46 protein-coding genes and 2 pseudogenes (1 of these 48 running past the window's edge) are annotated in these 57,671 nt (G+C 68.7%); 32 read left to right on the forward strand and 16 right to left on the reverse strand.

Annotation, left to right across the window (positions count from 1 at the left end; all coding sequences use genetic code 11):
- The coding region (locus BX283_RS40995) for a hypothetical protein (RefSeq protein WP_218976487.1) at nucleotides 1–192 on the reverse strand (192 nt) is incomplete at its 3' end.
- Nucleotides 193–524: 332 nt separating this feature from the next.
- Here BX283_RS40995 and BX283_RS00005 point away from each other — a divergent pair.
- The 7 genes from BX283_RS00005 (at nucleotide 525) to BX283_RS40260 (ending at nucleotide 6,026) form a co-directional block, all read left to right on the forward strand.
- Nucleotides 525–809, forward strand: coding sequence for a hypothetical protein (locus tag BX283_RS00005; RefSeq protein WP_101385653.1), 285 nt, complete (start codon nucleotides 525–527; stop codon nucleotides 807–809).
- A gap of 288 nt (nucleotides 810–1,097) precedes the next feature.
- Nucleotides 1,098–1,433, forward strand: coding sequence for a TnsA-like heteromeric transposase endonuclease subunit (locus tag BX283_RS42065; RefSeq protein WP_306822857.1), 336 nt, complete (start codon nucleotides 1,098–1,100; stop codon nucleotides 1,431–1,433).
- Nucleotides 1,434–1,449: 16 nt separating this feature from the next.
- Nucleotides 1,450–1,710 carry a hypothetical protein gene (locus BX283_RS42070; RefSeq protein WP_306822764.1) on the forward strand — a complete coding sequence of 87 codons (261 nt, stop codon included), beginning with the start codon at nucleotides 1,450–1,452 and terminating at the stop codon, nucleotides 1,708–1,710.
- A gap of 593 nt (nucleotides 1,711–2,303) precedes the next feature.
- Nucleotides 2,304–2,519, forward strand: coding sequence for a hypothetical protein (locus BX283_RS41115; RefSeq protein ID WP_257581526.1), 216 nt, complete (start codon nucleotides 2,304–2,306; stop codon nucleotides 2,517–2,519).
- A gap of 550 nt (nucleotides 2,520–3,069) precedes the next feature.
- Nucleotides 3,070–3,468 carry a hypothetical protein gene (locus BX283_RS41125; protein WP_257584463.1) on the forward strand — a complete coding sequence of 133 codons (399 nt, stop codon included), beginning with the start codon at nucleotides 3,070–3,072 and terminating at the stop codon, nucleotides 3,466–3,468.
- A gap of 414 nt (nucleotides 3,469–3,882) precedes the next feature.
- Nucleotides 3,883–5,442, forward strand: a complete 1,560-nt coding sequence (locus BX283_RS42305) for a TniB family NTP-binding protein (protein ID WP_101385654.1) — start codon at nucleotides 3,883–3,885, stop codon at nucleotides 5,440–5,442.
- 416 nt (nucleotides 5,443–5,858) lie between these two features.
- Nucleotides 5,859–6,026 carry an HEXXH motif-containing putative peptide modification protein gene (locus tag BX283_RS40260; RefSeq protein WP_180356966.1) on the forward strand — a complete coding sequence of 56 codons (168 nt, stop codon included), beginning with the start codon at nucleotides 5,859–5,861 and terminating at the stop codon, nucleotides 6,024–6,026.
- 273 nt (nucleotides 6,027–6,299) lie between these two features.
- Here BX283_RS40260 and BX283_RS00030 read toward each other — a convergent pair.
- A pseudogene (locus BX283_RS00030) lies at nucleotides 6,300–6,533 on the reverse strand (citrate/2-methylcitrate synthase); the annotation flags it as partial.
- A 33-nt stretch (nucleotides 6,534–6,566) separates the two neighbouring features.
- Between BX283_RS00030 and BX283_RS00035 the strand changes: the two are divergent.
- Both BX283_RS00035 and BX283_RS39860 read left to right on the forward strand, forming a co-directional pair.
- The gene (locus tag BX283_RS00035) at nucleotides 6,567–6,971 is read left to right on the forward strand and encodes a DUF6082 family protein (RefSeq protein WP_143676292.1); all 405 of its coding nucleotides are present in this window, start codon (nucleotides 6,567–6,569) and stop codon (nucleotides 6,969–6,971) included.
- Nucleotides 6,972–7,293: 322 nt separating this feature from the next.
- Nucleotides 7,294–8,001, forward strand: coding sequence for a YtxH domain-containing protein (locus tag BX283_RS39860; protein ID WP_143676293.1), 708 nt, complete (start codon nucleotides 7,294–7,296; stop codon nucleotides 7,999–8,001).
- A 1,013-nt stretch (nucleotides 8,002–9,014) separates the two neighbouring features.
- On the opposite strand, the gene BX283_RS39865 is transcribed toward BX283_RS39860, so the two are convergent.
- The 3 genes from BX283_RS39865 to BX283_RS41135 all read right to left on the reverse strand — a co-directional run bounded on the left by BX283_RS39865 (nucleotide 9,015) and on the right by BX283_RS41135 (nucleotide 13,963).
- Nucleotides 9,015–9,275 (reverse strand): hypothetical protein, encoded by a 261-nt coding sequence (locus BX283_RS39865; protein WP_143676294.1) that lies wholly within the window; start codon nucleotides 9,273–9,275, stop codon nucleotides 9,015–9,017.
- Nucleotides 9,276–10,685: 1,410 nt separating this feature from the next.
- Nucleotides 10,686–11,546: a helicase associated domain-containing protein gene (locus tag BX283_RS39750; RefSeq protein ID WP_257581529.1), complete on the reverse strand. Its 861-nt coding sequence runs from the start codon at nucleotides 11,544–11,546 to the stop codon at nucleotides 10,686–10,688.
- 17 nt (nucleotides 11,547–11,563) lie between these two features.
- Entirely contained in the window at nucleotides 11,564–13,963 is a 2,400-nt protein-coding gene (locus BX283_RS41135; protein WP_101385661.1) for a ricin-type beta-trefoil lectin domain protein, read from the reverse strand.
- A 1,184-nt stretch (nucleotides 13,964–15,147) separates the two neighbouring features.
- On the opposite strand from BX283_RS41135, the gene BX283_RS00075 reads away from it, so the two are divergent.
- From BX283_RS00075 to BX283_RS00115, 10 genes are all read left to right on the forward strand, one after another.
- A complete protein-coding gene (locus BX283_RS00075; protein ID WP_101385662.1) occupies nucleotides 15,148–16,503 on the forward strand; it encodes a hypothetical protein in 1,356 nt (451 codons plus the stop codon).
- A gap of 595 nt (nucleotides 16,504–17,098) precedes the next feature.
- Entirely contained in the window at nucleotides 17,099–17,254 is a 156-nt protein-coding gene (locus BX283_RS40265) for a DciA family protein (protein WP_180356967.1), read from the forward strand.
- Nucleotides 17,255–17,496: 242 nt separating this feature from the next.
- Complete coding sequence (locus BX283_RS41140; RefSeq protein WP_257581530.1) at nucleotides 17,497–19,086, forward strand: hypothetical protein; 1,590 nt, start codon at nucleotides 17,497–17,499, stop codon at nucleotides 19,084–19,086.
- A gap of 43 nt (nucleotides 19,087–19,129) precedes the next feature.
- Nucleotides 19,130–19,876: a hypothetical protein gene (locus BX283_RS00085; protein ID WP_101385663.1), complete on the forward strand. Its 747-nt coding sequence runs from the start codon at nucleotides 19,130–19,132 to the stop codon at nucleotides 19,874–19,876.
- 3 nt (nucleotides 19,877–19,879) lie between these two features.
- Nucleotides 19,880–25,183 (forward strand): hypothetical protein, encoded by a 5,304-nt coding sequence (locus tag BX283_RS40270; protein WP_180356968.1) that lies wholly within the window; start codon nucleotides 19,880–19,882, stop codon nucleotides 25,181–25,183.
- 498 nt (nucleotides 25,184–25,681) lie between these two features.
- The gene (locus BX283_RS00095; RefSeq protein ID WP_180356969.1) at nucleotides 25,682–26,434 is read left to right on the forward strand and encodes a 3'-5' exonuclease; all 753 of its coding nucleotides are present in this window, start codon (nucleotides 25,682–25,684) and stop codon (nucleotides 26,432–26,434) included.
- Between the two features lie 328 nt (nucleotides 26,435–26,762).
- Entirely contained in the window at nucleotides 26,763–27,734 is a 972-nt protein-coding gene (locus BX283_RS00100; RefSeq protein WP_101385664.1) for a hypothetical protein, read from the forward strand.
- 443 nt (nucleotides 27,735–28,177) lie between these two features.
- Nucleotides 28,178–28,735, forward strand: a complete 558-nt coding sequence (locus tag BX283_RS00105) for a hypothetical protein (protein ID WP_101385665.1) — start codon at nucleotides 28,178–28,180, stop codon at nucleotides 28,733–28,735.
- Nucleotides 28,736–28,861: 126 nt separating this feature from the next.
- Nucleotides 28,862–29,323 (forward strand): hypothetical protein, encoded by a 462-nt coding sequence (locus BX283_RS00110; RefSeq protein WP_101385666.1) that lies wholly within the window; start codon nucleotides 28,862–28,864, stop codon nucleotides 29,321–29,323.
- A gap of 266 nt (nucleotides 29,324–29,589) precedes the next feature.
- On the forward strand, nucleotides 29,590–29,868 hold the full coding sequence (locus BX283_RS00115; protein ID WP_101392042.1) for a DUF3027 domain-containing protein: 279 nt from the start codon (nucleotides 29,590–29,592) through the stop codon (nucleotides 29,866–29,868).
- A 108-nt stretch (nucleotides 29,869–29,976) separates the two neighbouring features.
- On the opposite strand, the gene BX283_RS42075 is transcribed toward BX283_RS00115, so the two are convergent.
- Nucleotides 29,977–33,117 (reverse strand): tetratricopeptide repeat protein, encoded by a 3,141-nt coding sequence (locus BX283_RS42075; RefSeq protein ID WP_180356970.1) that lies wholly within the window; start codon nucleotides 33,115–33,117, stop codon nucleotides 29,977–29,979.
- Between the two features lie 467 nt (nucleotides 33,118–33,584).
- On the opposite strand from BX283_RS42075, the gene BX283_RS00125 reads away from it, so the two are divergent.
- The 3 genes from BX283_RS00125 to BX283_RS41150 all read left to right on the forward strand — a co-directional run bounded on the left by BX283_RS00125 (nucleotide 33,585) and on the right by BX283_RS41150 (nucleotide 35,186).
- Complete coding sequence (locus BX283_RS00125) at nucleotides 33,585–34,145, forward strand: hypothetical protein (protein WP_101385668.1); 561 nt, start codon at nucleotides 33,585–33,587, stop codon at nucleotides 34,143–34,145.
- A 546-nt stretch (nucleotides 34,146–34,691) separates the two neighbouring features.
- Nucleotides 34,692–34,937: a hypothetical protein gene (locus tag BX283_RS00130; protein ID WP_101385669.1), complete on the forward strand. Its 246-nt coding sequence runs from the start codon at nucleotides 34,692–34,694 to the stop codon at nucleotides 34,935–34,937.
- A 117-nt stretch (nucleotides 34,938–35,054) separates the two neighbouring features.
- Nucleotides 35,055–35,186, forward strand: a complete 132-nt coding sequence (locus tag BX283_RS41150; RefSeq protein ID WP_257581549.1) for a hypothetical protein — start codon at nucleotides 35,055–35,057, stop codon at nucleotides 35,184–35,186.
- Nucleotides 35,187–35,882: 696 nt separating this feature from the next.
- On the opposite strand, the gene BX283_RS00135 is transcribed toward BX283_RS41150, so the two are convergent.
- The 3 genes from BX283_RS00135 to BX283_RS40275 form a co-directional block, all read right to left on the reverse strand.
- A complete protein-coding gene (locus tag BX283_RS00135; RefSeq protein WP_257581550.1) occupies nucleotides 35,883–36,185 on the reverse strand; it encodes a hypothetical protein in 303 nt (100 codons plus the stop codon).
- 279 nt (nucleotides 36,186–36,464) lie between these two features.
- Nucleotides 36,465–37,415, reverse strand: a complete 951-nt coding sequence (locus BX283_RS00140) for a nucleotidyl transferase AbiEii/AbiGii toxin family protein (protein ID WP_257581552.1) — start codon at nucleotides 37,413–37,415, stop codon at nucleotides 36,465–36,467.
- Nucleotides 37,416–38,428: 1,013 nt separating this feature from the next.
- Nucleotides 38,429–38,605: a hypothetical protein gene (locus tag BX283_RS40275; protein ID WP_180356971.1), complete on the reverse strand. Its 177-nt coding sequence runs from the start codon at nucleotides 38,603–38,605 to the stop codon at nucleotides 38,429–38,431.
- Nucleotides 38,606–38,825: 220 nt separating this feature from the next.
- Here BX283_RS40275 and BX283_RS39870 point away from each other — a divergent pair, with 220 nt between their 5' ends.
- Nucleotides 38,826–39,371 carry a hypothetical protein gene (locus BX283_RS39870; protein ID WP_143676295.1) on the forward strand — a complete coding sequence of 182 codons (546 nt, stop codon included), beginning with the start codon at nucleotides 38,826–38,828 and terminating at the stop codon, nucleotides 39,369–39,371.
- Nucleotides 39,372–40,368: 997 nt separating this feature from the next.
- Here the strand turns inward: BX283_RS39870 and BX283_RS00150 are convergent.
- A pseudogene (locus BX283_RS00150) lies at nucleotides 40,369–40,962 on the reverse strand (transcriptional regulator).
- A gap of 661 nt (nucleotides 40,963–41,623) precedes the next feature.
- Between BX283_RS00150 and BX283_RS00155 the strand changes: the two are divergent.
- Nucleotides 41,624–42,409, forward strand: a complete 786-nt coding sequence (locus BX283_RS00155) for an ATP/GTP-binding protein (protein WP_257581555.1) — start codon at nucleotides 41,624–41,626, stop codon at nucleotides 42,407–42,409.
- Between the two features lie 535 nt (nucleotides 42,410–42,944).
- The gene (locus tag BX283_RS00160; RefSeq protein ID WP_180356972.1) at nucleotides 42,945–43,184 is read left to right on the forward strand and encodes a hypothetical protein; all 240 of its coding nucleotides are present in this window, start codon (nucleotides 42,945–42,947) and stop codon (nucleotides 43,182–43,184) included.
- A gap of 67 nt (nucleotides 43,185–43,251) precedes the next feature.
- On the opposite strand, the gene BX283_RS00165 is transcribed toward BX283_RS00160, so the two are convergent.
- Entirely contained in the window at nucleotides 43,252–43,494 is a 243-nt protein-coding gene (locus BX283_RS00165) for an ATP-binding protein (RefSeq protein WP_306822765.1), read from the reverse strand.
- Between the two features lie 960 nt (nucleotides 43,495–44,454).
- Between BX283_RS00165 and BX283_RS00170 the strand changes: the two genes are divergently transcribed.
- The 5 genes from BX283_RS00170 to BX283_RS00190 all read left to right on the forward strand — a co-directional run bounded on the left by BX283_RS00170 (nucleotide 44,455) and on the right by BX283_RS00190 (nucleotide 49,999).
- Nucleotides 44,455–44,871, forward strand: coding sequence for a hypothetical protein (locus tag BX283_RS00170; RefSeq protein WP_373979058.1), 417 nt, complete (start codon nucleotides 44,455–44,457; stop codon nucleotides 44,869–44,871).
- 356 nt (nucleotides 44,872–45,227) lie between these two features.
- Nucleotides 45,228–45,884: a hypothetical protein gene (locus BX283_RS00175; RefSeq protein ID WP_218976488.1), complete on the forward strand. Its 657-nt coding sequence runs from the start codon at nucleotides 45,228–45,230 to the stop codon at nucleotides 45,882–45,884.
- Nucleotides 45,881–47,887 (forward strand): hypothetical protein, encoded by a 2,007-nt coding sequence (locus tag BX283_RS00180; protein WP_101385671.1) that lies wholly within the window; start codon nucleotides 45,881–45,883, stop codon nucleotides 47,885–47,887. The genes BX283_RS00175 and BX283_RS00180 overlap by 4 nt, the downstream gene beginning before the upstream one ends.
- Before the next feature lie 151 nt (nucleotides 47,888–48,038).
- Nucleotides 48,039–49,745, forward strand: coding sequence for a hypothetical protein (locus BX283_RS00185; protein WP_143676296.1), 1,707 nt, complete (start codon nucleotides 48,039–48,041; stop codon nucleotides 49,743–49,745).
- A complete protein-coding gene (locus BX283_RS00190) occupies nucleotides 49,742–49,999 on the forward strand; it encodes a hypothetical protein (protein WP_101385673.1) in 258 nt (85 codons plus the stop codon). The genes BX283_RS00185 and BX283_RS00190 overlap by 4 nt, the downstream gene beginning before the upstream one ends.
- A gap of 71 nt (nucleotides 50,000–50,070) precedes the next feature.
- On the opposite strand, the gene BX283_RS00195 is transcribed toward BX283_RS00190, so the two are convergent.
- The 4 genes from BX283_RS00195 to BX283_RS00205 all read right to left on the reverse strand — a co-directional run bounded on the left by BX283_RS00195 (nucleotide 50,071) and on the right by BX283_RS00205 (nucleotide 54,684).
- The gene (locus tag BX283_RS00195) at nucleotides 50,071–50,676 is read right to left on the reverse strand and encodes an ATP-binding protein (RefSeq protein WP_143676297.1); all 606 of its coding nucleotides are present in this window, start codon (nucleotides 50,674–50,676) and stop codon (nucleotides 50,071–50,073) included.
- A 301-nt stretch (nucleotides 50,677–50,977) separates the two neighbouring features.
- Nucleotides 50,978–51,178 (reverse strand): hypothetical protein, encoded by a 201-nt coding sequence (locus BX283_RS39875; RefSeq protein ID WP_143676298.1) that lies wholly within the window; start codon nucleotides 51,176–51,178, stop codon nucleotides 50,978–50,980.
- Nucleotides 51,179–51,613: 435 nt separating this feature from the next.
- Nucleotides 51,614–53,482 (reverse strand): DUF2075 domain-containing protein, encoded by a 1,869-nt coding sequence (locus BX283_RS00200; RefSeq protein WP_101392046.1) that lies wholly within the window; start codon nucleotides 53,480–53,482, stop codon nucleotides 51,614–51,616.
- A 215-nt stretch (nucleotides 53,483–53,697) separates the two neighbouring features.
- On the reverse strand, nucleotides 53,698–54,684 hold the full coding sequence (locus tag BX283_RS00205; protein WP_257581557.1) for a DUF3883 domain-containing protein: 987 nt from the start codon (nucleotides 54,682–54,684) through the stop codon (nucleotides 53,698–53,700).
- A gap of 343 nt (nucleotides 54,685–55,027) precedes the next feature.
- Between BX283_RS00205 and BX283_RS00210 the strand changes: the two genes are divergently transcribed.
- Nucleotides 55,028–55,555 carry a hypothetical protein gene (locus tag BX283_RS00210; protein WP_101385675.1) on the forward strand — a complete coding sequence of 176 codons (528 nt, stop codon included), beginning with the start codon at nucleotides 55,028–55,030 and terminating at the stop codon, nucleotides 55,553–55,555.
- A gap of 197 nt (nucleotides 55,556–55,752) precedes the next feature.
- Nucleotides 55,753–56,856 carry a hypothetical protein gene (locus tag BX283_RS00215; protein ID WP_143676299.1) on the forward strand — a complete coding sequence of 368 codons (1,104 nt, stop codon included), beginning with the start codon at nucleotides 55,753–55,755 and terminating at the stop codon, nucleotides 56,854–56,856.
- A gap of 78 nt (nucleotides 56,857–56,934) precedes the next feature.
- Here BX283_RS00215 and BX283_RS39880 read toward each other — a convergent pair whose 3' ends face one another.
- Nucleotides 56,935–57,671, reverse strand: the 3' portion of a protein-coding gene (locus BX283_RS39880) for a DUF6602 domain-containing protein (RefSeq protein WP_143676300.1). It continues 70 nt past the right edge of the window; only the last 737 of its 807 coding nucleotides appear in the window; its start codon lies off the right edge, out of view; the stop codon is at nucleotides 56,935–56,937.

The raw sequence follows: 57,671 nt of genomic DNA on the forward strand, positions 1-57,671 counted from the left end.
GTATGCGGTGGTGGCCCGGTGGTGGGAGGGGGCGTACGGGTGGGAGCGGGAGGAGATCTGGCCGCGTCGCCTGCACCAGGTCGCGGGCGGCAACGCGGGGACCGATTTGGAGCGTTGGCGGATTGTGGGGCGGGACGCGGTCATCTTCCCGGAGGTGGTGGCCGTCGCGGACGCGCTGCTGGACCCTGCCATGGCGCAGCGGGTATGGGCCGACAGCGGCGGTGAACGGCCGCGCGCCGCTGCCTGCGGACGGGGAATTCTGCCGCCGCCTCGGGGAGCGGGTGGAACGTCCATGGCTGGGGCCGCTGGTCGCAGTCGACCACGGGGCCCGCTGCTCGCGTGGATGGGGACGGTGATCCGCCGGCGCCGCCACCCTGAGGGGCGGTCCGGGCCGTATGCACGGTTCGACGAGAACCCGTGGTGGGTGCGCCAGGAACACCAGCCGTCGACCATGGCCGCCGGGCTGCGTTCCCTGTCCAGGGAGAAGATGACACCCCGGTTCCGGCACGAACTGGCGCTCCACGGTGCCCGCCGAACAGCGCTTCCTGATCGAAAACCTGATCAGTGACGCGGAGGAGCAGCTGCAGCAGTTGCGCGGCGCGCAGTACGGCAAGAGCGTCGATGCCGCGCGGCAGCTATTGAGTAACCTCGGCCGTGCCGCCACGCTGGTCGACCAGGCCCTGATTGAGACCGTTTGGGCAGCGGCGAGTGCCGGGGTGCCCCTTGAGGAAGTGTCCCAGTGGGCAGGGCTGCCTGCAGAGGCAGTGGTGGAAGTGCTGGCTAGTGGTCCGCAGGATGACGATGGCTGACGCCCGCGGTCAAAGGCGCAAGTTGTCGGGGTGGGCCGTTCGGCATGCAGACCACGGTTCCTGGTTGATCGCTAGGGCGCGTTCGCTCGTTGGGGTGAGGCCGCCGGAATTCTCCCTCCCTGGCCGCCACCGCTGTTCTTGGCTGCCGGTGTGGGACTCCATGGCAATGCGGGGCGTGCGGAAGCAGTGTTCGTCGACGAGTCGGGGCATCTGACGCAGAGACCCTGGACCGCGGCCGCGACCGAGGTGCGTTTTGAGCATGCGCCGCCGGTGTCCGCGTTCCCGATCATGCCGGGTCGGCGGTGGGGCCCTGGCTGGTGGTGGTCGGCCACCATGGGCCGGCATGTGGCACACGGGTCGGCTGCGATGCGGGCGCAGTTGATGCTCCTGGACCGCAACCGGCGGGTCGTGGGGTTGTCGGCGCGTCCGGTACGGGTGGTGTGGCGCGATGAACGCAGCCGCGTACGGTCATGGATCCCGCAGCTGTTCGCCCGGTACACCGACGGGACCGGGCTGCTGGCTGACTGCCCCGCCGCTGAGGACGCCGGCGGGTCCGGGCGCAGCACGCCCAGGCGGTGCTGGACGCAGCATGTGGGCTGGTGGGTGGCAGTACCGGCGCCTTAGGCCGCCGGATGCGGTGATGGCGTCGAATGTGGCCTGGCTGGCCGGCTACCGGCATCCGCGCTACCGCGGTCACGGTGACCTGGAGGAGGCAGTCCTGGACGCCTTCGCGCAGCCTCGGCCGCTGATCGAGGGGGCGGTCATGGTCGGGGATCCGCTGCAGGTCTTGCCGGTCGTGTATCACGCGCTGTGGGCGGGGCGGCTTGAGACGGCGCTCGAGGTGCCCCTGCACGAGCAGGTGCTGGTCCGACGCACAGCGGCTGGGGAGCGGGAGCGATGACGGAGGCGTCCGGGGGCTGGCGGGCCGAGGTCGGGGCCCATGTCGTGTTCGAAGCCGTCACATGGCAGATCGTCGCTCTGGTAGGGCAGGCGGCGGCTGGTCGCCGAGGACGGGACGACCGCGTCGGTGCTGGCGGCGCACCTGTGCGCCGATCCCGGCTTTCGCGTCGTCAGAGACGATGCGCGTCCCGAGTGCCGCAGTGGGGCTGTTCGAAGGCATTGACGCAGCCGCGGGAGCGCGCACTGGCCTGGCAGCGGCACATCCGTGAGATCGAGTACGGTCTCCCCGCAGGTCCCGGCAGCCCAGGAGCACCTCGGCCGCAGTTCGATCCGAGCGATACTCGCTGGCCGAGCGGGAGCGGGCCAAGGCCGAAGAGCTGGCCGCACTGGGGTGGGCGAAGGCGAGTGTGCCCACGGTGCGGCGGATGCGGGCCCGCTACCGCGACGGCGGGCTGTGGGGGCTGGTCGACGGACGCAAGCGGCGGCCGACGAGAGCGACCGGGCGCGCGGACGAGCGGGTCGTGGCTGCGGTGCTGGAGGCGGTGCGGCGGCCAACGGGGGCGTTCCAGGGGGACGCGGAAAGGGCTGCGGACCTTGACCGGACAGATCCTGGACGACGCCCACGGAGCAGGCCGGGTGAAGGTGCCTCCCGAGTCGACGTTCAACCGGCTGGTGAACGCACTGGTCGATACCCGTGAGCTGCCCGGGCGTCCGGCCGGTGGCGCGGCGGTGCCGACGGGGCCGTTCACGCCGACCGGGCACTGCGGCCGGGCGAGATGGTACAGGTCGACACCACCCGGCTGGATGTGATGGCCATCAACGACGACGGGCGTCCGGCGCGGCCGGAACTCACCATCGCCGTCGACGTGGCCACGCGCTCCATCCTGGCCGCCGTGCTGCGCCCGCAGGGGACGAAAGCGGTCGACGCGGCACTGCTGCTCGCCGAGATGGCCGTGCCCCACCCGATGCGGCCCGGATGGGACACCGCGCTGCGGCTCGCGTACGCGGCGGTGCCCTACGAGCGGCTGCTGCCACTCGATCACCGGCTGGACGGGGCGGCAGCGCGGCCGGTGGTCGTACCCGAGACCATCGTCGTCGACCGCGGCAAGGTGTTCCTCTCCCAAGGGTTCTCGGCCGCGTGCGAAACCCTGGGGATCAGTGTGCAGAGCGCCCCACCCCGCCGGCCGAGTGCGAAGGGCTCGGTGGAGCGGACCTTTGGTGCGATCAACACGCTGGTCGCTCAGCATGTCGCCGGCTACACCGGATCCGACGTCACCCGCCGCGGACCGCGCGTGGAGAGCGAGGCCTGCTGGAGCGTTGCGCAGCTCCAGGACCTGCTGGACGAATGGATCATCTGCGGGTGGCAGTCCCGTCCCACGACGCGTTGCGTCATCCCGTGCTGTCCCGGACGGTGCTGTCACCGAACGAGATGTGGGCCGCGCTGCTCGGCGTGTGCGGATACGTGCCACTGCCGTTGTCCGGGCGGGACTACCTGGCGCTCCTGCCGGTGCGCTGGTGCGCCATCACCGGCCGCGGCATCCGCATCGACCACCGCACCTACGACGATGCGGTGCTCAACGAACACCGCGGCCAAAGCTCCGGCATCCCGCTGCGCGGCGGAAAGTGGGAGGTCCACCACAACCCCACGATCTACGGCAGGTCTGGGTACGGCTGCCCGACGGCAGCCTGGCCGAAGTGCCGTGGATCCACCGCGACCACGTCCACGAACCCTTCGGCGAACAAGCCTGGAGGCTCGTGAAAGCAGCCGTGGAACAGCGGGCCGGGCGGGAGCAGCACGAGGCCGACCTCGCCGACTCCCTCGATCAGCTCCTGCGCCGCGCCCGCACCACCGCAGACGCCGCGCCGCTTCCGCCGGGCGCAGCGGGGCAGAAAGCCGAACAGACCGGCGAGGAAAGGGCGGGCGTCCAAATCGCGGCATCCGCCCCAGACAGGAGTGAAGGAGTCCTCCTCTCCGCTGGTTCCCTGACGCATGCGCTTCCCCAGCAGCACAGCGGCACCGCGGTCGATCACGACGCAGCCAAGGGCATCGAATGGGAAGAAGCAGACAGCCTCGACGACCTGGCCGCCCAAGGCGACAGCGACACAGAGCCGCCGGCGGCAGCCGGCCCGATCGTGGGTTCGCGTTGTGGAACGCCTACGAGGAGGCACAGCGATGGTGAGTGGGCAAGAAGCCGTTCCGGTTTCCGCCGAACCGGCAGCGGTCACTACCTGGCAGGGATTCGAGGCGTTCGCCACCACTGCCCCGCCCGCCCCGCCGACGGCAGGGGCACCACAGCGCAGCGTGGACGAACGCCTCGCCTACCACTCGGCGTTCGTCACCATCCGCACCCCAGCCGTCGATGCCCTGGCCCGCAACGTCCGCACCCTGATGATCCTCGGACAGCACCAGCACATCACCGCACGCCCCAGCCTGATCGTCACCGGCCCCGCCACTACCGGCAAGACCACCGCGCTCCTCGAAGTCGGTCGCGTCTGCCACCTCGCCCACACCGCACGCAGTCCCCACCCCGGCATCAATCACACCGCTTCTGTGCCGGTCGCCTACGTCCTGGTCCCGCCCGCCGCCAGCGCGAAAACCCTCGCCGCCGAATTCGCCCGCTACCTCGGCATCCCCACCACCATCCGCATGACCCAAGCCCAGATCACCACCGCCGTGTGCACCACCTACGCCAAAGCCAGCGTAAAACTCGTCCTGATCGACGAAATCCACCGGCTCAACCCCCACACCACCACCGGCGCCGAAACCGCCGACCTCCTCAAAGACCTCACCGAACGCATCGGCGCGACGTTCGTGTACGCGGGCATCGACGTGACACGCAGCGAGCTGTTCAGCGGGGTACGTGGTGCCCAACTCGCCGGTCGGGCCAGCCTCATCGACTTCAGCGCCTTCCCCGCCCGCCTCGGGGAACAAGAGCCGTTCAAAGAACTGATCACGTTGATGGAACAAGCCCTCGACCTTGAGAACCACAAGACGGGCAGTCTGCCCCGCCTTGCCTCATATCTTCACGAGCGCACCGGTGGGAAGATCGGCAGCCTCTCGCGCCTGATCCGCCACGCCGCGATCGACGCGATCTGCGACGGCAGCGAACGCATCACCAAAACATCCCTCGAAGCCATCCAGCTCGACCACCTCGCCGAGGAACACTACCGACCCCACACCCGCCACTCCCCACGCCACCCGGGCGGTCACGCCGGTGACAGCGCTACCGCGCCGACACTGAGTACACAGACCGGGACGGCACCCGCGACGTGCACGCAAGCCCCGGCTGCCTTACGGCCCACCAGTGCAACTGCACAGACAAGCCATACCCGCCCAACCAACCTGCACAACACCCGACAATGCCCAGGCCACGACAACAGCGACCCCCACCCAGCTCAGCAACATCCAGGCCCCGAACCGGACTTGAACCCCCGCTCCGAACCAGAAGATCACCCAGCCAAACCGCGAAACCCCACCTCAAAGGACCACTACCTACGCAGACTCACCGCCCCGCGACAGCACCCGTTTCGCAGGATCTCGAAGAGAGAACTGACGCACGCTCAGAAAGCTCGCTCTGGTCGGACCTCCGGCAGCCGAATACTCGCTTCGCTCGTTTCACGCGTCCCCGCGCGAATTGCCCGCCTTCGGCGAGGTGTTATGGAATTGGCCTCCGGCCATTCCATAACCTTGCGCGCCTCCGGCACAAATCTAGACGTGAATTTTGATTGTTAGAGTGGAGGGCTGGGGTTTGGGTTGATGGTTCATCATGTTCCCTTTTTCGGCGCAGAGTTCAGGAGGAACCTCTGATTCCCTTAAAATTGAGGAAACTTGAATTGTATTCCGCGAGAAAAAGTAAATCACGGAACACCAGGAGCGGGCAACAGGGCCCCGAAGGGGCCCTGTTGCCCATGGAAGAGAGTGACGAAGGGAGGCCCCTGGCTCTGTCAGGACATCGAGGAGAGAAGCCAAAAGAGGCGGATACCTCCACCCTCGCTACCAGCCAGTCACCGGCTGTTGCGCTCATCCACACGGCGGCCTCCGGCCGGCGCGCAACTCACGACAACACGCCCCCGATCCCCGAGGCCGACCCACCGCCCCCGCCCTCACACCTGGCCAGCCACAACACACGAGCTGGCCAGCAAGGCACCGTGAACGCTTCTCCGTACTCCAGCTGGCTCCTGGTCTTCGACAACGGTAGGGACGAGCGCTACTACTTCCCCTGGCGCGGCGATCCGCGCCCTCTGGCCGACCTCCTCCAGGGGACATACGGCCTCACCGCCATCGTGAAAATGCATCGAGGAGAAGGAGGCACGTGAAGCCGCGGAGCTGACCCAGCCGAAGGTGCCCGAGGCCCTCGACTGGTCGCCCTCGAAGGTCATCCGCATCGGAAACAGCGACCGGCTCTCTCGACTCCCAGCTTCCTGCAGACGCGGCACGAGCCGACTACGAACGCATCGTGGTCATCACACGCGAGACCCAGGTGCGGGCCAAGGCCTCCCTGCCCCTTAGGCAGCCATCGCTGCGATCTCAACCAGACAGTCGACGCCCGCTGACCGGTAGCCGCCCCGGTGCCTGACCTTCCGCGTATCTCAGGCCATCACCGGCGCCTCCACCCCCACATACCGCGCCACCGACCGAATGATCTTCGAATCCGCCGCCTGTTCCAGCACGTTGGCGCTCCACCCCACCACCCGCGCCGCAGCGAACGTAGGCGTGAACATCTCCCGTGGCAGACCGCACAGTTCCATGACCACCCCCGCGTAGAACTCCACGTTGGTGTGCAACTCACGCCCCGGCTTCAGCTCCGCCAGGATCGCCTCGACCTCGTTGAGGTGCTAGACCTCTACGGTCCGTCCGTGACACCCCAACAGCGCCGCCAGTACCTGTTCGCCAACGCCCTGTACACGAACCTCCTCATCTCCTACCGCATCGGCAACCGCACCAAAGAGGAGTCTTCAAGCACGTCAGCGGCTGCTTCAGGGAGTAGTGGTGCGCCACGCAGCAGCAGCGGGCGAGCCTTGCAGACACCGACCGACGAGGCGGAACTGGGCAAGCTGGTCGACGATCTGCTCCAGCAGTTGGAAGATGCGGACACCGACGAGTGGTGGGTGGTCGGCGAACCGCCTGGCGCCGGCTCCACCTGTGGAAAATACACCTCGTGCCATAACGAACAGGTCAAGCATCCCGTTGTCCCAGGCGCCGCTGAGGTTGACTCAGCCGCCGAGGTTTCTTTGAAGGCACTGCTTCACCAGTGGCGCTAGTATCCGTGAGTCCGACCAAGGCCCAACCAGGCTTATAAAGTTGTCGACCTGATGACCCGTCGACCGCGACGAAATGGAGCACCGTGCCGTACCCCTGGCACCGACTCCGTCTGGAACGATTGGTAACAGATTCGGGGAGCTGCGCCAGAAATCTGGCGCACCCTGTTGAATTTATCGACGTGCCAAAGCAGAAAATCTCAGCCGTATGCCTAGCACAACGTATTTAGCTGTCACACGTACCGAGGAATAGACATCGCCCCCTCCCTGGTCCATTGGTTTCCTAGGCCGGAACCGGAGAGGGGGCGGGAGAGGAGACATCTTCATGTCACCACTGCACCACCTTAGCCGCCGTTCCGAGGAGGCGCGGCTAAGGCCCCAACGAGGCAGTCGACGCCTCGCCAAGGGCATGGCAACAACGAGTGCCGTCTTTGTGTTCGCTCTGACCATCCATCCGCAGTGCGCATCCGCTTCTCCGATCACGCACTCGATCACCACGGCCACGCTCGTCTCCCCGCAGGCCGACCACCACGCTGCAACCGATGACGCCCACAACCTGCCTCACATCACCAGCTCCTTCGTAACCACCACCGTGCCCATGGCGCTTCCGCAGCCGCAGGCTCCCACCTCGTCCTCTCCGGACACGATGTGGGGCATCCCCACACCAGTCTTCGCCGCCACCCTCGGCGCGCTCATCGGCGCAGGAGTCGGCACTGCGACTACAGCACTGCTGTTCCGTCGCGGACGCCGGCACACGCTCACCGACCGCGCCGAGGACCAACGACGCCAAGACTCTCTCCAGCAACGCATCGACGCACGCGATCACTGGAAAGACGAGTACGACGACATCAAGACCGCCACCTCGGGCGTGCTCGCGCTCTGCGTCGACGCCGAGCACCCCTCTGCCAAGGCGACCCCGAGACACAACAGATCACGGACCTCCTCAAGAAGCTCCGCGTCACCATCCGAGAAGTCCGTGGCAAGTGCTCCGCCGAGGTCACAGACAGCCTCACCCAACTCTGCACCTGCCTGACCGACTTCAGGGCGACACTCCTACCCCGCGGGCACTACTCACAGACACGACCACGAACGGCCGTTACAACCTCCTGCACCTCGCCGCGCAGTCCGCGGATCAGGCCCGTGCCGTCATCCAGTTGGAAACCGACGCCCACACAGCCCGGGCCACCGCCGACACCGAATGGGGCACCCCTCCAACTACGTAACACCACCGGCCACACCAGTGCCGGAGAACGAACCGCCAGCCCCGAAGCATCACCACCTTCTGGTCGCGCCGCGGACACAGCGCAGATCTTCAGCACCGTCCTGCGCCCCGCAATCCAGCTTTCACCGGTCACGGCGAACTGCTCGAGCTGCTCGGCCAGAGCCCGCGACCGGCCCCGACCGGCATAACCGCCGGAGGCATGAGAGGTCGGGGGCGTCGGGAAGGCGCAGATTGCCATCGAGTACCTCTACCGGCACCAGCCGGAGTGCGACGCCCTGTGGTGGATGCCAGCCCGCACAAAACGCCGAACCACTCGGTCCGAACAATTATGGAAGCAGCCGCCGACGCGCTGGCGTCTGGACTCGGACACCACTGCGAAGGGCACACCGAGATGATCCCAAAGCCGCCGGAGACCGGGATGACGGCCAACCATCCAGGGACCGCCTGGACAGACAGCCTCGATTCTTCCTAGTGCAGGCCCGGGAATTCCTGCGTGCCGCGCCAGCCCTGGTCGGCGCAGCCGATGGTAGCCACCGCCCGTTCCTGCGGAATGAGGGTCAACGCGTCTTGAGCGGGGTGGGGCGGTGAGGTCGATGACGGCCCACAGGCGGGTTCCGTCGGGGCCTGGTCGGTGCCGCACGCCGCGACCGCGGGGCAGTCGGCCACTGCGGTCAAAGACGGCTCGGTGGGGTGCTGGGGTGTGGTGGCTGAGGACGAGGATGCAGGCGCGGCCGTGTTCGTCGGCCAGGTGCACGCTGATGCGCCGGCCCGCGTCAGCGACCGCTGGAGCGATCAGAGCGGCCACCACCCGCCGCACCGCCGCCTCATGGGGCGATACCCCAGGCATGCAGCTGTTCGACGATGCGGCGCTGGGCGGCGGAGGCGGTCCAGGGGCGGATTCCAGAGGCCAGTTCACACACCGGCGGTTCACCAGCCGCACCCGCGCCCGCGCGCCCTGCAGCACCGGCACGCGGCGGTGCTGGGCTCGGCGGGAACGGAGACGGCGGCTTCTTCGACGGCGTAGAGGTCTTGGGAGGATAGTCCGGGCAGCGCTCCAGCGCCGCATCCGGGGAGGTCTCGAACATGCGTTGCCCCTCCTCGCACACGGCACGAGCCGCTACCGACTCCCGTACAGCCCATGCTACGGGCCAGCCTGGCAGCCCGTCAGCACCATCCAGCGAAGCCGCACGGTCCCTCCAGCTCAATTCGGGTGGCGGTAGGCGGTAGTCCGCTCAGTGATCGACCACCCAGCGTGCATCCGCCGGCCAGTCTCCCGTGCCAACGATCTGCTTCAGGAGCCTGAACGCCTCACCGAGGGGAACCGTGTCCTCATCCGGGTACTCGTCGTCCTGCCCGTTCGCGAGGACGAACCCGCCGCTTGCCCCTGGGCACCGGGGGCCACGGCATGCTCGCCGGGATCACCCTCGTCTTCGCACAGCATCACCATCGCGCGCTCGGTGTTCGTCACGAAGGCCAGTGACCGTCCCGACGAACTGGTCAGCCACGTCTCACACTGTCCGCCGTCGATCCTTGACCGAAGCGCTTCCAGCACCGCCTCGGACGACACAAGGACAGTGCTGTGGTCATTGATCACCCAGGACTCGATCACGAGCACGACGATCTCACGGACGGATCCAGCGACAGTCCCCAGGGGCGGTGCGGACAGAGAGCGGGTCAGTCACGTTCTCAGAGCCTGTCGGCTCACTCCCGCCTGTGCCTGGAGGCTTGGCAGGTGTGCTCGGCCAGTGGCCCCCGGGGGCGGGCGACGAGGGTTCAAAGACATCTCAGCCGCGGCCACGGCAGCGGACAAACCGGCGGCCAGCGACCCGCTACGACGTCGGACGAGTCCTCGCCACCGGCGAGGCATACAGCCGCCCTGCCCACCACAAGAAGGGGACGAAGCCGCGACGAACGGACTGAGCTGCAAGTCAGGTGCCGCAGCCCGATCGTCTCTGGCAGGATCACCCCATGACGTTCTACAGAAAGGCCCATGCCGCGTAGACGGCCTGGGCGTGTCCGCGCCGAGCAGCGGTCGCGGCACCGGCTCACCTATCGACCCTTTATCGCTGGCCTGTCCGCGCCTGCTCTTGCCGAAGTTGCCAGGGTCGAGAGGAGCCGGAACTACCTGTGGCCTGGCGTCACGGCCGAGTCCGCCAGGATCTGGCGAGGGTTCGTGCAGGACCCGTACCGCAACCTCTGGAGTGAGTACGAGGACGGCGGCTGCGGTGTGTGGGAATGCTGCGGCAGCCCCTTCGAAGCACGGGAATTCCTGGAAGCCGTGATACACGGCATGTCCCGGCGCCGAGCTCGCGAACTCCGATTCCTCGTAGACCGACTCGACAACTCGTACTGAGCGAGCTCAGGCAGGACGGTAAACGTCAAGCTCAGTCAGTCCGAGCGAGGTTCATTCCGTGGGGAGGGCGGCCGTCGCTGCTGCGGTCTGCGGCTCCCCGCCTGGTCCCGGATCACTCACAGAGCGTGGGAGGAGGAACTCCTCAACAAGCCTGCGCTGCGCCCCGGTGAGCTGCCCGGCGGCGTGCTTCGTGCGGGTTTTGCACCACCATGGGCCGATCATGATCCGTTCGCCGTCCGCCGCGATCCACTCCCGGGCGCCGGGCGGACGGCCGTTCCGCTCCACGAAGGCCCGCAGCAGCGCCGCGTTGTGTTCGAAGGAGCGGCGGCGACGCGGAACGGCGGAGGGGGACGCGGTCGGGGGTCAGGCCGAGATGGGTAAGAAGGTCGCGCTGGCCGGGGTCGAGGTCGTTCCAGGTGGTGAACTGACGGTGCAGCCAGGATCCGGCCTTTACGCCGTCGAGGAGTGTGTCCCGGCGCAGTGTGGTGGGGTCGTTGCCGGCTTCGATGTGGCGGCGCAGCAGGTGGTATTTGTGGTGCCAGTCCGAGCCGTGGGGCAGCAGCCAGTCGGGGTCGAGGGCGGTGGGCTGGGCGGCGCGGTCGGTGGGCAGGGCGTTGTTGCGGGCGAGGCCGCGTTGGACGACGAGGAACTGGCCGCCGGGGGCGGTGGTGGGGATGGCGAGGTGGCCGTGTTCGGTGTGGAAGGCTTCCAGGACGGTCAGGTTGGCCTGCCAGGCGGCCTCGTGGTCGTCCCAGACCATGCCGAGGTCTTCGAGCTCGGTGGTCCAGTCAGGGTCGAGGGCGCCCTGGTTGTAGGCGGTGCCCGGGCCGGTGATGAAGGCGCCGAGGCGGTAGCCGTAGGCGTCCTCGAAGTCGGTGGGCACGCGCAGGTGGTGGTGTTCCTTGTGGTAGCGGATGGCGGCCGCCAGACCCAGACCGGCACGGCGGGGTTCGGGCAGGATGGCAGCACCGTGGAGGGACCGAACCCCTCCACGCCCGCCCACCGCTGCTTCCCCTTGCTCTAGAGCTGGTGGTACTTGGTCTTCGAGAGGAATGTTCTTGCTCCCCTGAGGACGGCACCGGCAATGCCGAGGGCAGCGGGAATGGCAGCTGGTGCGAGGAACCAGAGGAGGGCCAGGACGCCAGCGACAAGGAGCACCCCTCCCCCGACACCGAGAGCGATCTTCCAGCCATTGCTGCCCGACGAGGTGTCTTCTTCGGCGCACTCGGCGTGATTGTCACTGGTGGTGCCGCACACTCGCAGCTGGCCGGGCGCGGTCTCGCTGGTGACGTTGCGCACGTGGAGGCCGGGGATCTGTGCCCAGTCGGGGTTCCATACCGAGTTGTCCGTGTTCAGAGCCTGCGTGTAGACGTTGTTGTCGGAGTCTGCGATCTCCAGAGTCAGGCTGTTGCCGCTCAGGTTGACGGTCAGGCTGGTGGCCTTGGCAGTCGTGCCGCCGGGGACAAGGAAGAAGTCGGACGCGAAGACCGGTGTTTGTCTGCCGTTCGTGTCTACGGTGATGTCGCCTTGGTAGTCATGGACACGCCCGTCGGTGCCGAGAGTGAATACGTGGAGCCGGTCGTTCACCACCGTGTTGTTCAATTCGTCGGCGCGGCCGGGCACCACGATCATGGCCGCCTGTGTGGCGTGGTCTGACTCGAAAGCCAGAAAGGGCTGCCACTGCTCGCCAGGTCGCCTGAACGTGAGCAGCGGATAGAGGTTCTGCTGCTGCACCAGGAGGTAGATCGTGCCGCGCCGGGCGAGGGCGGTGATACTGGTCGGATTCGGGGGTGCTCCGGGGAGGTCGGACCAGCCGCTGAACTTGCTGGTGGTGATGTCCAGATCTCCGCTGGCGACGAACCCGGTGGAGGCGTTCACGCCGTACAGGTGCAGCACGCCGGGTTCTTCGACCATCGTGATGGCCTTCATGTTGCCACCCAGGTTGAGTGTCTCGTCCGGTTCACCAACGGAGTTGGTGCGGCTGACGCTCACGGAACCGCTGGTGGTGACCGTCACCTCGTGCTGCGGTGGGTCTGAGAGGCCGATGAACTGCTGGCCCAGGGGGTAGGCCGTCGTGTCGCAGTCATTGATGACGAGGGTGTTCACCGGCTTGCCGAACGTCTTTGCCGCCGTGCTGTCGAGGCAGCGGCTGGAGTTCGGGTTGTAGACCGTCCCGTCTTCACGAAGCTGCCACGTCTGGTTCACCCCGCCGTTGCACGGCCAGCTCAGCACCGTGGTCCCGCTGGTCTTGCCTCCACCCGAGACATCGAGGCACTGCGTGCCGCTGCGCACCGTGCCGCTGTTCCCTGTAGCAGCGGGGACGTACTCCCAGTTCTGGTTTGACGCACCGGTGCACGGCAGGGTGGTGACGCTGGAGGAGGCCGCCGCCTGGAGGCAGTGGTCCGGGTCGACGCCGGTCCTGAGCGGAGTGTCGTGTTCGGGACGGTCTGCTGAGGCCCTCAAGAAGAACTCCACGGGGAAGTGGTCGGACACTCCCCCGCCCAGCGCGCGTCCCGACCAGCCATTGAGGTTCGCGCCGTTGCTCACCATGTAGTCGAGCTCGCCCCCGCCCTGCTGCGTTCCCGTGTTTGTGCGGTAGACGACCGTGCCGGCGGGAAGCGCGCGGAGCTGTGTCGGGTTGCGGTTGAAGTCGCCGAGCGCGGACCACTCCGTCAGGCCGGCCGCCCTGCTGGTGGTGGCGATGGCGGTCAGCAGGTTGTCCGCGTCGTTGTAGGCGTTGGGACCGTAGGAGCCGGCGTGGACGTTCCAGAAGACGGTCTGGGCATCGAGCTGGACGCCGAAGGACGGCCTGCGTGCCTGCCGTGGCTGCGGGGCCCGGTTGTCGTTCTGCGGGGCGACGAAGTGCACGTTCGTCGCCCGGGTGTGGGTGACCATGGCGAGGTTGACGCGGCTGCTGGTGGAGAAGTCCGTCTGCATGAAGTATAGGTAGGCCGACACGCCTCTGCTGGCGCTTCCCACCTGCCACTGGTACTCGGTCACCGTGTAGGTGGTGCCGGCGGGCAGCGGACGGTTCGGATCCTGGGAGCCCGCGGGAACCACCGGCCCCGCCCAGGTCCGGCCCGTCGCTGTCGCACCGCTGGGCAGCGACGTGCTGGGGCCGGCCTCCTGGAGCGCGATGACCGTGTGCTTCCGTCGGCCCGGCCCGCCGGCGGACAGTGCGCCGACACTGGTCCACTTGCTCTGGTCACCACCGCCACCGCCCTGCATGTTCCAGGTCAACGGCGTGAACGAGCTGACGGCGGCCTCGGCACGCGGAGCCTGAGCCACCAGGGCTGTCAGGATCAGAGCACAAGCGAGCACACCTCCCAGCACCGCACGAAGACCATAGGTGAACACCCGGAAACCACGGGGCGGAACCTTCCCTCTGCCCGGAGCAGCCATACAGGCGTATGGGGCCATCACGTCCTCCTTCGAACGCGGTAAGTGAAACGCGGTGGGTGAAAGGGGCAAACAGCCAGGCAGCGAACTCGTCAGCCGATGCGACGGCCCGCCGAGGGACGAAGACCCCACTGACAGAGACCGGCGCCCGTGCGGGCAGCGACTGAGGAACCGGCGAGCTTGCGTCAAGCCGCGCAGCACCCAGGCAGGACGATGTCCGCGAAGGAGCGTTCAGAAGGCCAGCAGGCACAAAGGCTTCAGAAAGGGGGAAACCGCATATCAGGGCGGAAACGGCGCGGCCGTGCCCTGCTCTCGTTCTCAGCTACCCATACCGGATTCACTTCTCGCGAAGGACATGGAGGGCGGCTCAACCGCCCTCAGCGGGCAGAGTGACAGCCAACCCCCACACGCCACCACAACACGCCCACCACACCCAAAACCACGATCATCCCACCACCGGCACCGTGACCCCGTTCCCCCCATCCCACCGCCGGGACGCAGGGCTCGTACCAGGGTGGGAGCGCCGGCGGCACGCTGCCGGCCGGGCGCTGGCCACCCGCCGACATGGATGGCTGCCCCCCACGGGAGCTCGGGCCACTCACTCCATAGGGCTTCCCATCCGAGCAGAGGGCTGTCTTCAACAGTGGTTCACAGACGACCTCTTACCGGTTAAGCACCCATCGCCCCCGCGAACAGCAGGCGCAGCGCGGAGGCCCCGGCCGACGCGCCACCGAAGAAGAACCGGCGGACAGGATCGTCGGCGGCCCGCGGAAGTACCTGCCCAGACGCTTCAATGCCCTGCGCGAGTTCTACCGTGAAGCATCCCAACGACACCTCCTTCTGGTGCTCTGGTGGGACTGACACACAGGGCATCCGCCAGTTCAGCTCACGGCAGCACCTGGGGAATTACGTGAACTTCCGCCTCGGGAATTACACAATCGTCCACCACCCAGGGCTGCGGGTCGCTGAATCGCTCTTCCGTCACTCCTTTGGTATCCGCCGACTGGCGTGGTAGCGGCTCCAGCTCCTACATAGAGGCTGTCGGAGTCCATGAATACACGCGATTCAAGCCCTGCCCAGGACGATGCCCCTTCTGTTGCCGGGCGCGGACTGCCACACGTGCGCGCGGTCCGATCCCGGAACCCGGGCGAAGCCATGATGGGGCAGACACGGGGTACGAAGTGATCCGAAGATCAGTCGGGACTGTGGCGCTGTTGACCGGGCTCCTGCTCGCCAACAGCGCCCTTGTACTGCCGGCCACCGCGGCCGAGCGCGCTGACGACGTGTGCCCGCAGGGCCAGAAGCTGCCGACGTCGCCCGCCAGTCCCACCAACAATCTCCCCGCCCAGGCTGCTGCGCGGGCCAATGCCGACAGTGCCGCTGACCCGCTGGGCGAAGTGATCGGCGACGCTTTCGCCGAGCACGGGGTCGCATCAGCCTTCGGAGCCGCTTCCGGTTCCGCCTCCGGCACAGCGAACGCCAGCGCGGACGCACGGCTGCGCCTCCCGCTCCTGGCAGCTTCGGCCGGTGCCCAGGCTGAGGCAGCGGGCGGGGCCCAGGGAGGAACGGCCGGCAAGGCGGTTGCCCAGATCATGCGGAACTCCTTCGGTGAGGCCACAGCCAAGGCCTTCGGCATCGCCTTCGGCAAGGCCTACGGAACAGCATCCGCTGAGGCCCACGCCGAACTGGTACTGCCTGGGCTCAGGGCATCAGCCGCAGCCAGTGCCGAAGCCGTCGGCGCCGCCTACGGCGAGACCAATGGCGCAGCCCAGGCCGAAATGGACAGGGACGATAAGTTCGCGACAGCGTTCGGAAACGCGATGGGAGCCGCAGCCGGCAAGGCCAACGCCCGGGCCTGCGCCTACCTCCAGACGCCTCTCTTCACCGCAGGCGCCTATGCCCACGCGGAGACCGAAGGAGAGGCCGTGGGCGCGACCCTGGGCAAGGCCTCGGCCAAGGCTATCGCTCCTCTGCTGCTCAGGCTGGGCGGTCCCAGATTCGCCCAGGCCTATGGAAACCAGTTCGGCGCGGCCTACGGAACCGCCAGCGCACAGGCAACAGCGTTCATCACCATCCCCAACCGCGGCACCTATACCGTGGACATCGCCAAGACCACCGGAGCCCCCCGCTTCAAGGCAAAATTCGTCGAGAAGCTGAAGCTCAAATTCGCCAACCAAGTCACGCCGGCCATCGACAAGTACTTCAGCCGCACAGGCCAGCCCGGCCTGCACTACACGTCTGCTGACGAAGCCTTCACCAAAGCCGGCTTCGACTTCTCCTACCGGACGGCCCACAAGACCACCCACAGAATCGACTTCGACACCCGCCCCCACGGCTGCGGCTCTTTGCAGGCGTCGCTGATCGAGGATAACGGCGCAGTACGCAACAACGTAGAGAGTGGCGAGATCTCGACAGGCACCCTGTTGGAGCTTTACGCACAGGAAGAAGCCCGCTGTGTCTTCGACCACTGGGTCGTGGACGGTCAAACTCTGACCGACCGATCAAGAGGCATCACTATCCCCGTCACCAGGAGAATGGAGATCGTCGCGCACTTCAGATAAGACTGAGGCCCAAGAGACTCCACGGAAGGAAGCCGTTCGGGACCAGGCCGTTCCTCAGCCACGCTCGGCGGTACGGGTCGTCCTGCTCACCGGCGCGGTGCAGCTCGGTCTCCTCCTGGAGGATGTGATCGGCTTCGTCCAGACGCTACTTGATCTGCGGATAGGGCACGGGCCGGTCGGGGCCAGAGCCGTCCTCGACGTCGTACCAGTCGGGCCGACGCGCGGCTTCTCGACCGCGGCCGCCGCATACGGCAGGCCGGTGCGCTCCATGTGGGCGCGTATAGCGGCCTTACGGCGACTGTTGTGCTTGGGCATGGGAGTCTCCGATCGGCGGCACCGCCCACGCACTCACCGCCGGACGGGAGGACGGGCGCAGCACGTCGCCGGCGTCACGGTGAAAGGGTCAGCGCGCGGCCCGCGGGACCTTGGCCGGACGGCACCGCCGACTGCGTGGGAGTCGGCGACGGCGGCTCGGCAGGCGCGTCCTGCGGCACATGAAGCCCGACAAGCACCACCCGCACGAATGACCCACACCCCGGTCCCATGCCCGCGCCTCCGCCGCCCTGCCGTACACGGCCTGCCCTCGATCGCCGGTGTGGATGCTGAAGGCCGCCTTCATGTGCGGTGTGCGACGGCCGCCTGGGCCACGCAGGTCGCGTTGCTGTCAGGGTCCGTCGTCGCCCGCATCAACATCAGCCTGGCTGATCGCGCGTCCATCACCGGCATCACCGTCACCTCCACAGGGCGCTGACCTGGGGAATCATCAGATCCCCAGCTATCGGCAGCCCAGCGTTGCGGGCGGTGGTCGGCACGCGTGCGCACCGACTCCGGCACGGTGCCCAGTGCTGATGGGGTTCCCGCCCGCCGTGCGGGTGCGGGCCGGTTTTTCTGGGGCCGGAGCAGCGTCTTTCATCAGTATGGCTGCGCACCAAACCGGTTACCCATTAGCCGTTTTTCACATGATTTGTCAGTGCCTGCTGCTCCACTGACGGCATGACAGACCACAAGAATCCCCGCGACGGCTTTGTCCGTCCGGAGGAAGACGGCGTCGACACGATGCTCCAGGCCCTGCTGGACCGGGAGGAATGTCGCCTGCTCGCCTCGGCATCGACCGTCCCAGACGGCATTGACGAGTGGCGGGCGCTGGTGGCCGAGCCCGGATTCGTCCGGCGCAGTGCGGTGCTGGCCCGAGGGGCCCCGTTGCACCGCATCGACCAGCGCCAGGCGTGGCAGCGCTTCCCCGGCGGTCTCTACGATCCGCGCACCCTCGCACTGGCCGGGCTGGAAGCGGTGGTGAGCCGGCAGGAGATGGAGGCGGAGGCGACGACGGAGGAGGTGATCGAATTCCTGACCGGCCTGGCTGCGTCCGAGGCGCCCGGACGACCTGCCTCGGAGCACCTGGCGGTGGCCCGGTTCGTCTTGCGAGAACTGCTCAATGACGCGCAGCACGGGGAGGAGTTCGAGGTCTGCTACAGCGACTTCCGCAAAGGGCATCAGCGGGTGCCTCTGTCGCTGCGGATGCTGGAGGAGGGCATCGGCCGGCGTGGCCAGGGCGTGGTGCGGGCCACGCCGGTGGCCATCAACCTGCTGCTGTCCGGGCTGGAGCACGACCTGGAGGACGAGCAGGCGGCGAGGGACGCGATGCTGCGCCGCCAGGTGGCGAGCGGCCGCTGGGGGCGTGCGGAGGAGAGTGCGGCGGAGAGCCTGAAGCTGTCCCTGGTGTACTGCGAACGGGTGCGTGCGGTGCTGGCGGAGACCGAACGCGATGTGCGGTCGGTGGACTGGAGCCAGGACGTGCCCGCCCTGCTGCATGCCTGCCGTCAGCACCTCGGTGAGCGCCACCGGGTGGAACGCGAACTGATGGACTACATGCGCGAGATCCGCAACGATGTGGAAGACGCGCACGTCCGGCGGACATGCGAGCGGGTCCTGCGGCTGCTGGGCCGGGCGCATCTGCGGCACACGCAGCTGCTGGCGAAGGTCATCGACGCCCGCCCGGCGTTCTTGCGCTCCCAGGCCCAACAGCGCTTTCGTCCTCCGCCGCGCCTGGCTCTGGTCGGGGTGCAGGAGGACGTGCTGGAGCCGCTGCTCCGCCTTGATGTCGAGGACGCCGAGGCCATCGCGAGCCTGTTCGCCAACGAGGTCGGCGGGCCGGTCGTCGCCCGACAGCCCCGGCTTCGGGACTGGTGGGAGTCACTGCTGGCCCCAGCCAGGGATCCACAGCAGGCGGTGCCGAGGAGGAGATCGAGCTGGTCGCCGACGACGCCGGTGACCTGTCCTTCTACAGCGAGGACGACCTCGCTGCCGCCCGCAGCGTGCTCATGGAGTCCCTGCGTGCTCCGGTGCGGCTGTCACAGCTGCTCGAGCGGGCGCTGGCCTACACGGTGGAGGCGGCCGATCTGCTGGCCGTCTCCGCGCTGCGGGCCTATGCCCCCGATCCCGAGGAGTGCGAGCAGGACGAGGTGGTGGACGAGCTGGCGGACCTGCTCGATGAGCACCTGGTGGTGGTCGACGACGGCAGCCTCTTCGATCTCGGCCCGCTCGCCGGCAGTGACCTGCTGCTCGTCCCGGTCCAGCCCCTGATCCCCGACCCCGCCCACGCCGAGGACGACATGGAGGTCCTGGCATGACCACGAGCACGTACGCCTACTCCTGCGCCGACCTGGTCGACGCCTCCGCACTGGTGAGGTTCGGCTGCCAGCCGCGCCTTCGGCCCCTGCAGTTCCCGCAGTACCGGGACTTGCTGAAGCGCTACCGGATGGACGGGGCGTTCCGCGACGCAGTGGACGCGGCCGCGGAGGGCCTGGAACTGGACGTGGTGGAGGCGCACGCGGCCGAAGGGCTGATCCTGCACCCCAAGGAGGGGTCCTGGCTGTCCTACCGCCTCAAAGACCATCCGAAGCTGGGGGTCAACGACCGTCTCGTCCTCGGGCTCGCCCATGTCGCCATCGCGGCCCGCGCTTACCCCACGGCGGCGGACCTGGAGGACGAGAGCATCAAGCGGATCTCGCTCGCGGACGTCGATGACTTCCTGCGGCGGCTCACGGACAAGCTCCGCGAGGCGACCGTGGACGCGGACGGGCTGAGCGTGCCGCACCCCGAGCTCCAGGCCGCCTGGCGGCTGTACGCGAAGCTTCCGCCCTCGCGTCTGACGCCGACACGGCAGCTGGCGCAGTCCAGCACCCAGCGAGTGATCAAGGAGGCGCTGGCATGGCTGATGGACCAGGGCATGGCCTACCCCGCCGACGAACTCGGGCCGGGGCACTACCGCCTCGCCCACCGCTTCCGCGTGCAGGTGCGTGAAGCAGCCGCTTCGGCGGCCTACACCGCGCTGTGCGACCTGCGCCGCGCCCACCTCGCTGAGGAGGACTGACCCATGCTTCAACTCCGACGTCTTCGGCTGGAGAACATCGGCCACCGCGCGGCCGGCTTCAAGTCGCTGGTTCTGGACCTGATGGGCGGACCGAGCGTCCTTGACGGCCGTCCCCTGCAGCCGGTCGACGTGATCCTGTGGCTGCGCAACGGCGGCGGCAAGTCGAGCCTGCTGTCGCTCCTGTTCAGCCTGCTGCTGCCTGCCAAGAGAGACTTCATCGGGGCGGCCAAGGCCAAGTCGCTCGCCGAGTACGTCCCCGATGGACAGGTCTCCCACGTGATCGCGGAGTGGGGAGACTCCGAGCGGCCCGCATCCGGCGCGGTGTTGCTCACCGGGGGCGTGTACCAGTGGCGCGACCGGCAGCGCCCGGCGGATGTGAGCGGCGGCTGGGAGCGGCTGGAGCGCCGCTGGTACCTGCTGCGGCCGCAGCCCGGCGGCTTGGAACTGGACTCCCTGCCCGTCCGCGCCGCGGACGGACAGCTCACCATGAGCATGTACGTCAAGGAGCTTCAGGCCGCCAACAAGGCGGAGCGCCGCCTGCAGCTGTCTGTCGCGGAGGAGCAGTTCGAATGGGAGGAGGCGCTGGACAATCACGGCCTGGACCCGCAGGTCTTCAAGATCCAGAAGGCCATGAACCAGGAAGAGGGCGGTATTACCGACCTGTTCAAGTTCCGCACCGCCGAGGAGTTCATCGACTTCCTCATCGACATGGTCATCGACGCGGCCGCACCCACCGCGGCGCGCGAGGCGCTGTCCCACCACGCCGACAAGCTGGCCGCCCGGCCCGCGCGTGAGCTGGAGGAGCGCTTCCTGGCGAAGGCCCTTGTGCTGCTGCACCCGGTGCAGAAGGCCACGGCCGAGGTCGCCGCCGCCGAGCAGGCGCTCTACCGCCAAGCCCGCCTCGCCCGGCGGGCCGGCGAACACGTCCAGGTCCAGGCCGAACTCCAGGAACAGCAGGCGGGAACCCTGCGGCAGGAAGCCGAGGTCACCGCGCGCGAAGGGCAACAGGCCGAGGAGCGGGTCACCGAACGCCGGCAGAGCGTGGCCGCGGTACGGGAGGCGGCCGAGCGGCTTCAGATGGGTGAGCGCGAGCGTGAGCACGCCGCACAAGCGGAGGCGGCCGGTGAAGGGGAGCGGGAGGCGGCGGCCTGGAAGGCGGTTCCCGTGCTCATGCAGCTGGCGGACCAGGAGAACCAGCGGCGCGAGGTCAAGCAGCTGCTGGCCCGTGCGCACAGCGAGCAGGCCCCGTTGCGCGAAGCCATGGAAGAGGCCGGTGCCGCCCTGCACTTCCGGCTCGAGGACAGCTTCGCCCGGCTCAGCGACGAGATGGACCAGAGCCGCACCGACGCGGAGGAGGCCGGCGCGCGGGCGCAGGCGAGCGAGCAAGAGTACGAGGAGGCGATGGCCGCGGCGGGACGTGCCGAGAACGGTGCCACGTCCGCCGAGGCACACCGCACGGAAGAACACGCGAAGATCACAGCCGCCCGCCGCAGCGGCCTGCTGGGCACACAGGAGGAACCACACGAGGCCCTGGCCCGGCTCGCCCAGGAGGAAGCGGCGGCCCGGGAGCAGGTGGAGGGGGCCCGGGGCCAGCTCGACGCGGCGCGCGAGCAGGTAACCGCCCTCGCGGCGGAACGGGTTGCGTGCGCCGGGCGGCTCAGTACCGCACGCCAGCAGCACGACCAGGTGTGGGAGCAGTGGAACACGCTGTCCCAAGAGCGCCGCGACCTCGCTATTGATCCGCGCCTGCGGGAGGTGGCGGGGATTGCGGATGCGGCGGCCGAGCTGGACTTGGACGAGGTCGGCGCCGACCTCGTCGCCCTGCTCGCCGACCAGGTGGCGGACGCCGACACGGAGCTTGCCGCCGAGCGGGCGAAGGCGTTCGAGGACGAGCGGCTGCGCGCGGCTCTGGAGCGGGACGGGTTCTGTCCGCCTCCGCGTGAAGTCGAGCAGGCCGTGGCCGCGCTGCGAAGCCGCGGTGCCAACGCGGTCGCCGGGGTGCAGTTCCTGCGCGAGACGGTGCCCGCCCACCAGCACGACGACGTGATGGCGGCCATCCCGCATCTGATCGGCGGCGTGGTCATCTGCGGACCAGTCCCCGGCGGGGATCTGGCGGCCCTGGCCCGGCAGGCCGACGTCGCACTGCCCACGGTGCTTTCCGTTGCCGCCGACGTCCACGCCCGTGCCCTGCTGTCCCAGCCCCTTGGTGACATCGCGGTCCTGCCCCTGCGCCGCTCGGTGCTGGATGCCGAGGCCGGCGAGGAGGAACTGCACCGCGTCACCGCCCGCCTGGCCACCGTGGAGGAGCGCTGTGCGGCCATCACCCGGCGCAGAGAGAACGACCGCAGCCTCATCGTGCGGCTGCACGAGCACCTGGAAGCGTTCGGCGCGCGGGCACGGGCCGGGCTGGAGGAACGCCTCGGGCGGCTCGACGAGGAGGTGAACACGCTCACCGAGCGTACGAGCGTGCTGGTCCGCCAGGCAGCCGAAGCCGAGGACGCCGGGCGCCGGGCAGAGCGCCAGCTCAAGCAGCACACCGAGGCGCTGATGGCATTCGCCACCGCACTCCCCACTGCCCAGGCGCTGGTGGAGGCGGCCCGCGCGGTCGAGCGCTGGGCAGCGCAGGGGCAGCAGGCCCGTGCCGAAGCCCGTGAGCACCGCGCCGCCGCCCAGGCGTTCAAGGCCCGCTGGCGTGACGCCCGCAAGAAGCACCGGGCCGCGGAAGCCGCGCTGCGCCAGGGCGAGGAGCGCAAGGGCCGCTGGACCGGCTGGGCGAGCGAGATCCGGCAGGAGGTCTCCGGCGACGTTCTGCGCTCCGCCCGGCCCGCCACGGTGGCGGACGGCAGCGTGCAGGCGCTGCGCGAGCGCTGGGTACAGGCCCGCCGGGACTGGCGGGACGGGATCAGCGACCCCGCCCTGCAGCAGCGGCTCACCGCTGCCGAGACGGCTATCGAGGGCCTCAACGAGAAACTCGCCGAGACCGGGTCCACAGCCCGCGCGCGGGCCGCCGAGCTCGTTGACGAGGCCGCGGCCATGGATACCGAGCGCCTCAGCGCCCGCATCGCCGCCGCCGAACAAGCCTGCCAGGACGCGGTACGGGCCGAGGCCCACGCTGAGCTGCTGCTCCGGCAGGCCACCACCGCACACACAACAGCAGCCGCCGCACTCGACGAGTGCCCGGGCGCCCAGCGGCTCACCTTCCCCAGTGCACGGCACGCACAGGAGGAACTGCAAAAGGCCACACAGCTGTTGGAGGAGGACCTCGGCCTGGCGCAGGTGCGGCGCCTGGACGCCGAGAAGATCCACCGCCGCGCCGACCAGGCGGCCAGCCACGCCGCGCAGTTCCGGCAGTCAGCCGCCGCCCTCAGAACAGCGGGGGAGCATCAAGCCCTTGACGAGCGCCCCACGGACGCGGCCGAGATGAGCGTCGATGCGCTCCTGCTCGAACAGCACGGCCTGTCCCCGGTGACCGCACTGTCCCTGCAGCCACCCGGCGCCGAGCAGCTCAAGGACGCCCTCGTCCACACGGTCGGCCAGGCTCAGCGCGCCCTGGAACGGTCCCGCAGCGCCCTCAACAAGGACGTGCGCAAAGTGGAACAGCTGGCCGTCCAGCCCGAGTACGTGGCGGTCGTCAACGGACGGTTGCGTGAACGCCTCCAGCACGACCTCACCGCCCCCACGCGCCTTGCCGGGCTCCTGGAAGACATCGAGGAACGCGAGCAGCAGGTCATCGCCCTGCTCGCCGAGTCCGCCGAGGACCAGGCCAGGGTCGTGGACGCCTGCGCCAGCACGGTCGAAGCGGTCCTGGACAGCGTGGAAGAGGTCGCCCGCCACTCCCGTCTGCCGCAGAACCTGGGCAGCTGGTCCAACCAGCGGTTCCTGTCCCTGGAGCTGCGCCAGCGCGCCCGCGGTACGGAACTGGCCCGCCGGCTCTCCGCCGAAGTCGACCGGCTCATCACCGCTCTGCCCGCCAGCGCCGCCGGACGGGCCAGCGCCCTGCCCGATGCGCTGCCCCTGGCCAAGCGGCTCGTCCTGGCAGCCCTCGGCGGCCGCGGAAACATCGTCGCGAAGATCATCAAGCCGACTCAGAACCTGGACACCGTCGAGCGCGAATCCGTCACCGAGATCCAGAAGTTCAGTGGCGGCGAACTGCTGACCGTGTCCGTACTGCTGTACTGCACGCTCGCCCGGATGCGGGCCGCCCAGCGTGACCAGCGCATCCCCGGCGGGGTGGGCACCCTCGTCCTGGACAACCCCTTCGGGAAGGCCAACTACGGGCCCTTCGTCGACCTGCAGCGCCGTGTCGCCGCCGCCCACGGCATCCAGCTCGTCTACACCACCGGCTCCAACGACCTGCCCGCGCTCGGCCGGTTCCCCCTGATCATCCGCATGCGCAATGGCGTGGATCTGCGCACCAAACGCCGCTACGTCCAGATCCTCGACCGCTACGGTGACGCCGTCGCGGCGGGCGTCACCCGCGCCCAGGACGAAAGCATCGCCTCCGCGCACCTCCTGCGCCGCGCCGCGCTGTCCCCAAGACCGACCAGGACACCGAGCGGGCCGGGACGGCTCCCGGGCAGGAGGCGGGGTGAGGGCCGCCGACCACATGGCGGCGTACCTCGCCGAGCAGCCCCGCCAGCGCGTCGCCTTCGACGCGCTGGCGGGCGCCGCCGACGCCGGCGACTCCAGTCTGCCCGCCTCGCCGCGGCGGCGGCGCACCCTCGCCGACGCCGCCCACACTCTGCAACGGCGCGGCCTGGCCGTCCTGCCCAAGGGCCACGACGGCTGGGACTACAGCGCCCACCCGCCCCTGCCCCGCTGGGTCCAGCGCCCGCGGCCCACCCGCCCCCCGCGTCGCCCCTGGGGGGCGCGGGCCTACGTCGAGCAGCTGGACTTCGCCACCACCGCCCGCCTGTCGGCGGCCGACCACGCACTGCTCGGTCCCATCAACACGCTCCTGCGCGACGAGCCCGACGCCGAGATCGTCCCGCTCGCCGACCGCTCGTACCAGCTGTACGGCGACGAGAAGCACCTCAAGAACATCGAGCGCCACCACCTCGTCACCAAAGGTCTCCTCGACCTCACGACCCATCTGCGGGCCCGGCCTACCCCCGCTCCCCTGGCGATGTACGAACTCGGGCCCGCACCCTGGCTGCTCATCGTGGAGAACACCGCCGCGTTCACCAGCCTGCGCGACATCCTCGGCAGCTGGCCCGACCGCCACCAGGTCGGCTGGCTCGGCTTCGGGCAAGGCGACCACCTCATCGCCTCTCTGCCCACCGCCCTGACCTCCTTCCGCGAACGTGACCACCCCATCCACACCTTGCTGCTGTACGCGGATCTCGACCTCGAAGGGCTGAACTGCGCCCAGAAGGCCAGCGAGCGCGCAGCCGCCGTCGGCCTCCCTGCGCTGCGTCCGGCCACCGGCCTCTACCAGGCCCTGCTCACCCGCACACCGCGCGCGCAACCGCCTGCTCCCGCCGACCAGGCAGCCGCCGCAGCCGCCTGGCTTGCGCCCCCTCTGGCGTCCGCTGCCGCACAACTGCTCGCCAGCGGGTGGGTGCTGCGTCATGAAGCCCTCCCGCTGCCCGAGCTCCGCACCGTACTGAACCCCCAAGCCCCCCTGCTGGCCCAGATCCGCGACCGCGCGCCCCGGGACGAAGGACGCGCCGCCAGCCCCGTACCGGAAGCCTCCTGCAGATGAGCCTGCGCTCCCTTTGGGCTGCCTCGCCCTCATATGGTGCCGACGCACTCGCATCCGACCCACGGACTTGGGGTGACGCGTTCACTACCACGATCGACTCGGTGGCTGTCGAATGCATCCGTGCCAGCGACACCGACCGCCCCGCCTGGGGGGTGTACCCGCCGGGCCGCTACCGGCCCGGCGACTACCTGGGCACCCTGCACGCGCGCGACACCGATGGTCTCTGGCACGTCCAGGCCACCGGTGAGCGTCACGCCTCCCTCGCCGACGCCGTCCGCACCCTGCGCCGCCCCTCCACCTGGCCTCGCGAACGCGACCGGGCTGCCACCTGGGCCCGTCAACTGCTCGCCGACCCTGCCCTGTTGCTCATCGACATCCAGACCACCGGTCTCATCCAGCCCTTCGCCGCCCAGATCAGTGCCATAGACGGCACCGGCACACTCGTCCTCGACGAACTGCTCAACCCCCGTGCAGCATTCGAACCGCATGCCAGTTCCCTGCACGGCCTCACTGCCCGCACCACCGAGCACGCCGCTACCTTCAGCGACCTGCTGCCCACCCTCACCGGCCTCTTCCACGGCCAGCACCTGCTCGCCTACAACGTCCGCTACGACCACGACGTCATCAAGCGTGAACTGGTGCGCCACCACAAACAGCCCGCCCCTGTGAACGTCTGGCTCGCCGCCTGCCGCTGGGAAGACGCCATACTTCCCATCTCCGCCTGGACCGGCCTGTGGTCCGCCCCTCACCACGCCTACCGCCGCACCCGTCTCGGAGGCTCCTACAACGCAGCGGCCCACTGCCGTCTCCTGCTGGACCGCCTGCACCAGCTCGCCTGGAGCCCCACCCCGTGAACCGCCTGCCCGGCCACTCCGGCGCACCCCCGGCTCCCCGACGGCCGAGCCCGGGAACGCGGCCGGGCATACGAATAGGCAGATCGACTCAATTAGCCGCGACGACCGAAGGCGCCGGCAGCCCCCAGCGGCAACCGGACCCTACGCTCGCTCATGCGGCAGGACGCGCACGCCGCACGCCGCACTCGACTCGCGCCCACGCTCGCGAACAGAGGGCCAAGGCCACCCGGTACCCCCGGCGCTGGCCCGCCGGACCAACCGTCATTGCTCCTGCCTTCCCACGGCACCGGCCCCGGCGGGACGCGTGGGGTCCCGCCGTGGAGTCATCATGACCAAAACCGGATCCAACGGCCCCAAGGCACGCACCCGCGCCCGGCAACAGCACAGCCAGCAGAAATACACCCAGGCGCTGCGCAGCGCCAGCCCCGCTACCCCCCAGAACCGGCCACCCGGCCCCGCCCACCGTGACGACGACGCCCGCACCTTCCGGCTGGGTGACCTACTCACTGAATGCACGACCTTCCCCGCCGTCGCCATCGAAGACGACAACGACAAACTCAGCTTCGGGTTCGAGTCGAAAATCCTCGGCTGCAAAATTCCCTCCGCGACAGTGCTCAGCCTGGCCGGAGCCCTCTCCCGGGAAGGAATCGACACCGAACTGGCCGTCGAATCGATCACCCACCACTCGATCGTGGTCACCGCCCCCGACTGGGCCGACTTCCAGCGGCTCGAGATGAGCCTGACGGACGAATGGACCATCCCGCTGTGCCCCGTTGCACACTGCAGCAACCACTCCATGCGATACCAGTACATCGACCGCTGCCACACCCACCTGCCCCAGTGCGACACAGCCACCCTCATCCAGATGGGCACCTGGTGGGCGCAGAGCCACTCAGACGCACTCGCGGCAGATCCCGCACGCACCGGGGGCGACCGTGCCGCCGACCTCCTCGTCAAAGCCGCCGTCCACCAGGGCAGCAGCGCTGAACTCATCACCGTCCTGCTGCGCACCCTCTTCGTAGACGAGGCCGACATCGACGAAATCATCTGGGACGAAGCAGAGGCACTCGACCTGCGTCACGCCATCGGCCGCGAACGACTGCGGCTCAACACATCGCACGAGACGAAGCCAGGCGCCTACGCCAGAGCACAGGGCCATGCCCGGCCTGCGGCCGCGGACCCCGGGCCCTGCCCGCTGCCCCGCCCCACCCGCCGCAGTACTGCTCACCCCAATGCGCCAGCGCACCAGCCGTACCCCACCCCAGCTGAAAGGTGTAGGCGCCTCAACGGGCAACCGTGAGCTGCGCTCGCGGCTCCGTGCCCACAACCCCCGACCACCAAGGACGTCGACGACGTCGCCGAGCCCTACTACCTCTCCATGGAGAGGATGACCGAGACCGACGACTGATACATGGGCGTCTTCGGGAGGGGGAGGAGTCATCCCACCAGGCAGCTCTTCTCCCCGACCAGGAGGGGCGCATCAAGTTGATGGAGGTCAGCCTCGGGGCAGGCGGAACTGCCTGAACAGAAGCGGTGAAGGCTTGTGGAACCCTCCGGCCACACTCCACACCCAGGTGCTGGACGCGTCACCGCTCGCCCTCTGTTGCGCCCTGCCCGCGGCCGCGTCCACGCACCAGCGCCTTCACCCCCCACGACCAGGCCTACCGCGCCCGAGCGCCTGATCGGCAAGCTCAAGGCTTCGGCGAGGTCGGGGGGCTCCTCGCCGAACGCCGCCGACCAGGCGTGCGGGATGCGGAGCTGGAAGCGATCGGGGTGTGGCAGGTCCCCGACCGGGTGCCGTGGACTGCGGCCTGGCACCGCCAACTCGTCCGCCCGAACCGTTACAAGGCCGAGGGCGGGGCCCGAGCCGAACTCCTGCACGGGCCACGGTTCTACCGGGGTGCGGACCTTGGGGCATGGCTGCGGGAGCAGCACGTGCGGTGGAACCAGCTCCACCCCCAGCAGCAACACGCTCTGACCGCCTTGCACATGGACCCCGTCCGTAGCCAGGCGTGGGCCGGTGCGGGGGTGCCTGCGGCGCGGCGGGGGCGGGCGGAGCGGCTCCAGGAGATCGTGACCGCCGCACGGCGCCACGTTGACGACGTCGGACCGCTCAGCGACGAAGCGGGCAGGATCAAGGTCGCCGCAGGCTACGTGCCCGAGGTCGACGGCCGCCCCGTACAGCTGCGCAAGCGGCTGTATGCCGTCCGCGACCGGTTCAACGGCTACACGCAAGAACTCCAGGCTCTCTTCGTCGGGCTCGGCCCTGGGCGGAATCCAATGGTTGACTGCCGACCTTAGTCCTTGCACGCGCCGCAGCCTGCGGCCAGTCGCTGTCCGGCCTGCTCCGTGACTGTCCATAGGTGCGCGCCGTCGGGTACGTGGTCGGTGTCGCATGCCGGGCAAGGGGCGGGAGAGGATGGAACGATGAGTGATGACTTTTTGACGGTCATTCCCACCGATCCGCACTGGCAGCCCGGCAAGGAAGCGGCGGAGCGTGCCTCGGCCGCCCTGTCCGGGATGCTTCCTGACAGCGACGCGCGTCTCGGGCTTCGAGTCCAGTGGCACGACGGCGTCGAGGTGATCATCTGCGGCTCCAATCTGGAGAAGATCTCCTGCCCGCACTGCGGTTCACCGTGCGCGACGGACTGGTGGATGGACACCGTCTCCGAGGGATACGACCAGGGGTTTGTCAGCCTCATGGCGGCAGTCCCCTGTTGCGGCGTCGTCACGTCGCTCAATGAGCTGGTCTACGACTGGCCCATGGGCTTCGCACGGTTCCGGATCGAGGTCATGTATCCGGGCCGGTCATGGCTCACCGACGCGGAACTGGAACGCCTCTCGGAGGCGCTCATGCATCCCGTACGGCAGATCCTCAGCCACTTCTGACAGCCCCACAGCCATGGCGAGCCGGGCGCCAACACCCCTGCCCAGGTGCATTCACAGCGGCGTTCCATGGCCGCGTAGCTGAGGAAGAAGCCGCAGCAAGGCGCGCTGAGGTTGTCTTGGCGAGGATGACCGGTGTTGGTTCGGGAGAGGGCTGAGGCCTGCGACAAGCTGAGCCGTTGGCCTGCGGCTCACAGGAATCAGCTGGCGGATCGGCGCCGAGTCCGTGCAGATTGACCTCGCGAATTCGATGGGAGGGCGGGCAGCAGATGGCACCAGACAGGCTTCGGGCAGACGGTGAGGGCGGCGACGAGGTTCACGAGCGCTGGTTGCGGCTACTCAACCGCTCCACCGGGGACCCCGGCTATCGGGACGAGTGGTTCGACGAACAGTGCGGTGGATGCGCGTTCTGGATCGCTCTGAGCGGCGAGCTGGGCCTGGACTGGGGAGCGTGTGCCCACGCCGACTCGCCGTTTGACGGGCAGGTGCGTTTCGAGCACGACGGCTGCGAACGCTTCTTCGCCCGAGCCGACGGCACCTTCGGCTGAAAGCGTTCCGGACCCAACATTCGTCAAGCTGCTGGCACCGTTGGTGAATTCGCTGGCGGCTTGCCGGACTCGCCGCAAACCAACGCGAAGGGTCCTGCACGACCCCTGCTAGTCCGAGGGGCCGCCCCACGGTCCGGCGGCGGAAGGGTCCGTGGCGATGATCTCCCGCCACACCTGCAGCAGCTCGTCGAGCCCCGCAATCGGCTGGGGCTGCGCGAGCAGATCGTAGATCGGCCGTGTGAACCGGTCGCCCGGGGTGCGCACGGCGGCGGCTGAGCGAAGTACCTGCGCTGCCGTGTTGGCTTCCCCCAGCCCGGCCAGCGCCAGCGCGCGGGCTTCCGCGTCCCCGAAAGGCGACGGGAGGGTCCGTGCGGGGGACGGCTTGCCGACCGCGTCGAGCACGGCGCGTGCAGTGCGCGACGCGGCCGCGGGGGTCGGCCCGGCCCGGTCCATGGCCCAGAGGAGCAGCTCGACTTTCGGGAGAGCGCCATCCGACAGGCTCGACGCCCGCGACAGCAGCGTCCGGGCCGCCTCCCAGTCGCCGTCGACCAACCGCAGTCTGCCCAGATGCCCATGGGCGGTGGCGTAGTTGGGGTCGAGGCGGATGGCCTCCCGCAAGGCGTCCTCCGCCTGCGGGAACCGCCCCAGCTCGGTGAGGACCCACCCGAGGTTGTTGTGGGCGATGGCGTCGTTGGGGTCGAGGCGGATGGCCTCCCGCAAGGCGTCCTCCGCCTGCGGGAACCGCCCCAGCTTGGTGAGGACCACGCCGAGGTCGTTGTGGGCGGTGGCGTAGTTGGGGTCGAGGCGGATGGCCTCCCGCAAGGCGTCCTCCGCCTGCGGGAACCGCCCCAGCTCGGTGAGGACCACGCCGAGGTTGTTGTGCGCGATGGCGTCGTTGGGGTCGAGGCGGATGGCCTCCCGCAAGGCCACCCCAGCCTGCGGGAACCGCCCCAGCTTGATCAGGGTCCACCCGAGGCTGTCGTGGGCGATGGCGTAGTTGGGGTCGAGGCGGATGGCCTCCCGCAAGGCGTCCTCCGCCTGCGGGAACCGCCCCAGCTCGGTGAGGACCACGCCGAGGTTGTTGTGGGCGCGGGCGTCGTTGGGGTGGTAGCGGGTAGTCAGTCGCCGGCCCTCCAGCAGGGCGTCCTGTTCCGGTGCGGGCAGGGAGGCGGGGTCGAAGTGGTCGATGCCATCGGCGAGACCTCCGATCCGGTTGGCGGTGAGTCCGCTGCCGGGAGGGAAGACCGCAGCGGCGTGGCGCACGGCGGCGACCCGCTCGGGAAGGCCGAGGCCCAGCTGGCGGTGGCAGAAGGCGCGGAGGAGGTGGTAGTACGGCTCGGCGGGCCCGATCAGGAACGGAGGAGATGGGGTGGGCGCGGAGGTGAGCCAGTCCATCAGGGCGCGCAACGCGGTACGCGAGTGATGCGGCTGCGCCGCGTCTGGCTGGCCGGTCAGTGTCTGGAGGTTGCTGGGCAGGTGCTGGTCACGGGCAGGGCAGTAGGCGGTGAAGCGGGAGATGACGTCCAGGAGGAGGCGCGCGAACGCGGGCTGCAGGACGTGGGCGGCGGGGTAGAGGTGGCGCAGCAGGGGCGGCCCTTGGGCGGGGTCGACCCAGCAGGTGTGCCAGAGCAGGCTGGCGGCGGCGCTGCGCCAGTCGGGGTCGGTGAGCTGGTCTTCGGTGGTGGCGTGGGCCATGGCGTGCAGGCGGGCGGTGAGGAGTTCGACGGCACGCTGGTTCATGGCGGTGTAGCGGACGCGTTCGGTGGGGGTGAGCAGGTGCAGTCGGATGGCGTCGCGGACGTCGCGGTGCATGCTGCCGCTGCCGCTGCTGACGAAGTCGTGTCGTCGTGCGAGGCCGGCGAGGGTTGCGGCGACCTGGTGTGCCGGTTGGTCCCACAGCGCGGCCAGCAGCTCCGGCTCGCGCGTTGGGGGCCGCTCCCGCGGGCGGGTTTCGTGGAGCCGGTCGAGCGGGTCGAACTCCTTGGTGGGCCAGGGGGTGTCCTGGCCGTGGTGGACCAGGGCCAGGCCGACCAGCAGGGGCAGGTCCTGATGCAGGTCGGAGTCCTCACGGCTGGCGTGGACCAGGTAGCGGCGGGCCATACCGGCGACCACGGAGGAGACCTGCCCGCTGTCTGCGATCTCGTCGTACAGGTCGTCGACCGGATGGCCCCTGCCGAGACGGTCGGCGAGCAGGCGGCTCAAGAGGGAGACCGCGAGAGGGACGCCCTGGGTCAGGGAGAGGATCCGCCCGAGGTCCAGAGGTTCGGCCGCGGTGCCGCCGAGTTGGCGGGTGAGGAAGTCCTCGACGGTGCGGTTGTCGAACCGGGTCACGTCGATCGCCGTCAGCCGCTGCTCGTGCAGGACGTCGCGGTACCTGGCGGCCTCGCTGTCGCCGACAGCCTCCAGCTCGGGCTCCAGGCGCAGGCCCAGAACCCACACCACGCGGCGCCCGCACCGGCGGGTGACCTCGCGAAGCCAGGGCCCCGAGCCGCCCAGCAGCTCGCACGTGTCCAGCACCACCACCACCGGCCACCGCTTCGCCACCTCACGCACGCCGTCGGCGAACGCGGTCACCACCGCATCGACCGCGTCGACCAACGCCCGGTACAGCTCCGGATCGACCCGCTGGGCGCGCCCCTCACGGGCGGCCGACAGCAAGCCCGCGCCGGCCTCCGCCGCGCGGGCCACCGGCACTGTCACGGCCCCGGGGGCACCGGCCACCCCTGCCAGATCCGTGCCGGCCTTGACGATCCGCGCCATCTGCTCGGGTGTCACCTGCCGGCGGCCCAGCACGCCGCCGATCCCCAGCCGGCTGGCCTCCTCCTCCAGTTCCTTCATCCGGGCGACCTGCCGCACGAATCCCTCGAAGGCCTTGCCCACCCGCCTGCGGCGGCGCCACCCGGGTGCCGCCGCACTCTCCAGCGCGGCCCGGACCCGCTCCAGGACCTTCCACACCGGCGGACCCTCGAACAGCGCATAGTCGTCCTCCACGCGCGGGAGCTTGCGGTCGTCCTCCCAGTCCACCAGAGCAACAACGAACCGGCCCGGCCTCACAGGAACCGCCGGTACCCCGCCTGCCGCGATCGCGGCGAAACGCCGCAGCAGCGTCGACTTGCCGATCCCGCCGTAGCCCCGCACCAGCACGACGAATCCCTCGTCCGGCCCGCCCGGCGTTCGGCCCGCGGCATTGCCCAGCACCCGGGCAAACCGGGCCTGCTCCTCCGTACGCCCCACGAACAGATCACCCACAGCGCCCCCCGCCGTCACTCCCCCCATGCCCAAAGGGACCGCGATTGACTCGCCGTACCGAACCGCCCGCCGCTCCAGACCCGCACCCCGCCCCCGACCTCGCCCGCACCGACCGATGCCTGGCTGACGCCGCTGGCCCGCACCCGTACCTCGCGGCTCGCCCTCCTCCGCCCAGCCCCATAAGCGATTTCGCCAACAGTGTCAGCTGCTCTGTCAAAACCGGCCTGCGGGGTCGTCAGACGTGCGGGTGACGCCACGCTTCGCAGTGGGCGCGGAACTCCCGCTGGCGCTCAGGTCGAGGGACGCTGCAGATGCCAGTCGGGAATGTGGATGCCGTCCTGCAACGGGACAAAGCCGGTCTTTCACACAGAGCCCGGCCAACTTGGCCTGGTCTTCATCGCGTTGGTCCTGGGTCGGTGTGCGGCCGTCAGTCCATCCCGGGTTCGCAGAGGCCATAGTCTGTTCCAGTGAGGAACACGAAGGCCTTCAAGGACGCTGTGGCGCAGACGCTGGCTGAACTCGCACGCCTCGGGGTGACAAAGCGGCCCGGGACGGTCGCGGACGTCATCGAGTCCAATGTGAGTGCGGTCGCCGCGCAACTGGGCATTCAGGTCCGGTCCGCCTGGCGGTACTTCGACGCGGCCGCCCTGGCCGAGGCCATCGCCCGCCAGCAGAAGGAGTTCGAGGACTCCAGCAGCGAAGCCGGGGTCGGCCAGGCACCGATGCCGCCGGTCGACAACCCGGAACTCGCCGTCATCCTCGCCGGGGTCCCGGACTCCCTCGCACAGAGCGGCGGCGATCTGTACTCAGTGATCATCAACGTTGCCGTGAACGCGTGGATGGCCGGCCACATCCACGGCGAGGACGGCTGCGTGGGGTGCGAAGGCAGCCGCGGCCCCTCCGGCCACGACTGGAACGACCGGATGAAGCAGATCACCACGATGGCCCCAGACATCACCAAGTGGTTCGACCGCGACCAGTGGACCGCCGCGCTCCACGACAGCGGCTTCAGCGTCGAACGACGCTGACCGCGAGTCGGGGAGCAACGTCTGCCTCGTATGCGGGCGGGGTGCGTAACGCAGACCACGCCCGGATCGCGGCCGATGGCCATCTGCGCAGGCGATCCCTGATGCCCGGCACCTGCGCAGCTGCAGCGGGCAGGACTGGGCCCCTGCTGGGCCAGGTGCATTCCTGTCGCGCTGAGGACCCCCTGGCGTACGCTGCGACCCCAACCCGCACAGGACTCCCCCGCCACTGTCTTGGGGCTCCGGTCGTGGACGGAGGCCTGTCAGACCCACGGCCTGCCGAACGACGGCCACCGCATGATGGTCTGCCTCGCCATCGGGCACGACGCGTCGCCCAGGAGCGGCGTGCGTGTGCCCGCGTGGCGGGACGGGGAGCGAACTCGGCGTCTACCGGCACGGACTCCCGCGAGCCCCTCCAGCTCCGCCCCCTCGCCCGGCCCGACCAGGAACGGCGGCGGACCAGGCGGCCGTGGCCGTCGATCGCCCGCAGCTCGACAGCGTCGGTGCGCGCCAGTGGCCTGGACTGGCCCGTACACGCGACAATGGTTCATGCCCACCACTGAACGCGTCACCTACGCCTGGTGCTTCGTCCACGCTTCTCTCCACGTCTTTGCCCAGGCCAGCACTCCCTGGTGCACGGCCGCGTGGGCCGCTCTGGACGCCGCCGACCGCGAGGCGGCCCTCACGGAGAAGCAGACCCGCTTCGGGGCCGCGCGTTTCTTCGACGAACTGCCCCGCGAACAGCAGCTCGCCCTGCGGCACATGGAACCCGACAAGCACCACCCGCACGAATGACCCCCGCGCTGGTGCCACGGCCGCGCCCCTGCGGCACACTGTGGACACGGGCGTGATGACGTTTCAGGATGCCGTTTCGGCACTGAGGGAAGCTGGGCAAGCCGACCCTGACAGCGTATGAAGCTGCAGACCTCCTGGCGAACGGGAAGACGCGCCGACTACGCGAAAGCGGACGGCGATGTCCCCCTGAAGACCCTGTCGGCCTTCGCCATAAAGGACAACATCGTCCCGACCCGGCTCCAGGAGTGACCAGGAGTTGGGGCGCGCTGCGAGAGCGCGCGCCGATTCGCCGCGCGGAGCCAGTCCCCCTCAACACCACCGGGTAGCCCGGCGCCGTAGCGCGCGGCACGCTCCCCTGTCCCTTAGCGTGAGAGCGCCGTCGCTGACAGACCGGCGGTATGCCGGGCCCGCGGCCACTTCGCACGTACGCGGGCCCGGCCCACACCGGACACGGACCGCTCGGCGGCCGGTCAGCCACGCCGGGCCAGCTCGGCCGCCTGCGCGGTTGCGCAGGCGGCCCCACGCGGGCCAGCGTCGATCCCGCAGGCCGCAGCGCATCATCAGGCGTTGTGTCGACGCTACTTCTCACGGTTGCGATCGTCCACGCCCGCGCCTCCGCTGACTTCGCGTCAGACTGCAGCCGGGGCCGCGCCGGGTGGACTGCCTTCCCCCTACGCTCGTTTCGCAGCCGCCCCTGACCCGGCGGCGATCGGAGGCGACATGATCCCGCGGCCCTACCGGATGAAGGGCGCCGCCGTTCAGCTGGGGGCGCGTTGGCCCGGGGAGGAGGGCCCGTTCGGCCTGTACGGAACGGATGCCTCGCAGGACGAGGAGAGCGGCCTGGCGGATGCGGTGCCGACCGCTGGGGCCCTGCCCGGTGCCGTATCCCCCACTGCGGCCGCCCCCGCCATCTGGCTCCGCACCACCTTTCCGCGTGCCACGGCCTCAGCTCACCAAGGCACCCGGCGCCAACACCAAGCTCGCTGCCGCGAGGAAGTCCTCAAGGCTGATGACACCGCTGCCCGTGCCGTCGTCCCATTCGATCAGGAGACCCGATCGACCCTCGTTCCAAGACTCCGACGTATCGGCGTCATCCTCAGGGCCAGGATGCCACTCGATGGAGCCCACACCATGCCGGTATCGGAGACACAAGTACTGGCCGTCCGCCGTCCAGGCATCCCACTGCGACGGGTAGGCAGAACACGTCTGCACAACCCGCATCAGCTTCCGGCCCTCATCCGTATCCATCCGACGATGATCACGAAGCCGCAGACCCCTGGCAATGGACTTCAGGCGCCGTCAGTGCCTGTTCGAGAACCTCTGACGGTGGGCCGGAGGCGGCGCAGATGCCTTCGAAAGCAAAGGCGCCGCCTCACAGCGCGAGCCCGGCCGCGCTCACACGACCGGGCTCTCCATGGCTTTTTGCCGAGCCTGCTCCCGAGGCGAGATCGGTAGCAACCCCTGGCCAACGCTCTGCCTCGGAATCCGAGGTTCTCGCACAGGCACTCACACGGGAGGGCGAGCTGTTCAGCGGCCGGGCGTCATCGTGGGTCCGGCCGCCGGGGGCGGGACATCGGGACGCGGCCGCGCTGGCCGCCTGCCCACGGGTGCGGGGGCAGCTGCGGTCCGCTGGGTTACGGCGTCAGTGATCGCGCCCAGCCGGGCGAGGTGGGCGGGCGTCAGCGCAAGGTGCCGCTGCGGCTGGGGGTGCCATGCGGCCTCGGCCGGGTTCCAGTGGCCGGGCGGATGGGCGGCGAGGAGCGGGGTGAGGAAGGCGGCGGCTGCGGAGGCGGCCTGGGCCCAGGTGGTGCAGCCGTTCAGCCCGGGCACCTGGAGTGCCGCCGTGGGGTAGCGGGCGGGCCAGGCCGGGCCGGGGGGCTCGAAGCTGCCGGGGAGGTGGAGGTCGGTTCCTGCCTGTGCTCTGCGCTGGGCCTCGGCGCGCAGAGCCATCTGGCAGGCGTGTCCGTCGAGGGCCTCGCGCCGGCTGATGAGGAGGATGTCGGCGAGGTCGCGCCAGCGGGTCGAGGGGATGCCCCGGTGGCGTTCGTACAGCGCGCAGACCTTGTCGGCGAGGTGGTCGACGATCGGGTAGAGGCGCGCCTGGGGCCAGTCGGCGGGCCAGCCCAGGTCGATCAGCGGCGTGATGGTGCGCAGATCGGGTGCGGTGATGGGGCGCTGTACGGCGACGACGTCGACGCGCAGGGTGTCGACCTGATGAGCGCCCCTATAGACGTCAAATTTCTGTTTGGCTCCGGCGGCGCCGTTTTGGTGGGTGGATAAGCGCGCGGGCTCGAAGTGCAGGTAGTCGCCCAGGTCGCTGCGGGCGGCGGCGCGCAGCGCGGTGACGGCGTCCTTGATGCCGATAGCGCCGTCGTGCTGGATGTCGACGTCCTGGCTGAGGCGGGCCGCGCGGTGGTAGCGCGTGAGCAGCGCGTGGCCGCCCTTGAGGATCCAGCGCTCCGGCTGGGCCTGGAACACCCGGGCCACCAGGCGACGGAGCTCTACGACAGCTGCATCGAGCGCCTCACCGAGGGCAGGGTTTCACCCGCGTCGCGGACCTGCCCGTCCCCGGCCTCCTTTCGCACGCTTCGGGCCCGGTCGCCGGCGGCTGGCGAGTCACCGACGTCTGAGATTCCCCTGAGGCCTTCGAGGAGTTCGGCAAGATACTCGGACCCATCCTCGGTGACCTCGGCTCGGGCGAACCGCCAACCGGAAATCAACCCGGCCCACCCGTCGTCATCCGCTGAGAACCGGTTTCGGCGTCCGCCGACAGCGGGCGCTGCGCGGAGGCCCGGCCGACGCGCAACCAGAAGGCCGGCGCCCTGATCCCCTCCAGCGCCGCTCGCCCCGTCTCCCTGCCTCCCTTTTTTTCTTGTCTGGGGCGGGCGAGGGGCTCTGGAGGGGATGTCTGGTCTCCCGACCACCGAAAACCCCGTGGTGACCAGCAACGTTCGCGGATCGGCCGGAAGGTGAGGTCAGGAGATAGGTCAGGGGATAGTTCAGGCGATCGCGCGGGAGAGGAGCCCACGAAGCCCCAGCCCGGCCCCGCCCACGCCGACACCTCCACCTCCGCACGACGGAGACAGAGGTGTCGGCAGGCCAAACAGGCTTGCCCCTACGGACTGATCAGGCAAAACGCCCTTGACCACGAAAGGGGGGTTCACACCTTCGGCGCTACCCCCGGAGCGCCTTTGGGAACGCCTGTGCGGACAACGGTGCAGACAACCGTGGGCGCAACCTCCGGGAGCGACCAAGAGCGACTGGCCGCGAGCAGGCCCCTGGCGTAAGGGTCGACCTTCCCGCCGGGGCTGACACCCGTATGGGAGGTAGTCGGCACCCGAACTGGCTTGCTGCGGGCCCCTTGTCTCCCAGGTCAGAGCACGTTCAAGGCCTGGCGTAGCGGGTGCCCGATGCGACCAGAGACGCGACGAGAGGCGCGACTTGGGCTGGGCAAGCCTGGCGGCTCCAGGCTTGCCCAGCCGCGCGGCGGGTCACATCGCCATCACCCTGGCAATGGCGGCCACCAGTCCGGTCAGGGCGACGGCGGTGGAGACAGCGACCGTGACCGGCTGCACCAGGAGCGGGCGTCGGTGGACGACATAGCCGATGCCCAGGGCAGCCACGAGGACCACGACATACGACACAGTGAGCAGGGCGGTAACAGACACAGGGTCCCCCCAAGGGATCAGGGCACGCGAAAGAGCCGCGTGCCGATGTGTGGATGCAGAGGAGAGAGGGGTGCCCGGCCCTCTCATTACGCGCTAAGCGCATGGTTTTGTTCACGAGCCCAGCGACGTGAACAGAGCCACGCCGGACAGAACGCGGCACAGGATGGTCCAGGCGGGAGCAAGCCCCGCACCCCCCTCAGAACGGCACGTTCTCCCTCTTGTGCTGTACCTAGAAGGGTCGATTACCTGGCCCCTCCAGAAGTCCCTCCACCACCCCCGACCACAGACCCGACCACGGAACGGGCAGGCCCCTCCAGGAGCCCATCCATGGCAGGTCAGCGGATGGCTGATCCCCGTCGAGGATCTACTGGCCGCCGGGTTCCGGCTCAACGCCCCCGCCGGCCCCGACCCCGACCCCAGCCCGGCCGCGGTCGTCGAGCGCGCCGACCACCACCAGGAGCACGGCGTGGACGCCGACGAACTCCGCACCGAACTAGAGCGCACCCGCAGCAAGCTGGTCGAGGAGCCGCACGGCCAGGAGCTCGCCGAGGCCGACGCCCAGGGCGCTGCGCGAGCAGCTGGTCCTGCGCCAGGAACACGTCGCCGACCACCACGGGCGCTGGCCGCGCTGATGCCCGCGCCCGAACGCACGCAACTGACCGCCGCGCCGCCAGTCGTGCCCGGGCAGGGACGCCCCGGCACAGCGGTCTCCGCAGACGCCGGCGGTGAGGAACCGCGGCGGCGCTGGTGGGGCGGACGGCGCTGACCGGCCGCCGCGCCCGCTGGTCGCCCGTGTGAGGGATCGACAGAAGCGGCTGTGCACAGGACGATCCGCAGAAAGCCCGGAGACCGGGGCGTGTGAGAGCGGCCGCTCTCGCGCGCGCCAAGGCGCGTGCAGGTGGCGGGACAGTGAAGAGTGGCACCCCGGGTGGGGTGCCGCCGTTCTTCGTGGTGTGCGGTGGCGTCAGGAGAGCGGGCGCCTCTCGAACGCCGTGTCATAGGCGTCGACCCGGTAGCCGCCCAGGAGGAGCTGGCGCGCCTCCTGACGGACCTCCGCCCCTGCCACGTCCGGGAAAGCCGCTCCACCTCTGCTCCAACCCCCGCGGAGAAGCCGCAGGAGCAGGGAGCCCCGGGCTGGGCAAGCCGGGCCACACCAGGCTCGCCCAGCGCACGGCGGTCACCTCGCCATCATCTTGACGACGGCGATCACCACCGGTTCAGGGCAGCAGCGGTGGAAACAGCGACAGTGACCGGCTGAGCCAGGGCCGAGCGCCGGTGAACGGCGTAGCCGATGCCGCAAGTGGCCGCGAGCAGCACGACGTACGACACAACGAGCAGGACAGCAACAGACATGAGTCCCTCAGAGGAGTCGGGGCACGCGGGAAGAAGACCGCGTGCCGGTGATGGGTACAGAGCGAGAGGGTGTCCGGCCCGTTCATTACGCTCAGAGCGCCAAACAGAACGCCGCACAAGGCGGCTCAGGCGGGGGCAAGCCCCGCAACCCCTGCTCAGAGCCACGCGTTCGCTCCTTTGTGCTGTGGCTAGAGGGGCGAATGCCTGCCCCCTCCACCACCCCGACCACAGCCCCGACCACGGAACTGTCCGGCCCCTCCAGCGCCCCATCCACCGCAGGTCAGCGCGGCGCGAGTCCCGTCCCCTTGGGTACCCCGACCACAGCACCCCAGACGCCGTGCCCAAGGCCTTGGAGGGACCAGCAGAGGGGCCGGAGAGGCTAGTGGAGGGGGCACCACGGGCGGGGGTGCTCACACCGACATCAGGGGGCAGGCGGCAAAGCTGATGTTGGTGACGTACTCGTACGCCCTCCGCTGGCTGCCCAGATCGGGCAGGACATCCATGGTCCAGGCGTCGTTCAGGCCCCGAGGGTCGCCGTACGCCCAGGAACCGACGTTCCTCTCCCAGCGGCGTACGTTCAACGCCCGGTGCTCCACCACCCGCTGCAGCGGGCGAGCGTCCTGGGACTGGTTGAGGGGATGGATCTCCACCCGGGTACCGCGCCCGCCGTGGTTGAGGCGCGCGGTGAGGTGACGGGCGACGTTACGGCGCCGCACCGCCAGCTACGCCTGGTCGATGCGTTCCAGGTTGGCTTTAGACGGCGACCGCCGGCCCTCCCGCCATGCCTTCAGCTTCCGCTCGCTCCCCCTCAGCCCAGCGTCCTTGGCGGCCTGCCAGCTCTTGCCGGACGTGGTCAGGTAGTTGAGGCGGGCCCTCCAACCGCGCCTGGAGGTCACCGGGGGCGCGATGCCCCCGGCCAGCCGGCCGAGCTGACGGGCGAGAGCGGCGCTGCCCTTGATGCCCCAGTCGCCGAACTTCCCGAAGGCTATGTTCTTCTCCGGCAGGCTTCCTGCTCCTTCCTCTGCCGTTCCAAAATCGCGGATTCCGCATCCTCAGTGACGGGTGGGGCCTTCGTGCCCGCGGGCCCCGCGGGCACCGTCCCCCCAGGCCGTCTCCTGCGCGTGGCGCCACAACTCCCGCTCCCCACGCGAGCACGCAGAGCGCGCCGCTCTCCGCGGTACAGCCCTCAACTCGCACGCGCAGCCGCGCAGCCGCTCCGCCTCGACCCCCGCCAGCCGCAACGGACACAAGGCCCAACGGACCTCCCGCGCCAACCGGCGCCGCCGGCCCGCTGTCATGAGCAGGCCGTTAGCCTGCCCGGTGCTGGAAACCACACGAGAGCTCGACAGCTGGCCAAGGAGCGCAACGGGCTGCGGCTGATGGGCGTCGGCCGTGAACTAGCCGGGTGCAGCTGCTGATTTGGCGGGACCATGGGTGCAGGAAGGCGACATCGGTGCACGTCGGGGGGACGCTGTGTCAGATACGGGGCTTTCGTGGAGCGAGAGGCTAGCTGGCATATGGGGGCGTGCGGAGTCGACCGTCACGAAGATCGTTCTTGCTGTTGTCTTCGCCCTGGGCTTGGTCGCTCAGTTTGTGAAGCCTCTCGGTGACGCTTTGCAAGACAAGGTGTACTTGGGCGGGGCACTACTCACCGCGGTGGGTTACGTGCTCTACAGCGAGGTGCAGCGTCTGAACGCTGCACACACGACACAGCAGGAGACAGAGCAGTCCCTGACCGCCACGGTGCGACGCCTTGAAGATGAACTGCAACGGCTGAACCAGGTGCTGCGCCCTCGGGCCACGCAAGGGGCGTTGCAAGCCGAGATCCGGCAGGCGCTCGAAGCTGGAGGAGATGTGCAGCTGACGGCGATGGGCTTCACCGGCGAGACGTTCGTCACCATGGTGAAGGGTTTTCTGTATCACTTGAACACGGATCCCGCGCGTCGAGTACATCTACGCGTCCTGGTACCTGACTTCACCGAGGCGATCGACGTCCCGGGGCAGGCGGGGGCTGCGGGCAAGGTCTCTGACGCTCCGCGGTTCCGTGAACATTTGAGGCACATGGTCGTGCAGCACGAGCGAACCCTGAAGGCCCACATAGGGCGGATGGCCGAGCGAGGACAGGGAACACTCACGGTCGAGTTCCGCGTACTGCACATGTCACCCTTGCGTAAGCTCTACTTCATCAACAGTGACGTGGTGTATGAGGGGCTCTACAAACTGGATCTGCGCCCTAACCCGGACTTGGCTGCAGTTCCCAGGCCGGACGCGGCCGAGGGCGATCTCCTGGACATCATCGGTGGCTCTCGGCTAGACCGCTGGTCCCTGGACAGCGGCGAACAAGACCGAAAGAACCTCGCCCACTGCCGGGAGTTCTTCGAGACGCTTTGGCGGGGAGCCCGCGAACTGGCGCCAACAACGCTGCCTCCAAATCGACCAGATGCCCCCTGAGCCCCTCTCCGCATGCCGACAGGAGCGCTCGCCCGCAGGACGAGACCAGTGCCTTTCAAGTGCAGCGAGCATTCTCTGCCCACCGCGCAGACCACCGACCGGACACGTGTAGGCCAACACGGCCTGGACCCCCGGGCTCGGCCGGAGTGAACAGCAGTCAGCGGTAGCCGTCGAACTTCGCCTCGAAGACCAGCACGCCCGGCAGCGCTTTGAGGCCGGCGGGCGTCTCGCGGGCCTGGGCGAGCATCGGCTCCACCGGCGGACCAAGCACCAGGACCTCGCTTATGGGTAGGGAGCTGTACCGCTCGGGGCAGGCACGGCTCCCGACCACAGGTCACAACCAGCCCGGCCTGTCAGCGGAACAAACTGCCCCCATATCTACGGCCCCCCGACAGCCCGCGCGACCCGGCCAGGCACAGGCATGCGCGGGTTCCTTCGTACGGGTACTTCCCCCTCCGCCACACAACCCCACCAGGACACCGACATCCTCTATAGGGGGTCATTCATCGGCGGCAGCGACGGCCGGATCCTGCGTGTGTGGCACGAGGTCGAAGCCGTCGCCGACGGCGTGGTCACGTTCACCGGGACGACGGCTGACCCCGATGGCACCGTGCTGCGTGTCGACCGTGCCAGCCTGCGCTTCCTGGATGTCCTGGCGCTCGACGCTTGCCTGGCCGAGGCGGGATTCGAGATCGAGGCCCGCTATGGCGACTGGCAGCGCGGACCTGTCACCCCGGTGAGCCAGGAGATCATTACCATCGCCCGCCGGCCGTAGGCAGGTCAGGTGGCACGATCCCCCGCAGTGGCGGGAGATCGGGACGCGGGTCCGGGCAGCGCGTTGGCTAGGGGGTCGGGGGCTTGTCAATCTTTTCGGTGGGGTTCCTCGGCCGCTTGTTCGGGCGGTAGCCGGGGCCGTTCATGATGACCTGATGGCTGGCGTTGATCAGCCGGCCGAGGAGGGACTCAGCGACGACAGGCTCGGGGAAGAGGGGATACCAGTCGCTGGACGCCCTGTTGCTCGTGATGATCAGGGACCGGCCCTGTCGTTCGGAGACGAGTTCGTAGAGGTCGCCGGCCTGGGACACGAGCGGATCTGCGCGAGCACACATCAACAGCCACCGACGGCCAGCTGCCCGCTGGACAGCTGGCGCAGCGCGAAGGCCCCGGCCGCCGCGCCACTGAAGAAGATCCCCGCCCGTCCGATCCCCCGAAGCCGCCGTCACCGCCCCGCCGTTCTCTCTTCTTTTACTTGATCAGGGCGGGGGTGCGGGGGTGCAGAGGGGGATGTCAGCCCCGCTCCACCCCAAAACCCGGCCTTGAACAGGGCGTTCCCGAGGTACTGGAGGAGAGGGAGTTGTTGGACTAGTTGATGCGCCAGTTGTCGCGCTACTTGTCGGACCAGGTGCCGAAGGCGACCTTCACGGCGTACAGACAGGCCACGCCCGGCGGGCGCTGGACAGCGGGCCCCGACTGCGGCCCGTTGAACAACGGCTGCGAGCACGGACGCCCCCGCGACTGCGCAACAGGAAGACCGGCGCCCCGATCCCCTCACCGCCCGCGCACCTCCGCCCCCACCCCTGCTCTTCATTTCTGTCCGGGGGCGAGGTGGGTGGTCATAGAGGGGAAGTCAGCACCCCCGACCACAGAAGAACGGCCGGTGACCTGGGACTTCACCAACGGGACTGCAAGGTGAGGGCAACACTTATCGCAACACCAGGCGCAACATGTGTCGCAACCTTTGACGCAACGCCTAGCGCAACACCAGGCTCAACACAGCAGGCGCCTGCCGGACAGAGCCACACAAGGGCACTGAAGGCCCGGCCCCTTCCCCCTGACCCAAAGAGGCTTGGGCGGCTCGCTCACCACCGTCTGCGCCCGCACAGCGGCGTTCCCGCGGTGCCCTGCCCCGCGGCCGCGGGCGGGGAGCGACCGAGAGTAACTGGCAGAGGGCTGGGCAAGCCTGGCGCCTCCAGGCTTGCCCAGCTGCAAGGCGGATCACAGACTGGGTCTGCCCGTGGCCGCTGGACTGGCGGCGCCACTACCGAGTGCCCGCCGACCTGGTCGACGCCGACGGCCAGCTGCCTGACATCGCACCCATCGTCCTGATGGACGGCGACGACATCGGTAAGTGGCTCCAGCAGCAGAAGCTGCCGGGCGCTTGGGCGCGGCTCCTGCCCGAGCAGCAGGAGCGGCTGTCCCAGCTGGGCGTCACGCCCGCTGAGACGCCGTCTCCCGCACCGGCCACCAAGGGTGCGACGAAAGAGGCATCGCAGGCGTGGAGGCGCTCGCGCAGTGGGTGGAACGGAAGGGCCGCCGGCCAGTGCCGAGGGGCCCACGGCGAAGAGATCGCGGTCGACGGCGAGGCGGAACCGGTGGTCGTGAAGCTGGGCGTGTTGGTCTCGAACGCCAAATTGAGGCGTGACAAGCTCGCCCAGGACCAGCTGGGCGTCGAGTGGGCGTGACGCTCCCGTCGGCGGGTCGTTGAACCGGTCGAACATCCCAGGGCACATTGAGACCCCGGGCCGCAGATGCCCGGGGTCTCGTACTGTCTCGCCGCAATGGCGAAAGCTGCCTCCGTTGAGACGATCCACGCTGTCCGCACTGTCGACGAAGAGATCGTGTCGGCTTTACGCTGCGTGTGCAGAAGGTCACGAAGCAAGGAAGGTTCGTCGTTGCCAGCCCCCTTCCAATGGGCCATGAGGGTGCGTGCTTCGCATGTGCGGGCCGTTGGGTGGTCATGGGGGCAACGGGCCTTGAGGGGGGATGGATGACGAGCTCGCGAATCCGGCGGGCGAGCCGGTGGCAGGACGCGGTGCGCATGCTCTTGCTGATCAATGCGGCGGCTCATGAACCGCGCCCCGGTGTGGACGGTGAGGTGCCGACCGAGTGCGTGGGTGTTGTCCGCGCGCAGGTGCGGCTGCAGAAGCTCGATTTCTGGGTGCGCTATCCCGACTACCTGGCCTATGAGCTAATGACGGAGTATGAGAAAGCTCCGGATGAGCTGGCACTGCTTGATCTGGCCGAGGACATCATCTCCTCTCAGGAGCCGGATCTGCGTCGGTTCCCGATGCTGCGGCACCGCTTCGGCGCCTTCGAGGAACTCGACGACGCTCTCGCGGTGCTGGTCGAACGCGGCTTGCTCAAAAAAACGCAGGTCTTGCGGGAGCGGAAGGTTGCCGAGCACATCTACTACCTGTTGCAGGCGGGCCGCACGCTTGCCATGAACATCGTCGTAGAGGCCCCCGCCCTGGCCTGGTACGTGAAGCGGACAAAGCAGGTGGTGGCGTTGGTCGACGGGCTGGGAGGCTCACAGCTGAAGAGGCGCCAGTATCTGTTGCGGGACTACGCCGACACTCCCATCGGGTCGTACATCACCCCGATCACTGATCAGGCGCGGGCAAGGCTGCGAGCACTGCGGGACATCGCCGCACCCCCACAGGCCAGTGCACCAGCCGACGGGCAGGAGGCGTCGTGACCAAGCCGGACCCCGTGGCTACGCCACCTGTTGTGCCCACCGCCGACGACCTTCTGACCCAGGCCGCCACCCGACTAGACGTCGCCAAGCACCAGGTCGAGCGGACCCTTGCTGAAGCCAACATCGCCCTATCGACGCCAGCCCCTGCGGACCGGCGCCTGCGCATCTTGCGCCTGCGAGTCGACGGGACTAATCACGACGGCGAGCCGTTCACCATCGACCGACCCTTCGAGCCCGGAATCTGGGCCATCGTGCACCCGTCGAACAGCGCTGGTAAGACCAGCCTGCTGGAGTTTTTGGTCTGGCCGCTGCGCGGCGCCCCGCGCGATCTGCCACCGGGCGTCCAATCCTGGGTACGCACGCTGCGTCTGGACCTCGTGGTGGCTGGCAAACCCACTCGGATCACTCTGGAGCAGATCCCCGGTCTACTTCCCCCGATCAGCGTCAACATCTTGACCGCCGATACCCTCCAGGCCTTGTTGGCGGCCGAAGACGACAACCCCTTGCGTCTGGTCTCCAAAGGCTCCGGGACCGACGACGTCGAGCGCGTGATCGGCTCCTTCTTCCTGGATGCCCTACGGATGGAACGGACCAGCCTGTGGAGCGCCACCGGCGGCGCTGACGGAGAGGGAGCACCCCAGGTCCACGGATGGCCCGCCTACTTCGGGGCGTGCTACCTCAACGCCGGCGGTGACGAACTGCTCCTAGGCGACGTCAGTGCGCCCGGCCTGCCCGCCAAACTGCTGGAACTCTTCGTCGACATCCCCTACAGCACTGCCCACGCCCAGCTGTCCGTCGCGGTGAAGGGACGGGCAAAGGCCACGCGACAGGCGCAACGCCGGGCGGAGGGAGATCTGCACGCGCGGTCGACCGAGCGCGCCGAGTGGCAGACGCAGCTGGACCTGCTGCTGCAGGAGATCCAGGAGCTGCGCGACGCTCCCGAGGCCGACATCGCCCCGCTGCTGCAGCGGGCGGACCAGGCGGTACAAGAGCTGCATCGACTCCGCGTGAGCCTAAACGATGCCGCGCAGAGCCTGGCCGATGCTGCCGCCGCACGTGTGGGAGCCGAACAAGCCCAGCTTGACGCCCAGGAGACGTGGCAGGCCCGCCGGGTGCTTGGACGTCTCAATCCCAGTTGCTGCCCGCGCTGCGAAGAGCCGGTCAGTGACGAGCGCCGGGCAGCAGAACGGGACCGGGCCACGTGCGCGGTGTGCACACGCCTCCTGCCCGAGGTCGCCGAGGACATCGCCGAAGCCGTACTCGAGCAGCTCACCACCGACATCGCCGCCGCGAAGGAAGCCGAGTCCGCCGCGGCCGCTCACCACCTCGCCGTCCAGGCCGCCGCGGAAGCCGCCGTCACCGCATATCAGCAAGCCACCGAGGCCGTGAGCAGCGCCCTCGCCGCTTCCCCCGCCCATGCACGTCTTCGCGAACTTGAGCTGATGGCTGCAGAGCTGAAGGGACGGCTGGCCGCAACCGGCAGCCCGCCCCCGGCCACGCCGACCGCCTCCACAACCCCAGATGTCCTTAGCACGGTGCACCAGCTCGTGGAGGCGACCGTGAAGACTTCTGCGGACTACCTCTTCCCGACAATGGACACCGAGATCGTCAGCCTCTCCGACCAGTTCGGCGTGCAGCACCTGAACTCCGTCGCACTCAAACGCAATGGAAACGTCAACCCCGTCAAAGAAGGCATCAAGCACCCCTTCAAAAAGCTCAGCCGCGGCGACCGCCTGCGCATGCGCGTCGCTACCGTCATCGCCCTGCTGCGGGCCGGCGCTGCCCGGCACATCGACTCCCACCCCGGGGTTCTGTTCATCGACTCCATCGCTGCCGAAGAGATGACGGCCGACGCCGCCCGTAGGCTGATCGGCGAGCTGCAGACCCTGACGCGGGAACTGCCCGAACTCCAGGTCGTCTTCACCACCGCCCAGCCGGACCTGGTCGAAGGCCTGTTGCCCGAGGACCACATCATCACCCGCGACAGTGAACACCTGTTCTAAGCTGCTCGCTTCCGGCTCCGCCCAGCAGAAAGGAAGGAGGACAGTGGCTCCGAGCGTGGACCAGGCCCTCCAAGGGTGGGCCAGCCGGGCGAGCGATGAAGAACTAGACGCCGGCCCCCGCCTGGAGGACCTCGGCGGAGCAGTCGCCGTCGTGGCTGAGGCGGACACGCTGGCCGCCGGGCCTCAACTGCCCTACCTTCTCACCGCGCTGGCCCACGGCATCGAAACTATCCCGGCCGACCAGGCTGCGCCCCTGCTTACGGCTGCGGCTCAAGGCCTGCGCCATCCCTACTCGGCCTGGGTCCTCGCCGACGCACTCGACGTCGTGTGCACCCGGCCAGAGCTCGCCGCCCGACTAGGCAACCGGACCGTACGAGATCTGGCCACGCTCGCAGAGGACGCGCTCGCCGGCGACTGCGACGCCGCCCTCGCCCAACCAGCGGTCGCCGGCCTGCTGCGCCTGGCGGTAGCGGGAGGCTCCCCGCACCGTCTGCTCGCGCTGCTCACCGAGATCACCGGCACTGAGCCGGCCGACGCCCTGGACCGTCTGCCGATCCTGATCGGCATCGCCCGCGACCACTTCTCCGATACCGACCACCTCCTCGACGTCCTCAACGCCCTGGAGAATCAGCCCGACCTGAACCCGGCGACCCGAGCCGAGGCGAGCTTCGAACTTGCCATGGCCGACGAGCGAACCGCTCTGGAGGCCGCCGACCGCACCACCGCCGACGAACAACTGCAGCGAGCCCTGATGCGGTTCACCGAGCTCGACCGCACACACGAGGCACGCCTAGACGCCCGCGCCCACGCCGCCGCCATCGAAGCCGTCCTCGCCTTCGCCGACCTTGAACAGAATCCGACAGGTGACAACAGCGCCCGGCAACGGCTCACCGACGCAGCCGACCAGCTGGACACCACGGCCGCGCACCTCGCCGCCTGGACCGGCCGCATGCACCAGCTCGACTGGCTCAGCGCCCGGAGCCTGACCCAAAGCGCCTGGTCCAAGCTCGTCACCACCATCAACGCCGCACAGGCATACCTGGACCAGCCCAGCTGGTACAATCCCGCCGACGCCCTGAACGACCTCCTGCAGATCTACCTCGCCAGTCGGAGCATCCACACCCCTGCCAGTGACTCCCCGGGCCTCACCGCACTGATCAGCCCGGCCGTGGAAGCTCCGTTCCTGCGGAGCCAAGGCCTGCTGCACCAGCTCGAGCAAGCCCTCGCTCACGACCCCCAGTTCACCGACCACCCCGACGCCCAGAGGCTGTACGACGCCGTACACCGGCGATGCCAGCAGTCAGCACGGCAGGAGGCGGTGCCGGGAAAAGCCCTGGAGGGTCGTCCCGCACTTGCCGCGCTCTTTCGTTCTAATGCCACCGGCCTACGGGACGACCTCGACCCTCACCAGCTCGACCGGCTCGAGAACCTCGCGCACCAACTCGCCAGGGGCTACTCCCCCACCGGAAACGCCCGCGTGGACACGCACCTGGAGACCCTGCTCGACATCCTGAAGATGAGCCCGGCCTGGAAATCAAGCAACAGCCACTACTTCACCCCCTCCTGGAACACTTCCTGCGTTTCCTCTACGACCGGTTCGACGCCCAAGCCAACCTCTACGGTGAGCGCACCGCCTACCTCGGGCCGACGCGCAAGAACGCCGACGGCACCGTCGCAGCCTGGAACGAGAAGAGCCTCCAGGACGACTTCCACCAGCACATCAGCCCTCTCTTTCCACCAGGCAGCGTGGAACGGGAGAAGTGGGATGTCGCCAGCGGGCGTGCAGATGTCATCTACACGCCCGAGCCCGGGAGCCGCTTCGTCGCCGAGATCAAGTGGCGCACCACGCGGTGGATGACCCGCGAAGCTGTCGAGCGGGACTACGTCGCCCAGGCCGCCAACTACACCGCTACCGGGCCGCCCTTCGCTCTGCTCCTCGTCGGCGACGCCAGTGACCACTCTGCCGGATACCGCGACATTGATGACAGCATCTGGATCATTCGGCACGCCCGGAGCGCGACGGAAATCCCCCGCCTGATCGTGGCCGGCGTCCTTCCGACCGCACGACCGACCCCGAGCGCACTACGCGTAGCGCGCTCGTCACCGCGCTGACGGACGGCACAGGCGTGGCGGCCCGGCCGCCACGCAACCAGACCGAACACGCCCCGGTCCCGACCGCGGCCTTACCGCCTATCTGCCGCTCCGATGTGCGCAGCGACCGTGCTGGCCGCAGACACGTGCTGCGCCGCGCCGCCGTCCTCGCCAGGCATCAGTGCGGCTGTGACCGCCTCGATCTCGTGGCACTTCTGCCGATAGACAGCCAGCTGCTTGTCGAACGACTTCAGCGGGCAGTCTTGGCGGGCGAGCCGGGCGCTGACCGTTTCCATCGCCTCGATGACGCTCTGCGCCTCCTCCCCCACGATGGCCGTGATGGCACCCCTCTCCTGGGCCAGCGTTTCCCACCGGCGGATGAGGGTTGACTTGCCTACTCCGGCGCGACCATGCACGTGGAAGACGAACTGATACTCGTCACTCCCCGGGTTTCGGGAGAAGTTCTCCCGAAACACCGCCAGCTCGCGTCGGCGTCCTACGAACCTGCTGCTGCGCCGCCGACGGATTAGTGCCTGCCGTGACACAAACTCTGGAGCCATGTGAGCCTCCCCCGAAACGCTGGCCACCCAGGTGTCGCACCCGGGCCTCGGCTTCAGCAGCGGGTTCTCAGCGGCCCCATGGCCAGTCACGTCCCGGGTGCCGGGCCAGGCCTCCACGGGGTTGTTGATCGAGATCACCCGACGCTGCTTGCCCTCGGAGGCGGGATGGGGCTGGCGACGGCGGCTGAGGTCTTTGGCCAGCTCGATATGGGAGCGGTGCGGACCTGCGGGTGTGGTGCACGGGGCCTCGGCACCGTGGCCGCAGTCGGGGCACGTCACGTCATACACCCGCCATGGCCACAGGGCGCGATGTCGCTCCTTGCGCTGCTCGATGATCGACTTGCTCGCTCGGCGTGGAGCACGCCCTGTGCCGCATTCGGTGTGGTGTCCGCGAGGCACCGCCGCCCGCAGCCGGCGCCACAGCGGGGACTGCTCACCTTCAGCTGGTCATGGTTGGCGAGCTGCCGGTAGAGGTACCCCGTTCCGCTTTGACGCCGCCGCCTTGCCGCTCGTCCTTGTCCGGGATACCGGAACGCCTCCTCCAGATGTCTATCTGCGCCTGGCGCTGTGGACCGAGGGTGTCCACCTCACGCGGCGCCTTCAGGACTTCGCGGACCTTCGCGTAGAAGAGATTTCGCATCCATGTACGGGGAAGGCTGCCAAGACCCTCAAGGAGCGCGCTCAAGTGCTACTGTTGGCCGGTCGTTCCTGGCCTGCGTGGCCGGACCTTCGTGGCCTGCGGCTCTAGAGCCGCATTGCCTCCTTTTGTCCGGGTTGGGGGAGCGTCAGCGGATTGCTCCGCTGAGGTGGCACCAGCCCTGGTGAGCCGGTGTCTTCCCGCTTCGTCGCATCCTGCCGTCCCGCCCGGGAATCGGCTGGTCTTGTGGGTGCTCGGCGGCCGTTTGATGTCTCCCCTCTACCAGGGGCGACCGCTTGGTGCGCTCCGGCGACGGCATGCCGTTCGATGTCGCGGGCGAAACCGGCGATCTGGCGATGTCGGCACGCCGCAGGTTATCGGGTCCCCTCAGCAGATCGACGGCGGTCACGGTCGCCTGCTGTGCGACGGATGCCGCTCCTACGGCACCGTGGGCGCGGCCGACCCGCAGGTGCCCGGCACCAGATCCTTGAGTTTCGCCTGTGTTTCACGGTCGGTGGAGTACAAGACCGTTCCGGCCATGCCGCGGGTGAGCAGGACTTTGTAGGTGTTGCGGATCAGACGTTTGAAGGTGGCAGGGTCGGTGCGGTTGAGCGCAGTGTCCTTGCTGGCCTGGGGGTTGGCGACCCAGTGGTCTTGGCGCCAGACGAGGTCGGGTCCGAGGATGACGCCGTTCCACGCGTACTCGAAGCCCTGGGCGGTGTAGATGCAGCCGACCTGGCCGAAGCCGTCGGGGTCGGTGGCCCACAGCCAGGACGGGGGCACGCCGTCGAGTCGGGACTCGCTCCGCGAATTCCATGGCTTGTGCCAGGAGCCGATCGTGATGTCGTCGACCAGGCGGCCCCGCTGCGGATCGCTCCAAGGCCAGCAGAAGCCCGCCGTGATGCGCGCGGTGAGGTACTGGTCCTCCTTTGCGCGCAGAAGGTCTTCCATCTGCTGGGGAGAGTCAGCCACGCGGACGTGGAACGTCTTCTCGTCGGTCCACGCGGCAGGGGGCTCGTCGGTGAGCTGCAGCAGGCGCAGGACCCACTGTTCGTAGGCGCGGCTGCCGCCGTTGCGGAACTGGGCGTTGAGGTCGATGTGGCGTGGGCGCAGTCCCCGCGCGGCCGCGGCCGCGTCAATCGCCTCGCGGCTGCCCATCTCGCCGGGGCGTACGACTTGGTGGTCGTCCAGGAGGAAGACGGGAACGCGGGCGGCGTCGAGGAGTTCATCAATCTGGCGTACCCCGCGGTGGCGGACGGAGTGGGCGCGAATGCGGTGGGCCTCGTCGCAGATCAGGGCGTCCAGTCCGTTCTTGGGGGCGTCTGCGAAGTTCATGAAGTAGGTGAAGGCCTTGCGGACACGGGGGTCGGCGGTGCCGACGGCGTGGTGGAGGGTGCGGGTGAAGGACTTTGAGCCGGTGGCGTGGACCACGGTGTAGCGGTCGTGGGCGAGGTGGCGCATCAGGTGCAGGGCGATGACGCTCTTGCCGGAGCCGGGGCCGCCGGTGATGACGAGGACTTCTTTGCTGTCCGATTCACGGGCCTTCTTCACTGCGCGGCGGACCAGGGAGACGGCGACTTGCTGTTCATCGAGCAGGACGAACCGGTCGGCATGCAGGATCTCCTCGGCGGTCGCGCGCAGCAGGGGCCGGCTAGGTGCCAGGGGGCTGTTGATGAGTTCGTCGGCGGCTACGTTGCCGTGTGCGGGGGAGAGCCGGGAGCGCAGGTAGGTGATCAGCTGATCGCGAGTGCTGCGGGTGAACAGGCGCCCATGGTTATCGGCTTCGAGCGTGAACAGGTCGGCCACGCCGGCGTCGTCGGCGTTGTGGAGGTAGGCCACGCCGGCTACCGCGTCGGGTTCCGCGTCCAGCACGGTGGTGAAGTCCTGCAGGTACTGGCAGTAGCGCCGCACCTGGGCCACCGGGTGCAGAAATGCCCGGTTGTTGTTACCGGTACCTGGCAGGCACAGGTCCTCGGTGTCGGGCAGGGCCCGGGCATGGGTCCACTGCTTCAGCTCGACGATCACGTAGGACGGCTGGGATGTTTGGGGATGCCAGCCGGCCAACACCACATCGGCCCGCAGACTGGACAGCGCCAGCTGATATTCGATGAGGACCTCAACGTACTGGAGTCCGGCTTCGTCGAGCACGCGGGCCAGGGCGGGCAGGCTGTTGCGCCAGGCCCGGATCTCCCCGTCCCGCAGCGTGCCCAGTCGAGCCCGCTGGTGCATCTCGGTCAGATCGGTTGCCACGGTGCCCTTATGGCAGCGGTCGACGAACTCGTGCACGGGCATGCGCAGTAACGGCATCAGTATCTCCTCGGTCCAGTCAGCTTCTTCACGCAGCACGGCGACGCCGGTGACGGAACGGTGCACATCCCCTGCGCACCCATCCGCCCCAGCAAGCAAAGAGGGTGGCCCCGTCTGGCACGGCCGGGGCCACGCACACGGGCCGTGCGCCTCCCGTCCTGGTGTGCCTGCTGGGCTTCCGCTGGTCAGGTCACGCGGCCGGGCCGCGGCTACGGCTACGGCTTGGGGGCAGCCGGAGGCTGGGGCACGAGGTACTGGTACCGGGTGGGGCGCAGGTCTTCCTCGGCCGGCTGCCAGTCCTCAAGCAGCAGGATGTCGCCACCGCTGCAGTGGTACGTACCGTCCGTCTTGGTGACCGTGATGTCGCTGACGATGAACAGGTCGACGGTGTGGCGGGGGTCGCGGGCGTGGAAGACCTCGTTCACGGTCAGCTCCACGCTGGTGGGAGCGCCGGTGGTGCCCTTGACCTCCACCCGTCGCTCCAGCCCTGCCCGATCCAGGCGCAGGTCGTAGGGCTTGCCGACCTTGTGTGCCGTCCAGCCCCGCTCGGGATGCTGATAGTGGGTGACGGCCTTCTCCTCGGCGTACAGCTCGACCGCCTTGCGCTTTTCCGGGTCCATCTGCCGGCCCGCGCCCCGCCGCCCGCGCCGGGGGCTGTTGGGGCCCTCCAGTTGCTCGAGCGTGACCCCTGGCGTCGCGGCGAGCGCGACGTCGTGGTCCGTGGCCCAGTCGGCCTCGATGCCGGCTGCGTCGAACAGTGGCTGCGGGTCCATCTCCACCAGGTACCCGACCCCTTGCTGGGTTCCGGAACGGCGCGCCGCCTCAGACGCCTCCGTGCTGAGCGGTCCGTCCGGGCCCAGCGGCACATCGTCGAGCACGGCCAGCGGCTCCAGACCCAGCCGGTAGGGGTAGATGATCCGTCCCTCGGCGACCTCGTCCGGCCAGTGCGGCGCCGTGCCCTCGTACACTCCGACCTGCACCTTGCACAGCACCATCCGCACGGACTTCGCTTCCCACTGCCCCGGCTGCACCCGCGGCGCCGCCCCGGTCACCAAAACCGCGAAGTCCGGCTCCCGCCGGCCATACCAGTCCTGCTTCCTCGGAAAGCCCCAGGAACGCGTCGCCATACCGTGCTCAAGGTTCCGCTGGTGCCCGACCTTCTGCCCCACATGAATCATCACGAACAACGCCTCAGCAGTCACCAGGGCACTTTAAAGCGACCACTAACGATGGGTCAATAAGTTTTTTCCGTCCGCCGCTTCGTCCTCGCGCCACGAGTACGTCCACCCCGAACATGTCCCCCAACCTCAAGGCCCGGTCCCCGGCCGAGCGCCCCCGGTGATCATCTGATCTCGTTGTTGCCGCGCGTGCCGCGGTCATCCGCAAGCCGCATGACCGCGCCACCGCAACGGCAGCACGGCTGCCGGCGAAGTAGCCAGGAAGAGTGAACCTGCCTCGCTTGGCGTCACGAACCGGAAACACCCTCCCCACCAGAGGTCCCGCGCGAGTCCAATAGGCGGCCTCAACAACGCCCAGGGGGCCTTCATGCGCCACAGCCCAACCGCCGCCATCTTCACCGCGACCGCGGCACTCCTGCTCGCCACCGGATGCAGCAACGACAAGCCCGACCGCGACCCCGGCCCCATCCCGCCCCCGCCCAGCGCCAGGGCCACACCCCAACCCACACGCACGCACAGGACCGCCACCGTGGCCGCCAGAACCGCCGCAGCCAAGATCCTCCACGCCAACGTCCAGCACTACCGCAACGCCCTCAACACCGGCCGCCGCACCTGGGGCACTTCGCAATTCGGCCCCTGGCAGACCAAAACGCTCACCGACCTCACCTACCAAGACGCCTTCACCACAGCCGACCAGCACTTCACGGCCGACACCGAACCCGACAGCATCAACACCTGGCACGACGACATCGCCGCAGCCACCGACGCCATCAACCAATGGGCTCAGCACAACACCCTCGCCACAGCAGCAGAACCCGCCCCCGCAAGCCACGACGCCGAAGCCGCCCTCACCAAAGCCGACCAGGACGCCGCCAACGTCGCCGCCGGGAAGTAGCCGCTGGCCACGCGGGCAGCCCCCGCCACAGCGGGCGGGGGCACTCTGCTGCTCCATGCCCGGGCGTTGATTGTCAGCGGCTTTGCCACAGCCTGGCCGGCGCAAGTAGCCCACCAATAGGCAGGGGCCAGGCGCGGGCAAGCCCCAACTCCCGTAGCCCATCTGGCTCTGTCAGTGGTGTGTTCTAAAGTCGGGCCATGACCACGAGCATTGAGGTGATCAAACCCGGTGACGTCCGTACGCGCACGGAGATTCGCGCTGTCTTTGGGGGAAGTCCCCAGGGAGGGATCTGCCCAGCTGACGACAATGTGAGCCTCTACTCCGACCCCGACGTGGGTGAGCGGAACGGCTACTACGACGGCTGGCTTGCCGAGGAGGACGAGCTGGGGCCGATTTTCGAGTACACGGGTGCCGGCAAGAACGGTGACCAGACCTTCGACGGCGTCGCTGGCACAGGCAACCGATCGATCCTTCGCCACGCAGAACAGGGCAGGGCGCTGCGCGTGTTCACTCGTGTTGGCAAAGTGCCGGGCAGTGGCACGAAGACGCACCGCTACCTTGGGGCGTTCACCCTGGATCCCCTGCAGCCGTACGTGTGGCGCCGGGTCCACGGTGAGGACCGCCAGGACCGCAACGTTGTCGTGTTCCGTCTCCGCCCCGAAGAGGATCTACAGCCTGCGCAGCAGGATGTCATCCCGGTCGCTGGGGAGACGACAGCTGAGTTCGTTCCCTTCCAGCTCGTCACTGCTGCGATATTTCAGTCAGAGCCAGCCACCAGTGGTGCACTGCCACTCCCTAAACAGCGGGTGCGCAAACGAGGGTCCACACGTGCGGCAGCGCCCAACGCGGAGACGAGTGGCTCGTTCGTGGTCCCGGAAGCCTTCAGTACCAAGTTGAGTCTGCGGGCTGCCACGGCTGCCACGGTCGCGGTCCGACGCGAAGCCGAGTTGACACAGGCATACAAGGCGCACCTGGACGCTGCCGGGCACCGCACAGGTGCCTTCCAGATCAAGGTGAAGGGTCTGACCTCAACGCTTCGTACCGATCTCTACGATGCCACGGACCACGTTCTCTATGAGGCGAAGGGATCAAGTTCTCGGGAGGACGTGCGGATGGCGCTTGGGCAGGTCCTCGACTACGGCCGGTATGTGACATCGCCTGAGCACGCGGGTGAGCCCAGGCGCGTGATTCTCTTGCCCGCTGCTCCTCCTCCGGACATGTACGCGTTGCTCGATCGCTATGAGGTGGGCGTGGTGTACCGGGGCGACGATGGACGGTTCGTCGGAGACCTCACGCGGTAAGCCGGCTCGTGCGACCCTCACCCCTCTGCTGACCCCGTGCCTCATCGCACGGGGCAGCAGAGGGGAGGCATCTCTCGTTCATATCGTCCAGCGGTTGGAGATATTTCCTAGCGGCGTAGCGCCGGAGTAGGGAATGAGGTCGAGCGGATTCATCCAGGCGTCAGAGAAGTGGATATTCAGGTGGAGCGCCAGGGTGAGGAGGATGTCCTGGTCTGGCAGGCAGTCCACCTGATACAGGGAGGCGCCGGCCATCGGCGACCTGAAGAGCGCGCCGGTTTTTGGGTCACCCCACTGCAAGTGTCCCCTCCCTGCGACCCACACACTGTCGGGCCACTCGACGGGGTTGCGACTGCGGCACCAGCCCATCAGATGCTGCGCAATGGTGTCCAAGTTGAGGCCATCGAACGCGACGATCATGCCGGATGTCGGGAAGTAGTCCCACTTCCTTCCATACGCTCGCGTGGAGCGTGGAAGCGTCCCCGCGATAGGACGGTAGGAACCTTTCGCGAGACTCCGCATCCTGCTGATTTTATTGCACGCATCAACGATCTGCTGGCCGTCAAGCTTCGTCTTCACCTCGACCATGCCGTAGACACACTCATTGGGAATGACTCGATAGCCCTGGAGACTCGTGAACGGCGGCGTATCGCGATCGATGAGCACGATGTCACACTGCGGTGAAACGTCACCAGTTGCCGCAATCACTTCAGCGTTGTGAATGGCTTCAACATGTGACGGAAGATAGCCTGACAGGAACTCACGAATCAGCAGCTCGCGAGACGTTCCAGCCTCCCCGTTGTGATGAAAATTTCGAG

The sequence above is a fragment of the Streptomyces sp. TLI_146 genome, assembly GCF_002846415.1.
Taxonomy (GTDB): Bacteria; Actinomycetota; Actinomycetes; order Streptomycetales; family Streptomycetaceae; genus Streptomyces.

Bases quoted from the DNA above. Each gene is read 5' to 3' on its own strand.
- BX283_RS41150 (WP_257581549.1), top strand. From the start codon at position 35,055: ATGAAGCTGCAGACCTCCTGGCGAACGGGAAGACGCGCCGACTACGCG.
- BX283_RS00135 (WP_257581550.1), bottom strand. From the start codon at position 36,185: ATGGATACGGATGAGGGCCGGAAGCTGATGCGGGTTGTGCAGACGTGT.
- BX283_RS39860 (WP_143676293.1), top strand. From the start codon at position 7,294: ATGTCACCACTGCACCACCTTAGCCGCCGTTCCGAGGAGGCGCGGCTA.
- BX283_RS00115 (WP_101392042.1), top strand. From the start codon at position 29,590: ATGGCACCAGACAGGCTTCGGGCAGACGGTGAGGGCGGCGACGAGGTT.
- BX283_RS40270 (WP_180356968.1), top strand. From the start codon at position 19,880: ATGCTTCAACTCCGACGTCTTCGGCTGGAGAACATCGGCCACCGCGCG.
- BX283_RS41135 (WP_101385661.1), bottom strand. From the start codon at position 13,963: ATGGCCCCATACGCCTGTATGGCTGCTCCGGGCAGAGGGAAGGTTCCG.
- BX283_RS39865 (WP_143676294.1), bottom strand. From the start codon at position 9,275: ATGTTCGAGACCTCCCCGGATGCGGCGCTGGAGCGCTGCCCGGACTAT.
- BX283_RS42305 (WP_101385654.1), top strand. From the start codon at position 3,883: ATGGTGAGTGGGCAAGAAGCCGTTCCGGTTTCCGCCGAACCGGCAGCG.
- BX283_RS00130 (WP_101385669.1), top strand. From the start codon at position 34,692: ATGCCCACCACTGAACGCGTCACCTACGCCTGGTGCTTCGTCCACGCT.
- BX283_RS00085 (WP_101385663.1), top strand. From the start codon at position 19,130: ATGACCACGAGCACGTACGCCTACTCCTGCGCCGACCTGGTCGACGCC.
- BX283_RS00210 (WP_101385675.1), top strand. From the start codon at position 55,028: ATGCGCCACAGCCCAACCGCCGCCATCTTCACCGCGACCGCGGCACTC.
- BX283_RS39875 (WP_143676298.1), bottom strand. From the start codon at position 51,178: ATGCGAAATCTCTTCTACGCGAAGGTCCGCGAAGTCCTGAAGGCGCCG.
- BX283_RS41140 (WP_257581530.1), top strand. From the start codon at position 17,497: ATGACAGACCACAAGAATCCCCGCGACGGCTTTGTCCGTCCGGAGGAA.
- BX283_RS00100 (WP_101385664.1), top strand. From the start codon at position 26,763: ATGACCAAAACCGGATCCAACGGCCCCAAGGCACGCACCCGCGCCCGG.
- BX283_RS00215 (WP_143676299.1), top strand. From the start codon at position 55,753: ATGACCACGAGCATTGAGGTGATCAAACCCGGTGACGTCCGTACGCGC.
- BX283_RS00110 (WP_101385666.1), top strand. From the start codon at position 28,862: ATGAGTGATGACTTTTTGACGGTCATTCCCACCGATCCGCACTGGCAG.
- BX283_RS42070 (WP_306822764.1), top strand. From the start codon at position 1,450: ATGGCGTCGAATGTGGCCTGGCTGGCCGGCTACCGGCATCCGCGCTAC.
- BX283_RS00175 (WP_218976488.1), top strand. From the start codon at position 45,228: ATGCTCTTGCTGATCAATGCGGCGGCTCATGAACCGCGCCCCGGTGTG.
- BX283_RS00200 (WP_101392046.1), bottom strand. From the start codon at position 53,482: ATGCCGTTACTGCGCATGCCCGTGCACGAGTTCGTCGACCGCTGCCAT.
- BX283_RS00190 (WP_101385673.1), top strand. From the start codon at position 49,742: ATGACCCGCGAAGCTGTCGAGCGGGACTACGTCGCCCAGGCCGCCAAC.
- BX283_RS42065 (WP_306822857.1), top strand. From the start codon at position 1,098: ATGCCGGGTCGGCGGTGGGGCCCTGGCTGGTGGTGGTCGGCCACCATG.